We start from the raw sequence: 56098 nt of genomic DNA, 5'->3' as shown, positions 1-56098 counted from the left end.
CGCGGCTGAGATCGGCATCATGACCGGCCTTGTCGGCATGGCGGGCGGCATCGGCGGCTTCTACCTTGCCAGTTCGCTCGGCCTCGCCAAGCAGATGACCGGCAGTTTTTCTTCCGGCTTCCTGATCTTTGCGGGCCTGTCGATCCTCGCTCTGGCGACGCTCGCCATGGTCAAGGGCCGGTGGCGCACAAGCTGGACGAGCGGCGCGCGCATCTGACGCAAACGGGCGGCGGGGACCATTCTCGCCGCCCGACACTTATCGCTTGAGCGGCATGGCGAATCGGCATATGCTGCACTGCAAGAGGACAAGGATGTCCCCTTGTTTCATAGCCAGACCGGTTCACGGACGAACCGGCGCGGCGCATATGATGGCAAAGCCGCCATCCTGACTTCCGGTTGTGAACCGGGGGTCAGGATGGCGGCTTTTTTGTTGTCCGAAAGGGTAGGCACATGGAATTGCAGATCGGGATCGAACCGGTGGAGGCCAGCGAAGACGCGCTGCTGATGCCATCGGACGATGTGCGCGAACATCTGGTCGTCGTGGGCAACGGCATGGCCGGGTGCCGCGCGGTGGAGGAACTGCTGGCCCGCGACGCCGGGCGCTATCGCGTCACGATTTTCGGCGCGGAACCGCATGTAAACTATAACCGCATCATGCTTTCCCCGGTGCTGGCGGGCGAAAAGACGTTCGATCAGATCGTCATTAACGCGCCGCAATGGTATGACGACAACGGCATCACGCTTGTCGTCTCCGACCCCGTCACCGCGATCGACCGCGCGACAAAAAGCGTCACCGCGCGCAGCGGCCATAGGGTCCATTATGAAAAGCTGCTGATCGCCACCGGATCAGACCCCTTTATCATCCCCGTTCCCGGCAAGGATCTGCCCGGCGTCGTCAGCTTCCGCGACATGCACGATGTCGACGCGATGCTGGACGCAGCCGGTAAAGGCGGCGACGCCGTCGTCATCGGCGGCGGTCTGCTGGGGCTGGAGGCTGCCCATGGCCTGACCCTGCGCGGCATGAAGGTGACGGTGTTGCACATCATGCCTACGCTGATGGAGCGGCAACTGGACGAAGCGGCGGCCTGGCTGCTCAAAAGCGCGCTGGAGGCACGCGGCCAGACCATCCTGACCGGCGCGGACACCGCCGAAATCTACGGGGACGGCAGGGTCGAGGGCGTGCGCCTGAAGGACGGGCGCACCATCCCCGCCAGTCTGGTCGTCATGGCCGTCGGCATTCGCCCCAGCGTCGCGCTGGCCCGCGAAGCCGGGCTGGACGTCGGGCGCGGGATCAGGGTGGACGACCATATGGTCACCAGCGACCCCGACGTGCTGGCGGTCGGCGAATGTGTCGAACATGACGGCAATGTCTATGGCCTCGTCGCGCCGCTCTGGGACATGTGCCGCAGTCTGGCCGACGGCCTGACCGACCGGCATACTGGTTACAAAGGCTCCGTCACCTCCACCAAGCTCAAGGTCGCAGGGCTGGACGTCTTTTCCGCCGGGGATTTTTCGGGCGGGCAAGGGTGCGAGGACATCGTCCTGCGCGATGCGGCACGCGGCGTCTACAAGCGCGTCGTCGTGAAGGACGATCGCGTCGTAGGCGCGGTCCTCTACGGCGACACCGCCGATGGCGGCTGGTATTTCGACCTGCTCAAAAAGGGCGAAAGCGTCGCCGACATGCGCGACCTGCTGATCTTTGGCCAGGCCTTCGCCTCTGGAGGAGGCGCGCTGGACCCTAAGGCGGCCGTTGCGGCGCTCTCGGACGATGCCGAGATTTGCGGCTGCAACGGCGTTTCCAAGGGCCAGGTCGTTGCCTGCATCGAAGCGGGCGCATGCAGCCTGGACGCGGTGCGCGCAGGGTGCAAGGCATCGGCCAGCTGCGGCAGTTGCACGGGATTGGTCGAAAATCTGCTGGCCGTGACCCTCGGCGACGACGTGCAATCCGGCCCCAAGACCATGTGCAAATGCACCAGCTTTGGCCATGACGATGTGCGGCGCGAAATTGTCGCGCAGGACATGCGCGCCATCCCCGAAGTCATGCAGAAACTGCACTGGACCACGCCCGATGGCTGTTCCTCTTGCCGCCCCGCGCTCAATTACTATCTGCTGTGCGCGCTGCCCGGCGTTTATATCGATGACCAGCAGAGCCGCTTCGTCAACGAACGCATGCACGCCAATATCCAGAAGGACGGCACCTATTCGGTCGTCCCGCGCATGTGGGGCGGCCTCACCAACCCCCGCGAACTGCGCGCGATCGCCGATGTCGTGGAAAAATATGACGCGCCGATGGTGAAGGTCACGGGCGGCCAGCGGCTCGACATTTTCGGCATCCGGAAGGAAGATCTGCCCGCCGTCTGGGCCGACCTCAACGCTGCCGGAATGGTATCGGGCCACGCCTATGGCAAATCGCTGCGCACGGTAAAGACCTGCGTCGGCAATGAATGGTGCCGGTTTGGCACGCAGGATAGCACCGGCCTTGGCGTCAGGACTGAGCGGATGACTTGGGGGTCATGGATGCCCCACAAGTTCAAGATCGCCGTGTCGGGCTGTCCCCGCAACTGCGCCGAAGCCACGATCAAGGATTTCGGCGTCGTGTGCGTGGACTCCGGCTATGAACTGCATGTCGGCGGCAATGGCGGCATCCATGTCCGCGTCACCGACCTGCTGTGCAAGGTCGGGACCGAGCAGGAGGCGATGGATTATTGCGCCGCTTTCACCCAGCTATACCGGGAAGAAGCCCGCTATCTCGAACGCACCGCGCCATGGATAGAGCGGGTCGGCATCGATTATATCAGGAGCCGGATCGTGGCGGACGCTGAAGGGCGCGAGGCGCTGCGGGCGCGCTTCCTCTATTCGCAGAGCTTCAGCCAGGACGACCCGTGGGCGCAGCGCGCGGCGGGCGCCCATGCCCAGTTGCACGACCATCTTCAACCCATCGCCATAGCTGCGGAGTGAGCCACATGACCGACTGGATCGACATCGGCACGCTGGCCGATATCCCGCAACGCGGCGCGCGCACCGTGCGGACCGGCGGCGAAAAGGAAATCGCCGTCTTCCGCACCGGCGACGATCATGTCTTCGCGCTGGTCAACGAATGTCCGCACAAGAAAGGCCCGCTGAGCCAGGGCATCGTCCACGGCCACAGCGTCGCCTGTCCCCTGCACAACTGGACCATCGCGCTCAAAACGGGCGAAGCGCAGGGCGCGGACTCAGGCTGCACCCCGACGATCGCGGTGCGGCAGGAGGATGGCCGTATCCTGATCGCCCGGCCAGTGGCTGAAAAGGCGGCGGCGTGAGGGCGTGCCAACATAAGCCCCTCTCCTTCAGGGGAGGGGTTGGGGTGGGGGCTATCCTACCAGCGCAGCGTTTGCGGCGCGCCCCCACCCCCGTCCCCTCCCCTGAAGGGGAGGGGTAAATGGTGGAAAGCATCCGCACTACCTGCGCCTATTGCGGCGTGGGTTGCGGCATCTCCGCAACCCCCACCGGCCCACGCTCCGTGACCATCACTGGCGACGCCCTTCATCCCGCGAACGCCGGACGCCTCTGTTCCAAGGGCACGCATCTGGGCGAAACCGTGGGACTGGAGGGGCGGCTGCTCCATCCCATGATCGGCGACAAACGCGCCGGATGGGACAAGGCGCTGGATCTGGTGGGCAAACGTTTTGCCGACACGATCGCGCGCCATGGGCCGGACAGCGTGGCCTTCTATGTCTCGGGCCAGTTGCTGACCGAGGATTATTATGTCGCCAACAAACTGATGAAGGGCTTCATCGGTTCGGCCAATATCGACACCAATTCGCGCCTGTGCATGTCCAGCGCGGTGGCGGGCCACAATCGCGCCTTTGGCGAAGACATCGTGCCCGCCAGCTATGATGATCTGGACGTGGCGGACCTGATCGTGCTGGTCGGGTCGAACACCGCCTGGTGCCACCCCATCGTCTATCAGCGGATACAGGCGGCGCGCGCCGCGCGCGGTACGAAGCTGGTCGTCATCGACCCGCGCCGCACCGAAACCTGCGAAGGGGCGGACCTGCACCTGCCGCTGCGCCCCGGCAGCGACGTGGCGTTGATGAACGGCCTGCTCGCATGGGTCGCGCAGGCCGGACTGCTCGACGCCGATTTTCTGGCGCACCACGTCCATGCCCCCGACGGCTTCTGGAAACATATCGGCGCAGGCCATGACTTGTGGACGACGGCCAAGGCATGCGACCTGCCGCCCGCCTTGCTCCAGCAATTTTACGAACTGTTCGCCGCGACCCCGCGCACGGTGACGATGTTCAGTCAGGGCATCAACCAGTCTATCCGTGGCACCGATCAGGTCAATGCGATCATCAACGTCCATCTGGCGACGGGCCGCATCGGCAAGCCGGGGGCCGCGCCCTTTTCGATCACGGGACAGCCCAATGCGATGGGCGGGCGCGAAGTCGGCGGGCTGGCGACGACGCTGGCCGCGCATATGGACTTCGCGCCCGAAAACGTCGCGCGGGTCGGGCGCTTCTGGGCCGCGCCGAATATGGCGACCAGACCGGGCCTCAAGGCCGTCGACCTGTTCCGCCAGATTGGCGAGGGGCGGATCAAGGCTTTGTGGGTGATGGCCACCAATCCCGCCGTTTCGCTGCCCGCCGCCGGGCGCGTGCGCGAAGCGCTGGAAAGCTGCCCCTTTGTCGTCGTCTCCGACGTCATGGCCACCACCGACACCAGCGTCCACGCCCATGTCCGCTTGCCCGCCGCCGCATGGGGGGAGAAAGACGGCACCGTCACCAACAGCGACCGCACGATCAGCCGCCAGCGCGCGCTGCTCCCGCTGCCCGGTGAAGCCAAACCCGACTGGTGGATCGTCACGCAGGTCGCGCGGCGGATGGGGTGGAAAAGTGCCTTTACCTACGACCGGCCCGCCGACATCTGGCGCGAACATGCGCGCCTGACCGCCTATCAGAATGACGGGGCGCGCTTGCTCAACCTGCGTGCGCAGGCCGCGATCGGTAATGAAGCCTATGACGCGATGGAACCGTTCCGCTGGGGCGGGACCGTCTTCGCCGATGGCCGTTTCCCCACGGCGGACGGCAGGGCGCGGCTGGTGCGGGTCGGCCAGATGGATGTGCAGGGTCCGCTCAAGGACTGGCCGATGACGCTCAACACCGGGCGCTATCGCGACCAGTGGCACACGATGACGCGCACCGGCCTGTCGCCGAAACTGGCGCGCCATCGCGAAGAGCCGCTGGTGGAAATGCATGAAAGCGACGCCGGAGCGCTGGGTCTGGTCGATGGCGATCTGGCGCGGGTGGCAACGCCGCAGGGCGACAGCCTGTTTCGGGTTCATATCGAAAACGGCCAGCGCCCCGGCGAAATCTTCACGCCGATCCACTGGACCGATCAGCAATCGAGCGGTGGGCGCACCGGCCTGCTGCCCCGGCCGCTGGTTGATCCCCATTCGGGCCAGCCGGGCTTCAAATCCACGCCCGTGCGGGTCGAAAAGGTCATGACCGAATGGAAGGGCTTTCTGATCCTGCGCGGCACCGATCCGGTGCGGGTGCCATGCCTGTGGTCAACGCGGATCACCGTGCCGGGCGGCGCATTGATCGAGGTCGCGGGCAATGGCGATCCCGCCCGGCTGGAGGCGTGCCTGCCCAGGGGCGAACGGGTCGAGGCGATCGACGCGATGCGCGGCACGCGCCGCGTGGCGATCATCCGCGATGGAAAGCTGGCAGGCGTGCTGATTGTCACCCGCAGCGGGGTCTTGCCGGGCCGCGACTGGCTGATCGGACAACTGGCGCTGGCGGGCGTGGGCGCATCCGTGCTGGCCGCGCGGGGACCGGGGAATCAACCGGACAAGGGCGCGGTCGTCTGCGTCTGTTTCGACATCGGCCTCAATCAGATCGTCGCCGCCATTCGTGACCAGCGGCTGGTCGATGTCCCCGCCGTCGGCGCGGCGCTGGGCGCGGGCACCAACTGCGGGTCGTGTCGACCGGCAATTGCAAACATTATCAATGGCTTATCGCAGGAGGCAGTGCATGCCGTCGCACAATGACCTGATCGCACCGGGCGACGTCTGGCTGGTGGGGGCCGGACCGGGCGACCCCGACCTGCTGACGCGCAAAGCGGAAAAGCTGATCGGCGCGGCGGACATCATCTTCTACGATGCGCTGGTCGGGCCGGGCGTGCTGGACCTGATCCCCGCTGACGTCGAACGGGTGAGCGTTGGCAAGCGATCCGGGCGGCACAGCAAGGTGCAGGAAAGCATCAACGACCTGCTGCTCGCCGCCGCACGGACGGGCCAGCGGGTCGTGCGCCTGAAGGGCGGCGACCCTTCGATATTCGGGCGGTCGGCTGAAGAAATGGCGCATCTGGGCGACGCAGGCGTGCGCGTGCGCATCTGCCCCGGCATCACCACCGCCAGCGCCGCAGCCGCCAGCGGCCACGCCTCGCTGACCCTGCGCGGCAAGGCACGCGGCCTGACGCTGGTGACCGCGCACCTTAAGGCTGGCGAGCCGCTCAGGCTGGACTGGGACGCGCTCGCCCGGCCCGGCGGGACGATCGGCATCTATATGGGCCGCGCCGCCGCCAGCGAGATCGCCCGCAACCTGATCGCTGCTGGCCGCGACCCCGATACGCCGGTCATGGTCGCGGTCAACGTCTCCCTGCCCGACGAACGGCTGATCCGGGGCAAGCTGTCTGCGCTCGCCTTCCTCGTCCAGACCATCAGCGACGAAGACCCGACATTGCTGCTGATCGGCGAAGCCGTCGCCGCGACGGAAACGTCAAAAGCTGTGGTCCTCACTCAGGAAATCGCGGCGTAAAAATCCGCAAATCTTCGGGCCGGTTGATGTTGGGCAGAACGAGTCCCGGCATCTCCACGACCCGCGCGCCAATCCGGTCGATCCACCCGTAGATGGATCGAACATTGTCCGCCGCCAGATGCGCGTCGAGATCCGGGGCAAGGGTCGCAGGCCACCAGCCGAGCAGTTGCTGCCCTTTCAGGATCGCCGCTTCAGGACCGACCAGCGCAGCGGGCAGGCTGGCAGGATAGACCGGCATGTCGCACCCCGTCGTCAGCACGCCGCCAAAGCCATGGGCCAGTGCATGGTGAAGCGCGGCATTAAGACCACCCAATGGTCCCATATCCGGCGCAGGCCGATCGGGCAGGCCGCCCGGTCTGCCGCAAATGACGACCCTGGCCACATGCGGAACAAGCCCCGCAACGGCATGGTCCAGCAGGGTGCGACCATCGCCCATACACGCCATTGCCTTGTCACTGCCGAAGCGGGAGGATCGTCCCCCCGCCAGCACGGCGCCCAATATCGGCGAATCGGTCATCGGCGTTCCCATGTCCTTCTGCATAAGCGACGACATGACGCATCGCTATGGTTGAGCCGCTTGCCCCAAGCCGCTACCCAGCGCGGATGGACAGTGCCGCAGACATGCCAAGCAGCGATGAAGCCGGGGTCGATTTCCTGCGGCTCACCCCCGATGGCGATACGGTTGACGTAACCCGGATACTGGCGCGCGAAGTGCCGGTCGCGATCGAATATAATGGCGTGGGCTATGCCGTGCTGATGGCGACGCCCGACGACATTGGCGATCTGCTACAGGGGTTCAGCCTGTCGGAACGGCTGATCGGGCCGGGCGACGGCGTGCTGGACGTCGATGTCCATGCCACCGATAAGGGCATCGTCGCCCGCGCCACCCTGCCGCCGACCCGGACACCGGGGCTGCTCGACCGGGTGCGGCATCGCGCATCGGACAGTTCCTGCGGCCTGTGCGGCATCGAAAATCTGGAACAGGCGATCCGGCCCTTGCCCCCCGTCACGACCCGATCGCGCGCTGACAGGGCCGCGATCTTCCGGGCGTTGGAGTCCCTGCGCGATCATCAGCCCCTCAACGCCGCGACCGGCGCGGTCCATGCGGCCGCATTGGTCGGTGCAGACGGAACGATCCGGCTGGCGCGGGAGGATGTCGGGCGGCACAATGCGTTCGACAAGCTGATCGGCGCGATGGCGCGAACCGGCGCGGATTGGGACGGCGGCTTCGCGCTGCTGTCGTCGCGCTGTTCCTATGAACTGGTGGAAAAGGCGGTGCTGGCCGATTGCCCGCTGCTCGTCACCATTTCCGCGCCCACTGCGCTGGCGATGGAGCGGGCGTCGGCGGCGGGATTGCCGCTGGTCGTGCTGGCGCGATCCGACGCCTTGTTGCTGCGCGGCCACAGCCGCCGCCTATGATGTGCGGACTGCTTGGCAGCCTGCATCTTTTACCCTAGGGAGCGCGACGCGAGGGGGGCTTGTTCCCCTTGCGATATGATCGCGCCGGTGCCCGGCAACGGGCTTAATCGGGAATGCGGTGCGGGCGTGAAAGCGCCCAATTCCGTGGCTGTCCCTGCAACTGTAAGCGGATAGCGCGATGCACGCGGGCGTCTTTTGAAAGGACGCCGGCCACTGGAGTAATCCGGGAAGGCTGTGCATCGTTGCTGTGACCCGCGAGCCAGGAGACCTGCCGGCGCTTGGTCGCTCTTGCCCTGATCCAGGGGATGGTCATGGCACGGTGGTTTTCCGTCGAGCGACGCTATGCGGCCGGGCCGCATCGCCGTGCGTGGCGGGGGACTGGCGTCACCCTGTTCCTGCATGACGACCGCCTTGATCGGCGGACGCCCTGGCCATCCAGTCGCGTGGACGCCGGGGGTATATGGATAATGATGAAATTGGGGATTTCGCTCGCAGCCTTGCTGGCGGCGACACCAGCGCTGGCGCAGGTCGTCGCTGGCGATGATGACAATATCGTGGTGACGGCATCGGGCATCGCCCAGCCGCGCGACGAAGTGGGGCAGGCCATCACCGTGATCGATGCGGACACGATCGCCAAGCGCCAGAGCGTCGATGTGATCGACTTGCTGGCGACGACGCCGGGCGTGCGGTTCAACCGCACCGGATCGACCGGCAGCGCGGCGGGCATATCGCTGCGCGGCGCGGAAACGACGCAGACGCTGGTGCTGATCGACGGGGTGAAGGTCAACGACCCCAGCGGCATCGGCGACGGCTATGATTTCGGCCATCTGCTGACCGGCAATATCCGGCGGATCGAAATCCTGCGCGGATCGAACTCGGTCGTCTATGGCAGCCAGGCGATTGGCGGCGTGGTCAACATCATGACCGGCACGCCGGTGGACGGATTCGGCGCGAATGCTTCGATCGACTATGGCTATAGCGACACGTTGAGCGCCAAAGCGGATGTGTCGGGCAGCAGCGGCATCGCGTCGGGCGGGATTGGCGCGGCCTATTTCCGCACTGACGGCATTTCGTCGGCGGCGGGCGGCACGGAAAAGGACGGCTATGAAAATGTCGCGACCAACGCCCGCCTGACGCTGGCGTTCAGCGATGCGCTGAGCCTCGACCTGCGCGGATACTATATCCATGGCGATCTCGACTATGACAGCTTCTTTGGCGCGCCCGCCGACAGCAGCGATGTCAGCAAGCTGGACCAATATGTCGGCTATGCCGGGATTAACCTGAAACTGCTGGATGGGAAGCTGACCAACCGGGCCGCCGTTACCTATCTGCGTAACGATCGCGATTATTATTTCGTGCGCGGCACCGACCCGGACTATGGCTATTCCGGCACGAACCTGCGGTTCGAATATGAAGGCGTCTATGCGCCGGTGGATCAGGCCAAGCTGGTGTTCGGCTATGAGCATGAAGCGCCGGACTATGATTTCTTTGGCTTCGGATCGAACGATAGCGCCAAGGCGAATATCGACAGCGTCTACGGGCTGGCCATCGTCAAGCCGTTCACGGGGCTGGCCGTCACTGGTGGCGTGCGGCATGACGATCATAGCCAGTTCGGCGGCGCGACCACGTTTGGCGCGAACGCCAACTATAGCCCCAATGCGGGCGCGACCAATGTGCGCTTGAGCTATGGCGAAGGGTTCAAGGCACCCTCGCTCTATCAACTTTACGACAGTTTCAGCGGCAATAGCGCGCTGCGTCCCGAACGGTCGAAAAGCTATGATGTCGGCTTCGACCAGAGCCTGAACGATGGACGGGCGATCCTGTCGGTGACCGCGTTCCTGCGCCACACCCGCAACCAGATCAACTATGACAATGCGACCTTCACCTACGGCAATATCGACCGCACCCGCGCCAAGGGCGTGGAAGCGTCGCTGGCGCTGAAGCCGGTGGATGCGCTGACCGTGACGGGCAGCTACAGCTATGTCGATGCGCGTGATCGGTCGGCGGGATCGGCCAATTTCGGCAACCGGCTGGCGCGGCGGGCGACCAATGCGGTCAGCATGTCGGCGGACTATGTCTGGGCCTTCGGCCTGTCCACCGGAGCAACGGTCACGATGGTCGGCGACAGTTTCGACAATGCGGCCAATACGCGGCGTCTGGACGGCTATGCGCTGGTCGGCGTGCGTGCGTCGCTGCCGATTGGCGAGCGGCTGGAAATCTACGGCCGCATCGACAATCTGTTCGATGAGACCTACGCCACAGCCTATGGCTATGGAACCTACGGCCGGTCGGCCTTTGGCGGCGTGCGTGTCCGCTTCTGACACAGTGCATGGGGTGGCGGGCATGATGCCCGCCGCCTCACCTTTGCCCGTTCAGGCGGGCCGTGAGTCTCTGCGCGGCCTGCACATAAGCGGGGCCGCCGCATACGGTCCAGCTTTGCGGCAGGCTGATGCGCGGGATGGCGCGCAGGGCGGGATGGTGCAGCATTTCGGTGCCCTGATCCTGCACGCGGTCGGTGGCACTTTCCACGATCAGCCAGTCGGGGCGGGCCGCGACCATCTGTTCCAGCGGCACCTGTGCCAAAGCGGCCTTGCCCAGTTTCGCCGCAAGGTTGGTGAGGCCCACGCGGCGCATCAAGTCATCGACCAGCGTGCCGGTGCCGGTCATATAGCCGCGCCGTTGATAATAGGCCGCGACGCCCTTGCCCTTCGCGTGGGGCAGGGCGGCAAGGTCGCGGTTCATCCGCGCGATCAGCGCTTCGCCCCGGTCGGGATGGCCAATGGCGCGGGCGACGGCACGGATCTGGCCCAGGATCATGGGATAGCTTTCCGCGCTGGCGAGGCCCAGCGTGGCCCACCGCCCCGGCGGCGCGCCCGCCACCATGCCGGGACCGATGGGAAAACCCAAGATCAGGTCTGGCTGGATCGCCAGCACCTCCTCGGTCCCGCTGCGCAGGATAGGGATTCCGCGCGCCTTGGCCGCTGCCGCCGACAGTTCTGGGTCGCGCGCAAACCGGCTGAGTGCGGCGATCTGCCTCGGATCGGCGAGCGCGAGCAGATATTGATCGGCGCAGACGTTGAGCGACACGATGCGGCGTGGAGCAGGCGCGGCGGCGCCGGTGAGCAGGAATATGGCGGTGGCCGCGATCGTCAGGGGGCGAATCATTCAAGCTGCCTAACAGCAGGCCGTGTTCCTGCGAAGGCAGGGGTGCAGATGAAACGGCTTAACTGGGTTTCCGCCTTCGCGGGAACACGTCGCTTTGCCGACCAATGTGAAGCGATGGAGACATGAGCACAGGTCGTTATCACCCATTGCTAATCCCTGGCCTTTTGGCGGTGGTCGTCGTCGCGGCCTTCGGGTCGATCATGCTGGGCGCGGTGCCGATCAGTCCGGCGCGAATCGGCGCAGTGCTGCGCGGGGGCGGCGACCCCATCGCGCGTGCCATCATCATCGACCTGCGGATGCCGCGCATGGCGCTCAGCCTGATTGTCGGCGCGATGCTGGGCGTGGCGGGGGGGGCGTTACAGGGGTATCTGCGCAATCCGCTGGCCGAACCGTCCGTGCTGGGCGCATCCAATGCGGCGGCTTTGGGTGCAGTGGCGGCGCTCTATTTCGGGCTGTCGGCGGTGCATCCGTTTGCGCTGCCTTTGCTGGCGATCCTGACTGCGCTGGTGGCCATCGGCGGGCTGTTCCTGCTCGCCGGGCCGTCGGAAAGTCCACTGACACTCATATTGGCGGGGATCGCGGTGGCGACGCTGGCTGGGGCGGGGATCAGTCTGGCGCTCAACCTCTCGCCCAATCCCTTCGCCGCGATGGAAATCATGAGCTGGCTGATGGGGAGCCTTGAAAATCGCAGCTACGCCCATGTCTGGATCGCTCTGCCTTGCGTCATCGTCGGCGCTGGCCTGCTGATCGCGGATGGGCGGACGCTGGATGCGCTGACGCTGGGCGAGGATGGCGCGCAGGCATTGGGCGTGAACCTGTCCGCCGCGCGGTGGCGCATGATGCTGGGCGTCGCGATCGGCGTGGGTGGCGCAGTGGCGGTTTCAGGGGCGATCGGCTTTGTCGGGCTGATCGTGCCGCATATCGTGCGGCCGCTGACCGATCGCTCCCCGTCCGCTGTGCTGCTGCCCTCGCTACTGGGCGGAGCAGCGCTGCTGACGCTGGCGGACATCGGCGTGCGGCTGATCCCGACGACCAATGAACTCAAGCTGGGCGTTGTGACGGCGATGCTGGGCGTGCCGGTCTTCCTGATCCACCTGATGCGGGAGCGACGGCTATGGTGACGATCCGGGCGGAAGGATTGTCAGTGCTGCTGGGTCGCCATGTTGCGGTGTCGGGTGTCGATGTGACGCTGGAGCCGGGTCAGATGGTGGGCATCATCGGGCCGAACGGCGCGGGTAAATCCACGCTGATCCGGGCGATGCTGGGGCTGGCGCGGACCGAGGCGGGACGGGTGACGATCGACGGGCAGGATGTCGCGCGGATCGATCGGCGGACGGTGGCGCGCGCGGTCGCTTATTTGCCGCAGGGGCAGAGCCTGCACTGGCCGCTCAGCGTCGCGCGGCTGGTGGCGCTGGGGCGGTTGCCGCATCTGGGACCGCTGTCGCGCCTGACGGACGCCGACGAGGCGGCGGTGCGGTCGGCCATGGCGCGGGCGGATGTGCTGCACCTTCAGGATCGAGTGGCGACCCAATTGTCAGGTGGGGAGCGGGCGCGAGTGCTGCTGGCGCGTGCGCTGGCGGTGGAGGCGCACGCGCTGATCGCCGACGAGCCGCTGGCCGCACTCGATCCGGGGCATCAGATGGATGTTATGGACCTGTTGCGCGCGGAAGCGAAGGGCGGCGCGCTGGTCGTGACGGTGCTGCACGATCTGGGCATGGCGGCGCGCTGGTGCGACCGGCTGCTGCTGCTGCACCGGGGCGCGCTGGTGGCAGATGGCGCGCCGATGGACGTGCTGACGCATGATGCGCTGGCGCAGGTTTATGGCGTAACCGCGCGGATCGAGCGGGACGGAGACTGGCCGTTGATTGTGCCGACCGGACGTGTGGGATAATCCCCCCCACCCTTGCAGGGGAGGATGTTCTCAGTCCCCGAAGCTGCGGGGGGCGGCATCCACGACGCTGGTCGCGCCGGTGCCGACTTCGGACACCTCCAGCGCGCGTTCGGCCACGCCCGCTCGGTTGAAGCGGAAGGCGCCGTCGATGCCGGAAAAGCCGCCCGAGTCGCGCAGGCGCGCGGCGGGGAAGGGGCTGCCAGGTTTCCAGTCCTGCGCGATGCGGACGGTCAGCAATACCGCGTCATAGCCTAGCGAGGAGAGGCGGAAGGGTGCGCTGTGGTAGCGGGCGCGATATTTGGTCGATAGCTGGCGATAGAGCGCGTCCGAAACGCTGGCATACCATGCGCCGCGCAGGACTGGGCTGACGGCCAGAGATCCTTCGGTATTCCACAGTTCGGTGCCGAGCAGGCGCGCGGTTGCGCCGCCATTTTTGCGGACGATGGGGGCGACCTGCAATGCGACGCGGCCACTGTCGGCGATTAGCAGCGCGTCATAGCTGGAGGCGGCCTGCAATTTTTTGACCGCTGCCGTGATGGAGGCGGGGGAACGGTCGAACGTTTGGAGCGAGACGACGGTGCCGCCCGCCTGTTCGACTGCGCGGAGCAGCGCATTCCCTGAGCGTTCACCATAGGTTCCGCGCGGTACGAGGGCGGCGAAGCTGGACAGCCCCTTTTCGCGGGCGAAGCCGACGACCCGTTCGATCGACTGGTTGGGGTTGTAGCCCATGATGTAGACGCCGCTGCCAGCGACGCTGTTGTCGTTGGAGAAGCTGATGACCGGTACGTTGGCGCGGGCGGCGATCGGCCCGATGATGCGGGCGTCATCCGCCAATAATGGACCCAATATCAATCTGTTACCGTCGGACAGGGCGCGATTGACCGCTGCCGCTGCGCCGGTTGCGGTGTCGTAGGTGGTGATGCGCACCTTGTCGGTTTTCGTGTCCATCAGCGCCAGCGTGGTGGCATTGGCGATGGATTGGCCCACGCCCGCATTGGGACCGGACATGGGCACGAGCAGCGCGACGCGGTGGCGTGTGGCGTCGGTCGGCAACCCCTGAACGACTTCGGGACCGGTCGGCCTGACCGGGCCGGTGGGCGCGGTCGGGGCCGGTCCTTTTGGCACGATCGTCTGGCAGGCGGCGAGCAGCAGGGTGCCTGTTGCAAGCAGGATGCGCGCGCCGCGCCTGCATGAAGCGAAGAAGTCCGCTTGCCGTGGGGCATCCGTCTCTGTCATCTGGCGTCCTTATGGAAGATTCTGGTTCTGCCGGGCTTGAGCCTGGGCTTTATATCGTCGCGGGGCCGATCGGCAACCTTGGAGACCTCACGCCGCGCGGCGCGGAGGTGTTGCGGCTGGCCGACGTGGTTGCCGTGGAGGATACGCGGGTCAGTGCGCGCCTGCTGCGTCATGCCGGATCGGACAGGCCGATGATCCCCTATCACGACCATAGCGGGGAAAATGTCCGGGCGCGCCTGGTGGAGCGGATGGCGGGCGAATCGGTCGCTTTGCTGTCGGACGCTGGCACGCCGCTGATATCCGATCCGGGATACAAGCTGGTGCGTGATGCGCGGGCGGCGGGGCGGATGGTGACGACATTGCCGGGGCCAAGCGCGGTAATCGCGGCGCTGACGCTGTCGGGGCTGCCGACCGACCGGTTTCTGTTCATGGGATTCCTGGCGAGCAAGGCCAAGGCACGGGGCGATACGCTGGACGAGGTTGCGGCGTTGCGGGCGACGCTGGTATTTTACGAAAGTGGCCCGCGCCTGTCGGAAAGCCTGTCGGCAATGGCCGCGCATCTGGGCGATCGGGACGCGGCGGTGGCGCGGGAGATCAGCAAGACGTTCGAGGAAACGGCGACCGGCACCTTGTTGGAACTGTCCGCCCGCTATGCCGATGCGCCGCCCAAGGGCGAAATCGTCGTGATCGTCGGCCCGCCCGGCGAAGCGCCACCGGCCAGCGCGGCGGATGCGGATGCAGCGTTGATCGAAGCGCTGACCCGCCTGTCGGTGTCCAAGGCGGCGGGCGAGGTCGCCAAGAAAATGGGGCTGGACCGGCGCGCGCTGTATGAGCGGGCGGTGGAGCTGAAGGGGTGAAGAAGCCGGGTGCGGCGCGCCTCGCCGCCGAAAAGCGCGGTCGGCAGGCCGAGCGGATCGCAGGATGGTGGCTGCGCCTGAAAGGCTGGCAGATCGTCGGGCGGCGGATGCGCACGGCGGCGGGTGAGGTCGATCTGGTCGCGCGACGGGGTGCGATGCTGGCGTTCGTCGAAGTGAAGGCGCGAGGCAGCGCGGCGGAACTGGATCTGGCGATAGATGAGCGGCGGTTGCGCAGGGTCGCGGCGGCGGCGGAGATATTGTGGCACGAACTGGCAAAACCGGGGGACGACATGCGAATCGACGTCATCCTCCTTGCGCCGGGACGTGCGCCACGCCATCTGGCGAACGTCTGGCATGGGGGGTAGGTTTGCCTTCCTGTTGAAAGGAAGCGTAGCGCATGACCCAACTTAACCCCCTGACCGTTGCGGTACAGATGGACCCGATGGAGAGCATCAAGATCGGGGGCGATTCGACCTTTCACATCATGCTGGCGGGGCAGGCGCGTGGGCATCGGCTCTATCATTATCTCGCGCCCGACCTGACATTCCGCGACGGCCGGGTGCTGGCAAAGGCCCGGCCGGTCAACGTGCAGAAGGTGGAAGGCGACCATTTTGCATATGGGCCAGCGGAAATGCTGGACCTTGGCCGGGACGTCGATGTCGTGCTGATGCGGCAGGATCCGCCGTTCGACTTAAGCTATATCACCGCGACGCATTTGCTGGAGCGGGTGCAGGCCGAAACGCTGGTGGTCAATGACCCCGCCAGCGTGCGCAACGCGCCCGAAAAACTGTTCGTGCTGGATTATGCGCGCTTCATGCCGCCCACGATGATTACCCGCGACCTGGATGAGGTGCGCAGCTTCCTGAAGGAGCATGGCGAAATCGTGGTCAAGCCGCTCTATGGCAATGGCGGCGTTGCCGTTTTCCATGTCGGCAGGAATGGCGCGAACCTGTCTTCGCTGGTGGAAGTGTTCAAGGCATCCTGGGTCGAACCGTTCATGGTGCAGGCCTTCATCCCCGGCGTGGCCGAAGGGGACAAGCGCATCGTGCTCGTCGATGGTGAGGTGGCGGGGGCGGTTAATCGTATTCCCGGCGCGGGCGAAATCCGGTCGAACCTGGCGGTCGGCGGATCGGCGGCCAAGACGGAATTGACCGACAAGGAGCGCGAGATTTGCGCTGCGTTGGGGCCGGAGTTGAAGGCGCGCGGGCTGTTGTTCGTCGGGATCGATGTGATCGGCGGCGAATGGCTGACGGAAATCAATGTGACATCGCCCACGGGCATCGTGTCGATCGACGCGTTCGACGGCACCGACACGGGCGGCCTGATCTGGGATGCGATCGACGCCCGGCTGGCGGCGCGGGTCGCGGCATAATTCTACTTGATGAGGCTGAACGAACGGAAGGCGCGGTCGTGCGTTGTGGCTGCTGTGATCCTTTGGAAAAGCCAAGCCACTATGCGTGAACGATCTTGACCGACTGGGTGCTGCGGCTGATTGATGCAGGCGGTTATTGGGGCATTTTCCTGCTGATGGTGCTGGAAAATGTCTTTCCACCGATTCCTTCCGAACTGATTATGGGTGTCGGCGGCATTCGTGTCGGCCAAGGCCGCATGGCGATGGAATGGCTGTTGCTGGCTGGCACGGTCGGCACCACCGTCGGCAACTATTTCTGGTATCTGGTCGGGCATATATTGGGTTTCGAGCGATTGAAGCCTTTGGTCGATCGCTATGGCCGATGGGCGACGCTGGAATGGCGCGATGTCGAGGCGCTGGACCGGTTATTCGGCAAATATGGCCAGATCGTCGTGTTCGTGTTTCGATTCCTGCCTGCGTTCCGCACGATGATCTCCCTGCCCGCAGGACTGTTCCGCATGGGCCATGTCCGCTTCCTGCTTTGGACGGCGGGCGGGGCGCTGATCTGGAACGTCATATTGGCCTATGCAGGCTATGTTTTAGGGCAGAAATTCAGCGACATTGATCGTTATGTCGGACCTGCGGCGACGGTGTGCGTGGTCGGAGCCGTGATCCTCTATCTGTGGCGGCTGGCTACCTGGCGGCCCAAAGGTTAGGCTTCAGAAAGGCAGTTTGATGCCGACCATCACCCGTTGCGAAGTGGTGCCGTTGCTAAAACTTTGGCTTTCGATGTGCAGGTTCGCCTTTGCGTCGCCGAACAGTCCCATCTCCGCGCGACCCAATGGCGGTTCGGTGTCGATCGGCGTGCGTTCGATGCGCTGGCTGGGGCGGCGAGCGGTGACGACGATGGCGTTGCTGTCGGGCGACGGCTTGACGGATTTCAGATTAAAATCGGCCGGAATCTCGCCGGTGCCTATCGTCTGTAGTGTCAGGATCAGGTGCAGCCTCGACATGGTTTCGTCCCGCAAGGTGAGTCAGGTGCCATGCTGGCGGCGCAATGCGGCGCTTTCGTGGCGATTTCAGGCGCGCGGGTGTGCGGCGCGGTAGACGTCGAGCAGGTGTGCGGCATCGACCTGCGTATAGATTTGCGTCGAGGACAGGCTGGCGTGGCCGAGCAGTTCCTGCAGGGAGCGCAGGTCCGCGCCGCGCCCCAGCAGGTGCGTTGCGAAGCTATGGCGCAGGGCATGGGGCGTGGTGCGATCCGACAGGCCGAGGCGTCCGCGGGCGCCCTGCACCGCGCGGCGGATGAGTGCCGGGGAGAGCGGGCCACCGCGCGCGCCACGGAACAGCGGTTCGTCGCGATCGACCAGATAGGGGCAGAGCGCCACATAGGCGTCGATCGCCGCGCGGACTTGGGGCAGGAGCGGCACCTGCCGAGTCTTGTTCCGCTTGCCAGTGACGCGCAGCGTGTCGCCCAACGGTAGCGCCGCGCCGGTCAGGCTCACCGCTTCGCCGATGCGCAGGCCAGCGCCGTAGAGCAATAAAAGCACTGCCCAGTCGCGCGCGCCGATCCATGGCTCGCGCGCGGTTTCGGCGATGTCCTGCGCCAGCGCGATGGCTTCGTCAGGGGAGATGGGGCGGGGCAGGCCGCGCTTGGCCCGTGGCCCTTTCAGCAGCGGGACATGGGCTTCGTCGCCGCCAACAAAGCGCAGGAAACCGCGCACGGCGGATAGCTCGCGCGCGGCGGACAGATTGCCGATGCCATCCATGCGCCGCACGGTCAGGAAGGCGCGCAGGTCGGACTGGTCAATCTTGGCCAGGGTAGCTGCGGTGGCGGGGGCGCCCTGATGATCGGTCAGGAAAGTAAGCAGCCGCTGGGCCGTCGCGACATAGGCGCGCACGGTGTGGATGGACCGCCGCCGGTCGAGCGCGAGATGGGCGCGCCAGCGTTCGAGGAGGTCGGGAGAGGCGGACATGGCATGATCCTAGGCCATGATCGGCGCGAGCGGTATCCCCGACCCCCTTGAATTTCACGGGGTAATGGGCACATGGAGACCATGGCACTTCCTTTTGATCCGGCCGACCTGCCGACCGGCATGGCGATGCCTTTGTCTCCACTGGTGGCGCGGGTGCTGGCGCCCAATCCGTCGCCCTTCACTTACACCGGCACGCAGACCTATCTGGTGGGCGCGCAGGATGTTGCGGTGATTGATCCGGGGCCGGACGATGCCGATCATTTGGCGGCGCTGACCGCTGCGATCGCGGGGCGGCCGGTGGTGGCGATCCTGTGTACCCATACGCATCGCGACCATAGCCCCGCCGCTGCGCCGCTGGCCGCCATGACCGGCGCGCCGATCATCGGGTGCGCGCCGTTGACGCTGGACGATGATGGGCCGCGCGCTGACGCGGCGTTCGACGCGGCCTATCGCCCCGATCGGGTGCTGGCCGATGGCGAACGGGTCGAGGGCGCGGGCTGGACGTTGCAAGCCGTGGCGACGCCGGGCCATACGTCCAACCATCTGTGCTTTGCGCTGGTGGAGGAAGGTGCGCTGTTTTCCGGCGATCATGTGATGGGCTGGTCCACCAGTGTGATTTCCCCGCCCGATGGCGACATGGCCGCCTATATGCGGTCGATGCAGCGGCTGGTGGAGCGGAATGACGTCATCTATTATCCCGCCCATGGCGAACCGGTGGAGCAGCCGCAGCGGCTGGTGCGTGGGATGATGGGGCATCGCAAGCAGCGCGAGGGGCAGATACGCCGCTTTCTGGAGCGTAATGGCACGAGCGCCATCCCCGATATGGTGGCCGAAATGTACAAGGGCGTCGATCCACGGCTATATGGTGCGGCGGGGCGATCCGTGCTGGCGCATCTGATCGATATGGACGAGCGCGGGATCGCTGCGGCGCAATCGGACGGGCGATGGCAGATACGCTGAACGGATGGGCTAAACGCTATGGCGGGGCGATTGCCGTTGCGCTGCTGATCGTGGTTATCGGTGGCGCGATGCTGGCGGGCTGGCAGCGCTATGACCGCGATTATGTCGTGGCGGTCGAGGATGACGGGTCGGCGGTGACGAAGATCATTGCTGAAAAGATTGCCGGGGCGAGCGCGCTTAAGGTGTCGGAGCTTTCGGGGACGGTGCAGAGTACGGCGCAGGATGTGCGCGGATTTGGCCTGCTGAAATCCGATCAGGTTGTGAAGATGCCCTATTCGGTCGATTATTTTGTTGATGTCGGCAAGCTGCGGCCCGGCGACATGGAATGGAATGCCGACAGTCGCACGCTGATCGTCAACGCGCCCGATGTGGTGGTGGGCAAGCCCAATGTCGATGAAAGCCGTCGAACGTTGGTGCGGACAGGTGGCATGTTCGTGACGCGGCAGGCAGGCGAGGCACTGAGCCGCCGGGTGTCCGCCCATGCGCAGACGCGGGCCACCGCCAGCGCCCGGTCACCCGAACGCATGGCGCAGGCGCGCGAATATGGCCGCGTGGCGCTGGGCAAGTTGCTGGCCGCACCGCTCGCGGCGGCGGGGCAGGGCGACGCGCGGGTGATCGTGACCTTTCCGCCCGAACGCAAGGGCGACAATCGCGAACGGTGGGACGTGACGACACCCGTGAATGAGGTGCTGGCCAACCGTGGAAAGGCCCGTTAGGGCGCGCGACAACGAGATAGGAGTGACAGGGTATGAACGCGATCACGGGAATTCCGCAGGGAACGGACCTGCGTGCCGAAATCGAACGGCTACGCAAGGAGCGTAACGCCGTCATCCTTGGCCATTATTACCAGTCGCCCGAGATTCAGGACTTGTCCGATTTCGTGGGGGACTCGCTGGAGTTGTCGCGCAAGGCGGCGGAAACGGATGCGGACGTCATCGCCTTTTGCGGCGTGCGCTTCATGGCGGAAACGGCCAAGATATTGTCGCCTGACAAGATCGTGATCCTGCCCGATATGGACGCAGGCTGTTCGCTGGAGGACAGTTGCCCGCCCGCGCAGTTCAAGGCGTTCCGCGAAGCGCATCCCGATCATATCGCGCTGAGCTACATCAACTGTTCGGCCGAGGTGAAGGCGTTGTCCGACATCATCGTGACATCGTCGTCAGCCGAGAAAATTCTGGCGCAGATCCCCAAGGACCAGAAGATCATCTTTGGTCCCGACAAGCATCTGGGTGGCTATCTGCAGCGCAAGCTGGGCCGCGAGATGCTGTTGTGGCCGGGCGTTTGCATCGTGCATGAGGCGTTCAGCGAAACCGAACTGCTCAAGCTGAAGGTCCAGCACCCCGATGCGCCGATCGCTGCGCATCCCGAATGTCCGCCCTATATCGTCGATCATGCCGATTATGTCGGATCGACCAGCGGCATACTGGATTTCGCCAAGACGATGCCGGGCGATACGCTGATCGTGGCGACCGAGCCGCATATCATCCACCAGATGGAAAAGGCGGTGCCGCACAAGAATTTCATTGGTGCGCCGGGGGCCGACGGCAACTGCAACTGCAACATCTGCCCCTACATGGCGCTCAACACGTTGGAGAAGCTGTATATAGCGCTGCGCGATTTGCAGCCGCGTATCGAGATGGACGAAACGCTGCGTGTGGCGGCCAAGAAGAGCCTCGACCGGATGCTTGAGATGGCGAGCGCCACCGTCGGTCAAGGCGACGTCGGCGCGCGGCCTTAATTCCGGCATCGTTACGATATGGTGATGACGTTGAGCAGGCCGTGGATTTTGGCGGACCCTCGCTGGGTACGCTTGGCTTCGTAAAGGGCAATGTCGGCGCGCAGCAGAAGGTCGCTGCGGTCGCGAACGTCATCGTCCAGTTGTGCGACGCCTATGGTGGCGGACACGCGGATCAGCCCATCGGGCGCGTCCACGACATCAATCAGGTCGGCCAGCAATCGCGACACCAGCGCGGTGAGCGCCGCTTCGTCTGCGAGTCCGGTCGCCAGCAGCACAAATTCGTCACCGCCCAGACGGGCGGCCATGCAATCCGACAGATAGGTCGACCGGAGCCGGGATGCCATGCGCCGCAGCAGGTCGTCGCCCGCCAGATGCCCACACCGATCGTTGACTGCCTTAAAATGATCGAGGTCGATCAATAGGAGAGCGAGGGGCGTGCCGTCGGCGCGTGCGGTGGCGATGGCGTTATCGGTGCATTCATTGAAATGCGCGCGGTTCGCGATGCCGGTCAGCACATCGACATGGGCCGCGCGACGCAGCGCCTGTTCGAGCAGATGGCCATCGGTCACGTCACGGAACACACCGTTGATCGCCACCGCCAGCCCATCGTGCATTTCCAGTTCGCCCATGGTCCTGACGCGCCGCATGTCGCCTTGCGCAGTCAGGAAATCGGTTTCGATATCCATAGTTTCGCCCTGTTCGACCGTCCGGGTCAGGGCATCGACGACAAGGGCGCGGGCGGCGGGCGGATAATGGTCTAGCGCGGTGTCGACTGGTGGAGTGCTGCCCAAGGGGAGGCCGTGGATGACGAAGACATGATCGGACCATTCGACACTGTTGTCGGCCAGAACCAGACGCCACGATCCGATATTGGCGAGGCGTTCAGCCTGTCGGAACTGGCGATGGCTGACGTCGAGCCGATGGAGCGTGCTGCGCCGGTCTTCCGCCAGACGTATTGCCTCTGCCGCGTCGGCCCGCGCTTGAAGCAGGGATTCGACCAGTTGGGCCAGATCGCGCAGTCGCGTTTCCTGATCCGGCAGCAAGTTCCGTGGCCTGTCGTCGATGACGCATAGCGTACCCATCACGAAATGGCCGGGGCGGTCGCGTCCGCCGCTGATCCGCACAGGAACGCCGGCATAGAAGCGGATATGCGGCGGCCCTGTCACCAGCGGATTGTTCCTGAAGCGGGGATCAAGCATTGCATCCGGCACGACCATGATTGCGTCCTGCCGCACTACATGGTCGCAAAAGGCATGTTCACGCGGGGTTTCGCTGGCATCCAGCCCGCACTTGGCCTTGAACCATTGGCGATGGTCATCGACGATGGAGACCAGGGCGATCTTGCAATGCAGCGCGTCGCAGGCGCACTGGACGATGGTGTCGAATTCGCGTTCGGGCGCACTGTCGAGCAAGTGCAGGCTGTCGAGGACTGCCAGCCGCTGTACTTCGGACTTGTCGTTCAGAAGGGGGATGGACGAATGGATACCCATGCCCCGTCCGTACGCCGGGTAGATTAAGAAGTTGGAAAAGAGACTGGGGCTGGACGACGATCCGCATGCTTTCCTGTCCCGTGGACTTTGGCTATGGACGGGGCATGACAGATTTTCCAAGCGCCTTTGCGCCCTTTCTTCCCGGCTTCGATCTGGACGCATTCGTTGCAGCAACTCTGGCGGAAGATCTGGGACCGGACGGGCGCGACGTGACCAGCGAGGCGGTGATTCCTGCCGACGCCATGTTCGACGGGGTGATGGACACCCGCGACGCGGTAACGCTGGCCGGACTGCCGATTGCGGAGGCCTTTTTCCGTGCGCTCGACCCGGCGGTCGAGATCGAGATGCTGGCGCGCGATGGCGAGAGGGTATCGGCAGGGACCGACATCATGCGCATCCGGGGCCGTGGGCGCGCGATGCTGACGGCGGAGCGATCCGCGCTCAATACGGTGCAGCATCTGACCGGCATTGCGACGATGACGCGCGCCTATGTCGATGCGATTGAGGGAACGGGCGCGACGTTGCTCGACACGCGCAAGACGATTCCGGGGCTGCGCGTGCTGGAAAAATATGCGACGCGCATGGGCGGGGCGACCAATCACCGCATGGGGTTGTGGGACGCCGCGATGATCAAGGACAATCATGTCGCAGTGGCCGGATCGGTCGAAGAGGCGGTGCGTCGCGCGGTGGATGCGGGGATTGCCAGCATCATCGTGGAGGTCGATCGCATCGACCAGATCGAACCGGCGCTGGGTGCTGGGGCGACGCATTTGTTGCTGGACAATATGGATGCGGCGACTTTGCGTAGTGCAGTGACGCTGGTGGGTGATCGCGTACCGACCGAGGCGTCGGGGGGCGTCACGCTGGAAACGATCCGCGCCAAGGCGGAAACGGGCGTTACCTTCATCAGCGTCGGGCGGCTGACCCAGTCGGCCCCGGCGGCCGACATCGGACTGGATTTTGTTCATGCTTAAACTGTTGATGGCGCTGATCGCTCTCGCCGCCCCGGCCACCGCAATGGCGCAGGCGGGGCAGTGTCGCCTGCCGCAGGTGATCGCCCGGCCGCAGGTCGAAGGGCCGACAAGCGATGACCCCAAGCGTGTCCTGCCGATCGGCTATTATACGCTCGCGGTCAGTTGGACGCCGCAATATTGCAAAACGTCACGGGGCGGCGCGCGCGATGCGTTGCAGTGCCGGTCGGATAACCAGTTCGCCTTCACCCTGCATGGGCTGTGGCCGGACGGCTATGGCAAGGAATGGCCGCAATATTGCAAGCCCGCCGGTCCCTTGCCGCGCAAGGTGATCCGCGATCACCTGTGCGCCACGCCATCGGTGCAGCTGATCCAGCATGAATGGGTCAAGCATGGCACCTGTATGCCAACGACGCCGACGGCTTTCTTCGCCTTGTCGCGCAAGCTGTATCATGGGCTGGGCTATCCCGACATGACGCAGTTGGCGCAGAGGTCGACATTATCCGCGCGCGATTTTGCCGAGGCGTTCGCGACGGAGAATAAGGGCATGGTCGCCGACGGTATTCGCCTGAACCTGACGCGCGACGGATATCTGAGCGAAGTGTGGATCTGCATGGACCGCAAATATCGCTATATCAGCTGTCCCCCGCAGCAAGGCGGCGTGATGGGCGCGGCGCGCTTGCGGATCGAACCGCAGGGGTGACCAGCCCTAAAGGTCGATCGTCGCGGTCGAAGGGTGATGACGGTCAAGATGCTTGCGGATGATGCGCAGGTTCTTCGTGTTCGATTTGTAAAGGAAATCGAACACATCGCCCGCAAATGGGATCGCGCCGACCAGTGTGTCGAAGCCGACATTGCCCGCCATCCGGGTCAGTTGCCATTTAGACATGCCCAGATTGCGCGCTTCCCAGATGATCCACGCGCCCATGGATGCGGTGATGAGGTCGCCGACGACCGGGATCAGACCGATGATCGAATCCAGGCCGACGCGACGCTGGGTGCCGGGAATGACGAACAGCCCTTCGAGCAATTGCTCCATCGCCTCGATCCGGCGGCGCACCGATGCGGCGTCGCGTCCGAGGCCGGGCATGGCGCGCATGGCACCGTCGAACTGATCCTGTGAAATGGGCATGGGACTGGTCTCCTGACCCTAACTCAATTGGTGTCGCGAAACAGCCGGTTCAATGGGTGGCGCGCGCGGGGCGAGAGCAAAAAGCCGTTCAGGCGCTTCGATACCAGCGACCAGCGGATCGGCGTACCGAGCGGGATAAAGCCATTATGCGCCATCGTCAGTGCCTCTGCCTGAGCGATGCGGGCGGCGCGGTCGTCGGGCGAACTGGCGAGGCTGGCCGCCTGCAACTGTGCATCGGCTTCATCGTTGCAGGATATTTTGCGAGCACAGCCGATACGGCCCAGATACCAGAGAGCGCTGTCATAAGCGGCGACTTCGTCCACCAGCCGCAGGTCGGCATCGACCGCATTGGCACCGACGCGGCTGACTGAAAGGCCGATCATGGCGAGATCGCGCCGCAGCAGGCGGAACAGCAATGTGGAACCCGGCCCCGGCGGCAATGCGATGCGCAGTGGTGGGGGCGCACCATTGTCGGTGCGCCATTGCGCAACGGCGGCCATGGCTTGCGCCTGCCGGTCGGCGAGCGGCATGTTCGCCCACGCCGGTGCGGTGGGAGCGCGGCCCAGGTCAAGCTGGTCCGGCATGATCCGGTCCGTCGTCGCCCATCCGCCCAGCGGCAGCAGCGTGGGCAACTGGCTACGGTCGATGGCCATGTTGATCGCCGCGCGAACATTGTCGTCTGCCAGCAGCTTGCCCTGCCCGGTGACTGCCAGTCCGAACAAGCCCTGCACGGGATCGGCGCGCACCGCATCGCGATCGATTCCGGCAGGGACCAGCAGCGGCAGGTCTGAAAAACGGCCGCCCAGCACCAGTGCCGATAGGCCTTCGCGAAATCGGATGATCGCTTTGGCCGCGCGTTCCGCATGCAGCACCCGGACATGGCGGGGGGCAAGGCCGTCCTCTTCGGCGTCTTCATCGTCATTGTCGCGATCGACCGGGGTCAATAGCAGCGCGTCCCCCTGCGGGACGGCGCGATAGGGACCAGCGCCGCCCTTGCGCGTCAGCAGCGCCATTTGCGGCTGGGCGAGCATTTGCAGTACGAAAGGGCGAGCGGTGGCAAGGCGGATTTCGATGACTTCGCCGGTCATCGGCACGACCATCTCCACCGCATCGAGCGGGCCGTCGGGATCGAGTCGCCTGACCGCCTCTATCCGTGCGGTGAGCAGCCGGGCCACGGTGGCGGCGGTGACGCGCGCGCCGTCTGCCCAAAAGGCACGGCGGAGGCGAAAAATATAGCTGCGCCCATCATCCTCCACGATCCAGCGTTGGGCAAGAGCGGGCAGAATGTCGCCACTGGCGTCGAAAGCGACCAACCCCTGCGCGGTGGATTCCAGCATCAGCTTCGCGCCGGGATTGGGCAGGTTGGGTAGGGGTTTGGATAGATCGGCGCGCGCGCCAATGACGCTGACGATTACCGGTCCACTACCTTCGCGCGAACAGCTGCCCAACGCAGCGCTCATGGCGAGCAGGACCGACAAGGCGAAGCGGTGAACACGCGGGCGGGAACTGGGAGCGATCAACATGGCAGACCCCTTACCCTAGCCTGCGTTTGCATCGCCGCCAACAGCGATGGCACACCGCGCCACGGGCTGCGACTGTCACAAAAGTGACATTTCAAAGACATCAGAACGTAACAAAACAGTCATAGCCGCGGTGGGGAAACATCGGGGACATATATGACACCGACTCGACTGGCAGCGGCTGCGACGCTCGCCATGCTGATCGCGCCTGTTCCGGCAAGTGCGCAGGCGATTAGCCAGGCGGAGGGAGATGCGCTGCGGGCGCAGGTCGCAGCGCTCAAGGCGCAGGTCGATCGGCTGGAGGCGCGATTGAATAGCGCTACTGCCGTAACAGCCAATATGGCCCCCCCGCCGCCCGTGGCAGGATCGGTTCCCGCCGTCCCTGTTCAGGTAGCGCAGGGCGGTTCAGGACCAGCCAAGTCCGTTGCCGAAACGGTGATCGGGTGGAAGGGCGGGCCTGTTTTCACCAAGGGCGCGGCCAGTTTCCACGTCAAGGGACGCATCCAATATGATGCCGGCCTGTTGATGACGCCTGCCAGCGTGAACGACCGGGCCAAGGGCTATTCCAACGAACTACGCCGTTTGCGGTTGGGTGGGGAAGGGCAGTTGGGCGGCGGATTTGGCTATAAGCTGGAACTGGAACTGTCTGATAATGCCGTTGATCTGGTCGATACCTATATCACTTACGAAAAGGGCAAGTGGCTCTTTACGCTGGGCAATCATAACAGCTTCCAGTCGCTGGACGAGTTGACCGGCGACACCGGCGGGTCTGTGATGGAGCGGGCGGCCTTCACCGATGCGTTCGCGTTCGAACGGCGGCTGGGCCTGTCGGCGCAATATCGATCGGGCATCATGCTGGCGCAAGCGGGGATTTTTTCCGACAGTGCCGATTCGCTGACCAACGCGTCCGATGGTCCCAGTGGGGGCGACGAAAATAACAGCTATGGCGTGGATGGTCGGCTGGTGCTCGCGCCAAAGCTGGGCGACACGCAGTTGCATTTTGGCGCATCTGGCCACTGGCGCGATTTCAAGCGGCTGTCGGAAACACCGCAACGCTACCGCCAGCGCGCCTATCTGCACAGTGCCAACAGCCGTTTCCTGTCCACGCCCAATATCCCGGCGGATGGTGAGAGCCATTATGGCGTCGAACTGGCGGGCACACATGGGCCATTATGGTGGGCGGGTGAGGGGCATTGGCTGCGCGTCGCACGGCCCGGTCTGTCCGACCCGACCTTTTTCGGCGGATATGGCGAAGTCGGCTATGTCTTCACTGGCGAGACGCGGGGGTACAAGAACGGCATATTCGGCATCGTCAAGCCAAGCCGCCCGGTCGGCAGCGGCGGATGGGGCGCGTTGCAGGCCACTGTGCGCTACGACTATCTGGACATGAACGACAAGGGTATCGTGGGTGGCACGCAGAACGCGGTCATCGCCGCACTGGTATGGACGCCGATCGAATATCTGCGGTTCAACGTCAATTACGCGCATCTGGAATATCGCGATGCGGCGATCCTGGCGGGGACGTCGCGTGACTATGGGGTGGATGTCATAGGATGGCGCGCAGAACTGGATTTCTAGGGCTGTTTTTTGAGACGCGGCCCTATTCCGATGCGATGCCCGGATCTCGCGCGACTGCCATCGGCAGGTGCAGGATGAAACATGCGCCGCTTTGTTCGTCCTGCCGGTCTGCGATGCTGATCCGACCCTGATGCCCGTCGATGATGGAGCGGGCGATGGCGAGGCCGAGGCCGGAATGTTTGCCGAAACTCTCCCCCTCTGGCCGGACGCTGTGGAAGCGGCGGAAGACATGTTCGCGCTCTGATTCGGGAACGCCGGGTCCTTCGTCCTCGACGCTGACCAGTACTTGATCGTCCGCCACGGTCGCGATGATCTGGACAAGGCCACCGTCGGGCGAGAAGGAAATGGCGTTATCGATCAGATTGTCGAGCACGCGGATCAGCCGCCCTTCTTCCCCCATGATGACGGCCACATCCTTGCGCGGGCGGGCGAAGGCGACGCGGACATTGCGGGGCACGCCGCGCATCTCGCGCGCGATCACCATCCGCTCGATGAGCTGGCCAAGATCGATCGGTTCGAAGCGGGTGCGCGAGAGTTCAGCATCGACACGCGATGCTTCTGCGATATCGGTGACGAGCCGATCGAGGCGGCGCACATCATCCTGCGCGATGGCCATCAACTGCGCGCGCAGGTCCGGCCGATCCACCCGGTCCAGCGCTTCGATGGCAGAGCGCAGCGAGGCGATGGGGTTTTTGAGTTCATGACTGACATCGGCAGCAAAGGCGTCGGTCGCGTCGATCCGCTGGCGCAGGGCGTGGCTCATGTCCGACAATGCGCGGGCCAGCATGCCGATTTCATCGCGTCGTTCGGGCAGGCGCGGGACCGTCACTTCGCGCGCGCGGCCCAGACGCACGCGCACGGCGGCGCGGGCCAGGCGCTGGAGCGGCTGGACGATGGTGCGCGCCAGGAATAATGACAGCAGCACGGACGCAAGCGCTGCGACGGCGAGAACAAGGCCAAGGCGCATGCGTTCCGCGCGCACGGTGCGGGTGATGTCGCGCGCGTTTTCGGTTGCAAACAGGCTGGTGCCGTCGCGCATCATCACGGCTGCGGAGATCATGAAAGTGCGGTCGGGGGCGTAGCGATTGACGGCCTGTGGTCGGCCCGTCTTGCGGGCGAGCAGCAGTTCGGGCCAGGCGTCGGCGCGATCGACCGTCGGCTCCTCGAAATTAGGCGGGCGGTCGGCCGACACGACCTTGTCCATCGCCTTGTCCAGGAAACGGGCGACGTGGCGTTGCCATCCTTCTTCTGATGGCATGCGCAGGCGATATTGCGGCGCGTTCATCGTGAAGCTGTCGGACAGGCGGTGGCCGTCAGCCGCATAATGGCGCACGCGGTCGCCGGTCTGGCGCGCATAGGCCGCGATCAGCGCGTCCTGCCGGTCGTCGCGGGCATTGTCGAGGCCGATCGCCAGCAATTGCAGTTCGCGCGCAGACTGTTCCAGCCGCGCGTCGACGATGCGCGTGCGATAGCTGTCGAGGTAGAAAAAGCCTCCAGCCAGCAGCGCGAGCGCGAAGACGTTGACCGCCAGGATGCGGGGCGTCAGGCTGATCTTGTTGGACCAGCGCAACGCCTCAACCGGGCGATCATTCCTCGGTGAAGCGGTATCCGGCGCCATAGAGTGTGTCGATCGCGTTGAAATCGGAATCTACCTCGCGGAATTTGCGCCGCAGCCTTTTAATATGGCTGTCGATGGTGCGGTCGTCGACATAGACGTCATCCTGATAGGCGGCGTCCATTAACTGGTTGCGGTTCTTTACCACGCCGGGTCGGGCGGCAAGCGTTTCGAGGATCAGGAATTCAGTGACGGTCAATGTCACGTCCTGCCCGTTCCATTTGACGCGATGGCGCGCCGGGTCCATTTCCAGCCGCCCGCGCACGATGGGATCGACGGCCGGTTCATTGGGCGCATCTGGCGTGCGGCTGACTTCCGCCCGGCGCAGGATAGCGCGGATGCGCGCAATCAGCAGGCGTTGGGAAAAGGGTTTGGAGATATAATCGTCCGCACCCATCGCCAGGCCCAGTGCCTCGTCCAGTTCGTCGGTCTTGGACGTCAGGAAGATGACCGGCATCGCGCTTTTTTCGCGCAAGCGGCGCAACAGTTCCAGGCCATCCATGCGCGGCATCTTGATATCGAACACGGCCAGATCGGCGGGATTGTCCAGCAACGCCTTGAGCGCAGTTTCGGGATCGGCATAGACGCGCGTCATGAAGCCTTCGGTCTGGAGCGCGATCGACACCGACGTGAGAATATTCTTGTCGTCATCCACCAGGGCGATGGTTGCAGTCATTCGGTGTCCCAGACGATCGAGAGGCGTTTGCTTGTCATGAGCGTTAGACGATGCGGACCTGCCTCGCAAGGAAGGGGCGGATCAGGCATGCCATGCCCGACAATGATGCCGCAGGATGGTCATAATTCGGGACATAAGGGATATTGCAGGGATTTGACGCCGGTTTCGCCAAGCCCTATGCCCTTCATCGTCCGCGAAGGCAGGATGTCGTGCGACAAGCAACGACGCCGAAGGAGCGGGGGGTCGAAGCCATGCGAATGGAAACGACGCTACAATATATATATGGAGCAAAGGCGTGCAGGCCAAATCCTCAATCACCCTGGCGGACCAGGGCATTTCCACTGATGCCACCCAGTTCTGGAACCTGGGCACAGCGCCTTTGGTCGAAGCCGCTGTCCGCAATGGCGAAGGCATCTTGTCGAAGGACGGCCCACTGGTCGTCAAGACCGGCAAGCATACCGGCCGCAGCGCCAAGGACAAATTCTTCGTTCGCGACGCTGAAACCGAATCCACCATCTGGTGGGGTTCCACCAACGTTGCCATGACGCCGGAGAATTTCGCCACTCTGAAGGCGGATTTCTATAAGGCGCTGGGCGAGAAAGATACGCTGTATGTCGCTGATCTGTTTGGCGGATCGCAGCCCGAACATCGCGTCAACGTGCGTGTCATCAATGAACGCGCCTGGCACAATCTGTTCATCCGCACGCTGCTGGTGCGGCCGGGCGCGGAAGAACTGGCGAGCTTTGCGCCGGAATATACGATCATCGACTTGCCCACGTTCAAGGCGGATCCGGCGCGTCACGGCTGCCGCAGCGAAACCGTGGTCGCGGTCAACTTCACCGAAAAGCTGATCCTGATCGGCGGCACCGCCTATGCCGGCGAAATGAAGAAGTCGGTGTTCGGTATCCTGAACTATCTGTTGCCGGTGAAGGGCGTGATGCCGATGCATTGCTCCGCCAATATCGGCCCGAACGGCGACACCGCCGTCTTCTTTGGCCTGTCTGGCACGGGCAAGACCACGCTATCCGCCGACGCCAGCCGCACGCTGATCGGCGATGACGAACATGGCTGGTCCGACACCGCCGTGTTCAATTTCGAAGGCGGCTGCTATGCCAAGATGATCAACCTGTCGGCTGAGGCCGAACCGGAGATTTTCGCTACAACCAAGCGGTTCGGCACGGTGCTGGAAAATGTCGTGATCGACGAGGATACGCGCGAGATCGACCTGGACGACAACAGCCTGGCGGAAAACAGCCGCGGTTCCTACCCGATCGACTTCATCCCCAACACGTCGGAGAAGAATCTGGGTCCGGTGCCCAAGAACATCATCTTTCTGACGGCGGATGCCTATGGCGTATTGCCGCCGATCGCGCGGCTGACCCCGGAACAGGCGATGTATCACTTCCTGTCCGGTTATACCGCACGCGTCGCAGGCACCGAAATGGGCGTAACGGAACCGACCGCGACCTTCTCCACCTGCTTCGGTGCGCCGTTCATGCCGCGCCATCCGTCGGTTTACGGCAATCTGCTGAAGGAACGGATCAACAAGGGCGGCGTCACCTGCTGGCTGGTCAACACCGGCTGGGCAGGGGGCAAGGCGACGATGCCAGGCATCAAGCGCATGCCGATCAAGGTCACGCGGGCGCTGCTGAATGCCGCGCTCGACGGCAGCCTGAACGATGCGACGTTCCGCACCGATCCCAATTTTGGGTTTGAAGTGCCGGTTGCGGTGGCAGGCGTCGAGCCGACGATGCTGGATCCGCGCGCGATGTGGGCGGACGGCAGCGCCTATGACGACACCGCCGCCGTGCTGGTGAAACAGTTCGTGGATAACTTCGCCCAGTTCGAAGATCATGTCGACGAAGGCGTGCGTAGCGCGGCGCTGACCGCCGCCTGACGCATCGTTTGATGATGGTGTGAGAAGGGGCCGGGGGGAGCGATCCACCCGGCCCTTTTGCTTTTGGCGCTTGGCCGATGATGCTATGGTGGCTGCCATCATGAAGCAGGAGTTTTGACGATGGGCATGTTCGACGACCTGATGGGCAAGGCCGGTGGTCTGGAATCGATCGCTGGGCAGATCGGCGTCAGCCCGGAACAGATGCAGATTTTGCTGAGCGAGATCAGTGGAAAGATCGGTTCGGGCGAAACCAGCGTGGCCGCGCTGGCGGAGACGGCGGCAGAGCATGGCGTGTCGGCGGACAAGTTGCAGGCGTTGCTGGCGCAGTTTGGCGGACCCGAAGCGATCATGGGCAAGCTGGGCAGCTTCTTCGATCGTGATGGCGACGGCAGTCCTATCAATGACCTGAGTGGGCTGGCCAAGGGCTTGTTCGGCTAAAGCGCGAAATCCAAAGGGCGCGATTGCCAACGGCGTCCTTTCAGCCTGCAAAGTTTTTTTCACCTTGCCTTCGCGGGTCCAAGAGGCCATTTCGCCAAAAGATGATTTATTGCGAACGATACGCAACTGGGCGCGCCGATGGGCGGCCTCTACAGCCTGTCGAAGGAAGAAGGTCTTGACCGACGTGACGATCGAAAAGCCGGTGCTGGAACCCACAGGCGCGCTCAGCGTGGAAACCGTGCTGTCGGTGCGGCACTGGAACGAGCATCTGTTCAGCTTCCGCATCTCGCGGCCCGCCAGCTTCCGTTTCCGGTCGGGCGAGTTCGTGATGATCGGCCTGAAAGGCGATAATGGCAAGCCATTGCTGCGCGCCTATTCGATTGCCAGCCCGTCTTGGGACGAAGAGATCGAGTTTCTGTCGATCAAGGTGCAGGACGGACCGCTGACATCGCAGCTGCAACTGATCCAGCCAGGCGACCAGATCTATCTTGGCCGCAAGCCCACTGGCACGCTGGTCACTGACGCACTGTTGCCGGGCAAGCGGTTGTTCATGCTGTCTACCGGCACGGGCCTTGCCCCGTTCCTCAGTCTGGCGCGTGACCCTGACGTGTATGAATTTTACGAGCAGGTTGTTGCCGTCCATTCGGTGCGCCGGGTCAGCGACCTGGCTTTCCATGATGAGCTGACCGCCCGGCTGGCGGACGATCCGTTGGTGGGGGAACAGGCTGTTGACCAGTTCCACTATGTGCCGACGGTGACCCGCGAGCCGTTCCGCAATAGCGATCGCATCGACAAGCTGGTCGAGAGCGGCGTGCTGTTCGAGGGCATTCCCGGTGCCGCCAGGTTCGACCCTGAAACCGACCGGATCATGATGTGCGGCAGCATGGAGATGATCAAGCAGTTCGCCGCCTATTTCGAAGCGAACGGCTTTACCGAAGGCTCCAATGCCGCGCCGGGGCAGTTTGTGATCGAACGGGCTTTCGTCGGGTAAGCCAGGAAAAGATGAAGTAGGAAAGGGCCGGGGCTGATCCTCCGGCCCTTTTGTGTCTGGTCAGGCGCTTTTCCGTTCCGCTACCCATGCATCGACATTGCCCGCCAGCACGGTCATCGGTACGCCGCCACCCTTGACCACCGCGTCGTTGAACAGGCGGAAGTCGAATTTCGGACCAAGTGCGGCCTGTGCCATCCCGCGCAGACGGTTGATTTCGCCATGGCCGACCTTGTAGCCGCAGGCCTGGCCCGGCCAGGCGCAGTAGCGATCGACCTCACCCTGCACATCTTCCACCGTCGATCCGTTGGTGGTCGCGAACCATTGAATCGCGTGGCTCCGCGTCCAGCGTTTCGCGTGCAGGCCCGTGTCCACCACCAGACGGCAGCAGCGATAGCCGATGGATTGCAGATAGCCCAGCCGCCCGGCGACATCGCCGTCATAGGCGCCCAGTTCATCGCCCAATTGTTCGGCATAGAGCGCCCAGCCTTCCGAATAGGCGTTGAAGGCGAGCAGGGAGCGGATCAGCGGGAGTTTATATGTATATTCGCCCTGCCAGATATGGCCCGGTATCCCTTCATGATAGCAAAGCGTCGGCAGGGCGTAGCGGGGCCAGATGGCGGTGTCGCGCAGGTTGATATAATAATTGCCCGGCACCGATCCGTCGATCGTGCCCGCGCCTGCATAGGCCCCCGGCGCGCCCGCCTCTATTTCCACCGGCACGCGTTTGACGATGAGTTTGGCGGGGACCAGCGTGGCGAAGGCGCGGGGAAGGCGAGTGCGTATGTCGGCCAGCCGTCCGTCGATGAAGGACAGGATCTGGCGGCGGCCGTCGTCGCTGTTGGGGAAGAGGTAGCGCGGATCCTTACCCATGGCGGTCATGCGTTCGCCGACCGTCCCCCTGGTCATGCCGAGCGACTTGAGCAGCCGGTCCATTTCAGCGTTGAGCGCGGCGATCTGTTCAAGACCGAGTTTGTGGACTTCGTCCGGCGACATGGTCGTGGTCGTGCCAGCCCGCAGCGCCCAGTCATAATAAACCTCGCCCTGCGGCAGTTTCCACACGCCTGCATCCATGGTGGCGGTGGCGCGCTGGCGCTTGAGTTCTGCGGCCTGTCGTTCCAGCGCCGGGGCGACTTTGTCGCGGACGATCCGCTCCGCGCTGGCCACGTGGTTGCCCGGCATATCCTTCGTCCGGCGGGCGATGGAGGCGACGGGCACCCACTGGGCGATCGGTTGCGCACGCACCGCGTCCATCTGGCGCAGGCTTTTGTCCAGCAGGAAGGCGGGGGCGATGACGCCGATGCCCGCATCATGGCGCAGCCGCTGCGTCTCTCCATCCAGATTGGCGGCATAGGCGGACAGGCGGGCCAGATAGGCGTCGGCATCGGCGGGGGTGGCGATGGCGTGGTTGCTGTCGAGGAAGTCGGGGGTTTCCACGAAGCTGCCGGTATTTTGCGCCACCGCATAGGGGCTGTTGCGGTAGGACCAGTTGCTGTTCATCATCGCCATGTCGCCGAAGGGGAAGGCGAAACCGTCGGCGGCAAGGGTGTGGGCGGCGAGCGCGACTTCGACATTGGTGCGGGTGACGGGCGACAGCGGGGCAAGGTCTATGCCGCGCAGTTTGGCCAGCCGGTCGCGGACATGGGCGGCGATCTGCGCCTGACCCGCCGAGCTTTTGTTGCCCAGGCGGCTTTTGAGCGCGGCGCGCGGGCCAGTGTCGATGCCCAGCCCGCTGGCGCTTTCGGGCGCATCGGCCAGCATCGCTTCGGCCATGTCGGCCAGCATGGCCTCGGCGCGGGCGTCTGGCGTGTCGGCAGCGCGGGCGGGGCGGGCGAGCGCTGGGACGGCAAGCGTAGGGATGGCGAGGGCTAGGGCGGACGCGCCGCTGGTCAGGACATCGCGGCGAGAGGTCGTCATGGTCGGCAGGTCTCCATCGAATAAGCCGATGAAGTCTGGCAGCTTTGGCGGGAATTTCGAGGGCTTATTTTACGATTGCGATTGATGTGCGGGGCAAAGGGGCGGATTTGCGAAGCGTTGCGAAATACACAGTGTCGTGGACGACGCGCTTCTGCGCCTTACGGAGTGGTGGCGTGGATTTCGCAATAGGAGAATTTTTGCGAAATAGGGTGCGTGCGTGGAGGCACGGCGAAGGGCCGACGGTGGGAAAGAGCGGCGGGGATTATGGCATGGGGGTGGGGTGTAGGACAGGGGATAAGAGACGGAAATGCCGATTGACAGTGAAGCGCTCAGAATTTGCCATGCCCAACCTTAGCTACCCCATAACCACATAAGCAGACCTGCCCCCTTTTATGAAAAGCAAATGGGCGCTGCACTTTTCGCAGAGAGGATAATGGAAGGCTCACTTTTCGCTGATTGATTCGTGGAAGGCAAACTGCCTTTCGGGGATTCATTAGCACGTCTTCGTAAGGCTCACTTTTCGCAAAGCACATTGTGAAATGTTTATGTGCTTTTGCTTTACATAAATACTGATGTCGGATTAGATATGATATATGTCTCCCTGCGTACCCCATACCCTGCCACTCTCGGACCTTCGCTGGCGAGAAGTTCTTCCTCTAGTGGGGAGAGCAAATGCTGCGCTCGCTCGCTATGATGGCATGCTTCAGACCTTGCCAAATTCAGCGATTCTGCTCTCGCCCATTACTGCAAACGAAGCCGTCTTGTCGTCCAAAATTGAAGGTACCCAAGCCACGCTTGACGAGGTTCTTGAGGCCGAAGCGGGCCTGATTACGTCGGAAACGCGGCGGGGAGACATCGAAGAAATTAACAACTATCGCGCTGCTGTGAGTATCGCGGAGGCTGCTTTGGCGCACCGACCGATAACGTTGTCCCTAATTCGCGAAGTTCATCAGCAACTTCTTCGAGGAGTTAGAGGGCGCGACAAAGCGCCGGGACAATTTCGAGATGACCAAAATTGGATTGGCCGACGAGGGGATCCGATTAACAAGGCGCGCTTTGTGCCTCCCTCGCCCATCATTTTGAATGGAGCGCTGGAAAACTGGCAAGAATATATTGGTTTAGATACGGAAGATCCTGTTCTTCAAGCAGCGGTCGCTCACGCCCAATTTGAAATTCTTCATCCATTTAAGGACGGAAATGGTAGAATTGGCCGTATGCTCATTCCGCTAATATTATATCAGCGACGGGCACTCTCCCGGCCGATGTTTTACATGTCAGAATATCTGGAGGCTCATCGCGAAGACTATTATGACAGATTATTGGGGATCACTGAATACCAAGACTGGCATGGATGGATCACGTTTTTCTTACAAGGAATGATCGAGCAGGCAGAGGCAAACCTTGGGAAAGTAAAGAGCATTCGTGATCTATATGAAGAAAGTCGTAAAACAGTCGTTGATTTGACGCATTCTCAATTTTCGATGGCTGCGGTAGATGCATTTTTTACGCGACCTATCATCTCTGGAACGGCATTCGCGGATGCTGCAGGCTTCAATAATCGAGTTACTGCAAATAATATGCTTCGACAGCTTGAAGCTAATGGCCTGATAACCAAAATTCGCGATGGCAGCGGAAGAACGCCTGCGATTTATGCATTTCCGCAACTCATTAACATTGCAGAAGGCAAGCCGGTTTTCAGGGAAATTGAACCTCGTCTTCTTTGATCTATTTGAAGTTGTCGGGTTGATGGTAATCTGGCCAAGTGTTCGGCATTAAGACAACCTAGCTTCCAACCCCCTCCACCAGCAACACCCCACTTTCCGCGCTCACGACCCGCACCCTCGCGCCGACCGCTGCGTCCGGGCCGGTGGCGGTCCAGACGCTGTCGCCTACCTTTACCCGGCCTTCGCCGCCGGTGATCGCTTCCACGACCGTGACCGTCTGGCCGATCAGGCGGGCGGTGCGGTCGTTGAGGAGGGGGTCGGCGGAGGCGACCGGATTGTCCCTGTACCAGCGGCGGCCTGCCCAGACGGCGGCGATGCTCAGCGCTGCGAACAGCAACAGTTGCGCGGGCAGCGGGATTGGCAGGGCGAGGGCGGCAAGGCCGGTGATGGCAGCGGCGACTGCGATCCAGATCAGGAAGACGCCGGGCACCAGCACTTCGGCGATGCCCAGCAGTGCGGCCAGGACGAGCCAGCCCCAATGATCGGCGATGAGGGGGAGCATGGTCATGGGGTTTGGGTCCGTTTGCTTCCGTCATGCCCCCGTAGGCGGGAATCTATCTCCGGATCGTGGTGGATGGCCGAAAGGCTCGGAGATGGGTTCCCGCCTTCGCGGGAATGACGGAGTGTGTGCGTGAGGTGGAGAGCCGCGTTCATCCCTGACTTTGGCCGAAGGGGTTGGGGCGGGTGTTGGCGCGCGGTGCCGGGGGTGGGGGTGGCGTGTCGTTGCCGCCCAGCGCTTCTCTCGCCAGCGCGCCGATGCCGCCCAGCGTGCCGATCAACTGCGTGGCTTCCACCGGGAAGAGGATGGTCTTGGCATTGGGGCTGGTGGCGAACTGGCTGACGGCTTCAGTATATTTTTGCGCGATGAAGTAGTTGAGCGCCTGCGGATTGCCCGCGCTGATCGCGTCGGACACCATCTGGGTCGCCTTGGCTTCGGCTTCCGCCTCGCGCTCGCGGGCTTCGGCGTCGCGGAAGGCGGCTTCGCGGCGGCCTTCGGCTTGCAGGATCTGACCCTGCTTTTCGCCCTCCGCGCGCAGGATTTCGGCGGCGCGCGCGCCTTCGGCATCCAGGATATTGGCGCGCTTTTCGCGCTCCGCCTTCATCTGACGGCCCATGGCGTTGACGATGTCGGCGGGCGGGCGGATGTCTTTGAGTTCCACGCGGGTGATCTTGATGCCCCAGCTATTGGTCGCATGATCGACCACGGACAAAAGGCGCGCGTTGATCTCGTCACGCTTGGACAGGGTTTCGTCGAGGTCCATCGACCCCATCACGGTACGCAGGTTGGTGGTGGCCAACTGCATGATCGCCACGTAGAGTTCGGACACTTCATAGGCGGCTTTCGCGGCGTCGAGCACCTGGAAAAAGACCACGCCGTCGACCGACACCATGGCATTATCCTTGGTGATGATTTCCTGCCCCGGAATATCGACCACCTGCTCCATCATGTTGATCTTGCGACCGACGGCGTAGAAGAAGGCCGGGTAGAAATTGAGGCCGGGCTTGGCGACTTCGGTGAAGCGGCCGAAGCGTTCGATCGTATATTGATAGCCCTGCCGCACGACCTTCACACTGACGGCGAGATAGAGGATGACCAGGCCGGTCAGGGTCAGTGCGAACGTGGTGAGCATAGTGGGCCTTCCTGATGTGCAGGGTTGGATTATGCGCCCTAATCGTTAACGGGGGAAGTCAAACCGCAAGGGAGACTTGTCCATGTTGCTGCGCCACGCCCGTTCGCTGCTGTTCCTGCCCGCATCCAATGCCCGCGCGATCGCCAAGGTGCGCGGATTGCCGTGCGACATGGTGATACTGGATCTGGAAGATGCAGTGCCCGACGATGCCAAGGAAGATGCACGGGTTCAGGCGGTCGCGGCGCTGGGCGAGGGCTTTGGCGGGCGGCTTGTCGGGGTGCGGATCAATGTCGCGGGGACGCCCTGGCACGGGATGGAGATGGTGGCACTGAAAGGGAGCGCGGCGGACTATGTGGTGCTGCCCAAGGTGGAGACGGCGCGGCAGGTGCGCGACGTCTATAGCGTGTGTCAGAAGCCGGTGATCGCGATGATCGAAAGCGCCAAGGGCGTGCTGGCGGCGGCGGAGATTGCAGCGGGCGAAGGGTGCGCGGCGCTGTTCATGGGGGTGAACGACCTGCGCCGCGATCTGGCCATACCGGCGAGCGCGGGGCGGCAGGGGCTGAGCCATGCGATGCAGGCGTGCGTGCTGGCGGCGCGGGCGGCGGGGATCGCGGTGTTCGACGGCGTGTATAACCGGCTGGACGATCTGGCGGGGTTGGAGGCGGAATGTGCGGAGGGTTATGCGCTGGGCTTCGACGGCAAGACGCTGATCCATCCGGGGCAGGTGGTTGTGGCGAACCAGATATTCGGGCCGGATGCACAGGCGCTGGCCGATGCGCGACGCCTGATCGAGGCGGCGACCGGCGGGGCGGAGCGGTTCGAGGGGCGCATGATCGAAACGATGCATGTGGAGGAAGCCAGGGCGCTGGTGGCGCGGGCCGAAGCTGTCGGTCAATAGCATTAGTCGTCGCGGGTGGGTCTCACGTCCCTGAAACCCACCCGTGATTCTGCATTATTTCTCGCCGTTGTCCTTGACGCCGACGGTGGGCACTTCGACGGTTTCCGTCTTGGTGCCGACGACGACAGCCTTGGAATCCAGATCGACCTTGGGCATATCCCCGCCCTTGACGCTGACTTCAGGCAGTGCGCCTTCCTTGACATCGGCTTTCCAGAAGCCAGTGGCGAACAGGATGCCGACGACGGCCAGAATGACCACCAACAGGATGGCGATCGTGCGGCCAGCGCCGCTCTTCTTTTCGATGACTACGCGGTCGTTGCTGTAGGGATCTCTGTGTATTTCTGGCATGTTGCTCTCCTCCTCAGGTGGAAGCGTAACAATCATTGCAGGATGATGTTCCACAGCATCGCTTAAAGGATCGTTCGGAACCCCCCGCCCTGCGTGCTTGTTCTAGGTCCGAAGGAGAATGTACATGTACACCGAGAAGCAGGACGGCGAGCCCGTCACCCATGTGTCCGAAGTTGAAGCCAAGGGTGGTTCGCGCACGCGCGTGACGCGCAACATATTGGTCATCAGCCTGGCGTTGATCGTCATATTGTTCATCGCGACCGTCGGTTTTGGGTTTTTCAAGACGGGGCAGACCGGTGCGGACGACGTGAACAACGGAACGGCCGCTCAGACGTCCGGACAGATGAACGGGGCGCAGTGATTGGGCGCGCTTTGCTGAAGGGTTGGTGACAAGGGGCCAGCGACAGGCTGAGTGCGACCATCTGGACAAAATGTTCGAACGCTCTTTGTGCGGCACTGGTGCTGATGTGCCGCAAGGATCGGGCCTGTGTCTGGCCATCGTCGGCTCGGTTGCGTCGCAGGTCGGCGCCGGGATGATCGCCGACGCATCCGGGCATGTCGGTAACCGTGTGTTTTACAACACAGTTATCCGGCGGAACGACCATGGGCGGGTAGACAGGCGTGGTTCCGGCGCGTAGTGGGACCGTCTATCCACCGAGTAGTGACATAAATAACACAATCCTGTTTTTTATGACACAGACACGAAACCACTCCCGTGGATGGCAGTTTAATCGACTGTTCGACTGACGAGATTACAGGGATTAGTTTATGAAGAAGTTTCTACTTGCCGCCGCTGCCCTCATGGCACTGCCTATCGCTGCTTCGGCGCAGGACACTGCACCTGACGGCACCGACGCATTCGGCCTGGAGCCTTATGTTGGCGTTCTGGGCGGCTACCACACGTTCGATCGCGGTTCGGAATTCGGCCGCATCCCCGGTGAGACCATCATGAACGGCGCGCTGATCAGCGGCATCGCTGGCGTGAACGTTCCATTGGGTCCAGTGTTCGTTGGCGTTGAAGGCAATGCCACCAAGGGCTTCAGCGACATCGACTGGGAATATGGCGTGAAGGGCCGTTTCGGCGCCCGCGCTGGCGAAAGCGGCCTGATCTATGCATCGGCTGGTTACCAGTGGGTCAACGGCAAGGGCGGCTGGCCTGACCGTAAGGACTGGATGTATGGCGCCGGCGTTGAAGTCGGACCAAAGGAAATCGGCCTGGGTGGCCTGACCGGCAACAGCGGCGTGCGTCTGCGCGTGCAGCTCGACACCTATGACTTCGACAGCTTCCGTCCAATGGCTGGCGTGATCTTCCACTTCTAATTCGAAGTCGGATCGCTAAAAATCAGCCCCGCCGGTCTTAGGACTGGCGGGGCTTTTTATTGTGGCTTGAGCGGAAGTCGGAGCCTTCATGAAGGCGCAAAAAAACGCCTCCGGTTCATAGGGAACCGAAGGCCTGGCCGTCATGCGGCATAGTATGAGGGTGTCAGTTCAGAAGCGCGATCAGGCCGTTGACGATGGCGACCGTGGCGCCGACCAGCGTCCATGCGCCAGCGGTCACGACAATCAGAAAGGCCAGCTTGCGGCGGCGGCTGAGGCCAGTGCCGCCAGCCTCGACAAACTCTTCGCCGGAGCGATCGCCGAACGGTGCGGTGACGACGGATGGGTCGAAACGCAGCGCTTTCGCCAGCTCACTGGGGTCCAGCGGTCTGACGAAAATGCAGCCAGCGATATGACCTTCGGTCCGCACGATGTTGGCCGTGCGCACGCCAAGGCCGGGAACGCCGATGGTGATTTCCTGATCCACCATCGCCGCGAACGGTAAACGCAGGCGAAAGCCAGAGATCGAGATATCCTCGATCTGAACGTCGAAAGGGGTATCATCCTCGCCCCGCAACGTGGAGGCGCGGTCCAGCGTGACGCGTTCCGCGCCGCGATTGCTGCTACTATATAATAACGCTCTGATCGACATGCACCGGTCCCGTAAAGAGGATCAAGCGATACGACATCGATTCTAAAGAAACGTAAACAGCGGGATATGAATCATGACTCGGCCCGCACTGATTTTTCCTTCAGTGGCGCGTCGCATCGTCGATAGCCACCAGCAAAGCGGCGGGGTCGAGCGGCTTGTGGAAGAACGGCGCGCCATCGATTTTCCGCTGCGTTCCGGCGTCCGTTGCGCCAGAATAAAATGCGAAGGCGATCCCGTAGCGTTCCAGATCCTGCGCTACGAGCAGGCTATCCTGCCCGCCCAGATTGAGATCGAGCAGCGCAAAATCCGGGAAATCTTCCGCCAGTGCGCTCATGGCATCCGACAGCGTGGTATAAGGACCATCGACCTGCGCGCCCGCCGCCTCCAGCGCATCGGACAGTTCATAGCCAAGGCGTAGATCATCTTCGACCAGCAGGACGCGGGGATGATCATGCAACCGCATAACTTTACCCTTCCAGACCGAAATGACCGCGATAACGGGTAAAGCACCGTTCTCCACAAATCAGCCGCATCAACGCGCCTTCTGCCATCGCGGTTGCGCGGCGCGGGTCTTCCTCGACCAGTGGACGAAGGGCTTCGCGGTTCCAGTCCTCGCTATGCTTGACGTCCAGAACGGCATGCAGATCGAAATAGCGTCGTTCACGATCGGAAAGGCCAATGCGTCGCAAGCCCTTGGCCACCTGCGCCGAGCGACCGGGTGCGGTCAGTTCGATCACGCCCAATGCGCCGATGGAATGCCAGGCATAGCGGCGGCTGGTCGCCAGCGCGGTCATCAGATTGGCAAGCGCCAGACTTTCCCAGACAGTGTTTTCGATGACTGGTTGCACGTCCAGCGTATCGGCCAGTGCTTCGAGCATGGGACCATGCATCCCTCTGGGGTTGCCGCGACCCATTTCGTCCCAATAGTTGCGGGCCAGTTCCAGTTTGGCCGAGACGGGCAGCTTGACCTGCGTATAGGCGACGAGATCATCAAAGCCCGCTTCACCGGCCGCTTCCTGTTCAAAGAACCAGCGCAACTGGTCGCGCGACGCGTCCTGGGCCAGCCATGGAAAGAGCGGGTCGCCCTGTCCCGGCCCGACATGCTGCAATTGTTCGAACCATGCGACGAAGCCGTCGGCATCGGTGGGGGCTTGCGCGGCACTGGCGGCGACATCACGGCGCAGTTCCTCTACAAAGCCGCCCTCCAGACGAAGCATGCGCATGTCACTGTCGAGCTGCTCATGCCAGTCGCCATCAGGAAACTGGGGTGCAAGGCGCCTGCGGTTCCAGTTGGCCAAGCCCCGCTGGAAGCCGTCGGCCAGAAATTGTGATCCGGCTTCCCGTTGCTGACTATAGGCACGCATTATAAACACCATCCTCTTATTCGCTTTTCCAATGAACCGGCGAGTAAGGGAGACTGTTCCGCATAATCGCATTGATCGCGGTTAGTCGGATGGTGCGGCGTTAGGCAGGCGCTACTCATCAGAGTGCCGCCTGCCCTTTAGTTCATGCCGACAGTTTCTGGCTGAAGGCGTCGGCTGGTGCCTGCAGGTCGAGCCGGTCGGCATTCATCACCTTGTCCCATGCCGCCACGAAATCGCGGACGAACCGTTCCTTCGAGTCCGACTGGGCATAGACTTCCGCCTGCGCCCGCAGTTCGGAGTGCGATCCGAAGATCAGGTCCACCCGCGTCGCCGTCCATGTCGGTTGCCGAGTCTGCCGATCGACACCCTGGAATCGGTTCTTGTGGCCGGTCGCTTCCCATTGCGTCTTCATGTCGAGCAGGTTCGTGAAGAAATCGGTGGTCAACGCGCCGACCCGGTCAGTCAACACACCGTCCTTCGACTCGCCAGTATTGATGCCCAGCACGCGCAGACCACCAACCAGCACCGTCATCTCTGGCGTCGACAGACGCAGCAACTGTGCCTTGTCGATCAGCGCTTCTTCGGGCGCCATGAAATGGTCGTCATGATAATAGTTGCGGAAGCCGTCTGCCAGTGGGCGCAAGGCTTCGAACGAGTGGACGTCGGTCCATTCCTCCAACGCATCCATCCGGCCCGGCGTGAACGGCACGACAACCGGCACGCCCGCGTCCTTCGCAGCCTGCTCTACACCTGCGCAACCGGCCAGCACGATCAGGTCGGCCATCGACACTTTCTTGCCGCCAGTGGCTGCTGCGTTGAAATCGGACTGCACCGATTCCAGCTTGGCCAGTATGTCGGCGAGCAAGGCGGGGTCGTTCACGTCCCAGTCCTTTTGCGGGGCGAAACGGATGCGCCCGCCATTCGCGCCGCCGCGCTTGTCGGACCCGCGAAAGGTGGATGCCGACGCCCACGCCACGGACACGAGCTGCGGCACGGTGAAGCCCAGACCGAGGATCGTCGCCTTGAGCGAGGCGATGTCGCCATCGACGATGACCGGATGGTCCAGTGCGGGGATAGGATCCTGCCAGATCAGCGTTTCCTGCGGCACCAGTTTACCCAGATAACGACCGACCGGACCCATGTCGCGGTGGGTCAGTTTGAACCACGCACGGGCGAAGGCGTCGGCAAACTGGTCGGGGTTGTTCAGGAAACGGCGCGAGATCGCCTCATAGGCCGGGTCGAACCGCAGCGCGAGATCGGACGTCAGCATGGTCGGGCGATGTTTGCGCGTGGGGTCGAACGCGTCGGGGACATCCTCCAGCGCATCCTTCGCGACCCACTGATGCGCGCCCGCCGGGCTTTTGGTCAGTTCCCATTCAAAGCCGAAGAGATTTTCGAAATAATGGTTCGACCAGCGCGTGGGCGTCTGGCTCCATGTCACTTCCAGCCCCGACGTGATGGCGTGCGTGCCGACGCCGCTCTCATAAGTGCTGGTCCAGCCAAGCCCCTGTGCCTCGATCGCCGATCCTTCGGGTTCGACGCCGATGAAGGAGGGATCGCCCGCGCCGTGCGTCTTGCCGAATGTGTGACCGCCCGCGATCAGCGCGACGGTTTCCTCGTCGTCCATCGCCATGCGCGCAAAGGTTTCGCGGATGTCGATCGCCGACGCCCTGGGATCGGGGTTGCCATTTGGTCCTTCGGGATTGACGTAGATGAGGCCCATCTGGACCGCGCCCAATCCGGGGTGCAATTGCCGCTCGCCCGAATAGCGCTCGTCGCCCAGCCATGTGCCCTCCGGTCCCCAGAACAGCTCCTCCGGCTCCCATGTATCGGCGCGGCCACCGGCAAAGCCGAATGTCTGGAAGCCCATGGATTCCAGCGCGACGTTGCCGGTCAGGACGAACAGGTCGGCCCATGACAGGGCGTTGCCATATTTCTGCTTGATCGGCCACAGCAGGCGGCGTGCCTTGTCCAGGCTGGCATTGTCGGGCCAGCTGTTGAGCGGGGCGAAACGCTGTTGCCCGCCACCCGCGCCACCGCGCCCGTCAGTGATGCGGTACGTGCCCGCGCTATGCCAGGCGAGGCGAATGAACAGGCCGCCATAATGGCCGAAATCGGCGGGCCACCAGTCCTGCGAATCGGTCATCAGCGCCGTCAGGTCGGCCATGACCGCGTCGAGGTCCAGCGTGGCGAAGGCCGCAGCATAGTCGAAATCCCCGCCCAACGGGTTGGATCGTGGCGAATGTTGATTGAGACCAGTGAGGCTCAGCCCTTCGGGCCACCAGTCGCGATTGGTCGAGCGACGCCCGTTCCTGGCGCCATGACCAAAGGGGCAAACGCCTCCGCTGCTGCTCTCTGCCGGGTCATCCATATCCTGTTACTCCGCTATCATAATCTTCGTCGCATCGCGTCCGCGCTCTGGTCGCGGTCGATCTGTGCGGTGATGACTATCCAACGAAACGGGCTGCTAAGGATATTCGATTTTTTGGATCAGTGTGATCGTGCGAGGCGTGGCGCTCAGGACGGGTCTGGCGCAGGGGAGGGCATTTGCAGTTCGACGCCGAAGCGTTCGAATATGCTGCGGCTGCCGACCGACGCGCGGGCATGATCACGCATCAGATGTTCAGCCTCGTCCGCCTGCCCAGCCAGAATCGCAGCGGTGACGGCATGATGCTGGCGGTGGGCGGCCAGCAGATGGTGATATTCGCTGGACAGGTCGTCCCAGTCCAGCGCCAGCGCGGCGGCCGATGCGAAGGGGAGGTGATTGTTGCGCGACAGGGCGATCGCGATCGCCTGATTGGCGCTGCCGGTGACGAGCAGGTCGTGGAAGGCGAGATTATAGCTGTAGAAACGCTCCAGATCGCCTTCTTCCAGATGCCCCTTTTCAAACAGGGCGTCGCCGATTTTCAGGCAGGCGTCGAGTTGGCGGGTGAGGCCCGGTGCGAGGGGCTTTGACGCGACGATCCGGGCGGCCAGCCCCTCCAGCACGCCGCGCACTTCGATCGCGCCGTCGATCTGCGTCGCGGTCGGGCCGCGCGCTGCATAGCCCCGCGCGCCCAGCCGGACCACCAGCCCTTCCTGTTCCAACGTGCGCAGCGCCGTGCGCACCGGCATGCGGGACACGCCCAATCGTTCGGCCGTCGCGATCTCGGCGATCCGCGCGCCATCGGTCAATTCGCCTGATGCGATCATCTTACGCAGCGCGACGATGACGCGCTGGCCCGGCTTCATCCGCTTTTCCATGCCGGGGTCTTACCGTGTGGGCGACGCCGGGCAAGCTGCAATCGATCTTGACCTGCACGCGCAGCTATGGCTATTGGATCCAATAATGACGATGCGCGGAAGCGCCGAGGAGATGGCATTGGGTATCGAACAGTCTTCCCCCACCACATGGCCCCGCAATGCCTGGTATGTCGCCTGCACGCCCGACGAGATCGAGGGCAAGCCGCTGGGCCGCCAGATTTGCGGCGAACGCATGGTGTTTTTCCGGGGCGCGGAGGGCAAGGTCGCGGCGCTCGACGATTTCTGCCCGCATCGCGGCGCGCCACTGTCGCTCGGCACGGTGCAGGACGGGGCGCTGGTGTGCGGCTATCATGGGCTGGCCATGGGGTGCGAAGGGCGCACCGTGGGCATGCCCGGCCAGCGAGTCGGAGGCTTCCCCCCGATTCGCACCTTTCCGGTGATCGAACGCTATGGCTTTATCTGGGTCTGGCCCGGCGATGCGGAGGCCGCTGATCCGGCCAGGCTGCATCATCTGGAATGGGCCGAAAGCGATGAATGGGCCTATGGCGGCGGGCTGTATCATGTGGGCTGCGACTATCGGTTGATGGTCGATAATCTGATGGACCTGACCCATGAAACCTATGTTCATTCCACCAGCATCGGCCAGAAGGAAATTGACGAGGCCCCGGTCAAAACCCGTGTCGTGGGCGATGAAGTCGTCACCAGCCGATTCATGGACGGGATCAAGGCGCCACCTTTCTGGGCAATGGCGCTGCGGGGCGCGGGGTTGCCCGGCGACGCCACCGTGGATCGGTGGCAGGTGTGTCGCTTCTCGCTGCCCAGCCATGTCATGATCGAGGTCGGCGTCGCGCTGGAAGGCAAGGGCGGTTACGATGCGCCGGATGCGTTTAAGGCATCGAGCATCGTGGTGGATTTCATCACGCCCGAAACCGAAACATCACACTGGTATTTCTGGGGCATGGCCCGCCGTTTCGCGGTGGCGGACACGGCGCTGACCGACACGATCCGGGAAGGGCAGGGCAAGATTTTCGGCGAGGATATGGATATATTGCAGCTGCAACAGCGCAACCTCGATCGCTATCCCGACCGCAAGCTGCTGCTGCTCAATATCGACGCGGGTGGCGTACGGTCGCGCATGATGATCGACAAGGCGATCGCGGCGGAAACCGGCGCAATGCTTGCCGACGAGGTCGAGTCGGCCTGATTTTTCGACACGACAACAATGCCGACAAGGTCGGCGCACAAGAGGAGAGTGTGATGAGCCGTAACAGAGGCGTCGTTTATATCGGTCCCGGCAAGGTCGAGGTGCAGGACATCGCGGATTCGAAACTGGAAGCGCCCGATGGCCGCCGGATCGAACATGGCGTGATCCTCAAAGTCCTGACCACCAACATCTGCGGGTCTGACCAGCATATGGTGCGCGGACGCACGACCGCGCCCGCTGGTCTGGTGCTCGGTCATGAAATTACCGGCGAAGTGATCGAAAAGGGCGTTGATGTCGAAATGCTGGAGATCGGCGACATCGTGTCGGTCCCCTTCAACGTCGCCTGTGGCCGCTGTCGCACCTGCAAGTCGCAGGACACCGGCGTGTGCCTGACGGTCAATCCGGCGCGCGCTGGTGGCGCCTATGGCTATGTCGACATGGGCGGATGGATCGGCGGGCAGGCGCGCTACGTCACCGTGCCTTATGCCGATTTCAACCTGCTCAAGCTGCCCGATCGCGACCGGGCGATGGAGAAAATCCGCGACCTGACCATGTTGTCCGACATCCTGCCGACCGGCTTTCACGGCGCGGTCATGGCGGGCGTCGGCGTGGGGTCGGTGGTCTATGTTGCGGGCGCGGGGCCGGTGGGTCTGGCCGCAGCAGCGTCGGCCCGCATATTGGGCGCAGCGGTCGTGATGATCGGCGATTTCAACAAGGAACGACTGGCCCATGCTGCCAAGGTCGGGTTCGAACCGGTGGACCTGTCCGCCAGCGACCGGCTGGGCGACATGATCGCGCAGATCACCGGCAGCAACGAAGTGGACGCTGCGATCGACGCTGTGGGTTTTGAAGCCAGAGGGCATACGGGCGGCGAGCAGCCAGCAGTCGTGCTGAACCAGATGATGGAAATTACGCGGGCCGCCGGTTCCATCGGCATCCCCGGCCTGTATGTGACGGAAGATCCCGGCGCGAGCGATCAGGCGGCGCAGAAGGGCAATCTGTCGCTGCGCTTCGGCCTTGGCTGGGCAAAGGCGCAGTCGTTCCACACCGGGCAGACGCCGGTGCTGAAATATAATCGCCAGTTGATGATGTCGATCCTGCATGACCGATTGCCGATTGCCGATATCGTCAACGCCAAGGTCATATCGCTGGAGGATGCAGCGGCTGGATATGAGACGTTCGACAAGGGCGCGGCGGAGAAATTCGTGCTCGACCCCCACGGCGCCATCCTGAACGCGGCGTAACCGGGCAGGGGGCGGCGGAGCGATCCGCCGCCCCGCTTCGTTTCAGAAGGCCAGCGTCCCGCGCCGCTGCGCAAACAGCCATATGCCGTCCCGCAATATAAGCCGGTCGAAGAAATCGCCGACCAGCGTCCTGTCGGCCATGTGCAGCACGACATAGCTGTGTGCGCTCACTTCCCGGTCGGACAGAATTTCGACCAGAACATTGGCCATGACATGCCGGGTGACGCGTTTGGGCCTGTCGCGGAAGAAGGCGCGGATCGCTTCCCTGCCGACGACCGGCGCGTCCGGTTCGGTCGGGCGCGCGAAGCTGCCATCGTCCGTGAACATCGCGGCCAGCCCGTCATGGTCGTGCGCGTCGTTCAACATGGCAAAGCGCCGGATTTGCCGCTCGACCGCCCATTCGACGTCCATCATCGCCGACCCGTTCATGCTGCCACCGGCTCGCGCATCCATTGTTCAAGGGCGGTGGTGACGGCGTGCGGCGTTTCCATCGGCGCCATGTGGCCACTGTCGGGGAAGACGACATAGCGGGCATGGGGAATCGCGGCGGCGATCTCTTCATGCTGGGCCGGGGGACTCCAGCGATCCTGTTCGCCCACGCCGATCAGGGTGGGGCAGACGATGGCGGCCAATTGCCCACTCACGTCCGGGCGGCCCAGCAGGGCGGCGATCTGCTGACGGTGAATCTGCGGCGACATGCGTTCGACCATCGCATAGAGGTTCGCGCGCAACTGCGGGTCCGCGTCGAGCGCCCCGTCGCGCACCATCGGCGGCAACCAGCGAACGGCCAGCGCGCGCATCCCTTCCTGTGCGCTGACATCGAGCAGCACCTGGCGCTTGGCCGGTTCCTCGGCGCTGGGGGGGGTGACGCCGGTGTCCAGCAGGGCGATGCGCTCCACGCGATCGGGCGCTTTGGCGATGACGGCCAGTGCGACGCGCGCGCCCATCGAATGGCCAGCGATGGAAAAGCGTGGCGGCGCATCCGCCAATATCGCGTCGGCCATATCGGCGATCGACGACTGGCGCGTCAGGTCTGGTATCTGCACATCGTAGAGGGCGGAGAGGGAGGCCTGCTGATGCTCCCAGACGATGGCGTCGCACAATAAGCCGGGCACCAGATAGACAGTCTCTCGCACGATCGCATCCTTCAACAAGTCGATGGCAGGCCCGCGCTGTGGCGGCTCCGTCGGACCCTATAGCGCATAATGGCACGATGGAAATGAAGCGATGTCTTGTCGGAGAAGGGCTATTTCGTCTTGCCGCAGGGCCAGGCTTTGCGCGTCGCTGCAAAGACGAGGGCGGAGGCGGACTCGTCGCGCTTTTTGGGATTGGCGCGCAGATAATCGACGGTCGCGCTTTTGAGTTTTTCCAGCGTCACCTTGGCGGGGATGCAGCTTTTCAGCTTGTTGACCTCCCGCGTCGTGTTGAAAGCGTCGACCGCGCCCGCGACATAGGCGACGCATTCATAGGTGTTTTCGACATAGGACGGGCTGGATTTTTCGGCCGTGCAGACGTCCAGCAACTGGTTGCCGGAATAAAATCCCGCATGAGCCGCTGGAGCAATGCACCCCAGCCCGACGATTATCCCAGTGATGGCCAACTGCCGAAACTTCATCTGCCTTGTCTCCTCCCCTGACGTCAGGACGCGCTGCCGCTCATGAAAGGCTGCACGCGTATGGGCGGGAAAACCTCTTCAAGCGACTTGGTGTCCGGCATCACATAGACATAGCCGCCCTTTTTGGCGAATTGCGGGCGAAGACCCTGATTGTAGAATAGCTTTGGCACGTTGATACAGCCGAACGTGACACGGTTGTCATCGATTTGCGGGGATAGCATCCGCGCGCGCCGCTGTTCCTTGGGATTGCCGGTCGGAATGGTGTGCAGCGCGACGGATGTGGCATAGTCCACCCACAGCACTTTCTGCTTTCCCGCAGCGACGCCGAATTTGGCCAGAAAGCGTCCCGCTGGCGTCGTTTTTTCCGCCGGGCCGATTTCGGCAAGGGATTTTTTGCCCACGCCCGGTGTCGCATCGTCGCCCGTGGCAATGCCGATCAGGACCGGCGCGTCGCTCAAATATTTGCCCTTCCGATCGAACAGGAAGGCGCGGGCTGCCTTTTTGTCGATGACGACATAGGGAAGCGAATGATTGTCTCCGCTGGTCGCTACCCAGTCGATGACGCGCATGGATTCTGGCGATGCTGGCGCAGTGGCCGGTTCGACCGGAGCGGCTTGTTCGATCCTGGGACGTTTGGACGGTTTCGCGCGCTCAGCGGCCGACACCGACACGGAACCGCAAAGCACCAGCCCAGCCAGCGCCACGAGATATTTTATCATGTCGTTATGCACCCGGAAACGGCCGACACCCCATAGGGTGCCGGCCCGCAATCGCTGCCATATTGGCGTCGAACGATGTCAGATATCAATTGCGCGCGCGCTTGCGCCGGGCTTCCTGCATCTGCTGTTCCACGCCATCCACACGGGCGTTGAGCTGGTCGAGGCGCTGGCCGTTATTCTGGGCCTGGCCGGACGCGGACTGCGCTTCGGCCAGAGCCTGTTTTGCCGTGCCATCGGTGGTCTGCAAACGCGTATCGAGCGCATCGACGCGCTGGTTAACCGTTGCAACCTGTTCGCGCACGAACCCCTTGGTAGCACAGCCTCCCAAAGCCAGCGAGCCAACCAAAACCAGCGCCACCGGGGCGAGTTTCATAAAAGGCTGCGACATCATATTCTCCTAATCATTTAGCCCCCGAAACGGCCAAGCCGAGCGAGTTAACCATGACAATCCATTTCAGTCTAGCCGTGCATGTGTTCAGTTGAACTGACAATGGAATGACTGACAAAATCAGTATATCCGGCACGCATATTGATCCTGCACGCAAGCTGAACGGGTGGGTGGTTGTGATGATCGATTGGCGCATGCGCATGACTCGCGCGCAATCGGCAAGAGGTGCTTGAAGCCCGCGTGATTATGCCGGATACCCTTGCCCATGCGATTTCCCATCCATAAGCTGATGCGCCTTGGCGGCAGCGTCATCGCCCTGCTAGTGTCCATGCCGACACAGGCCGCCGACCCCGCACCGTTCGAACTGGCTGGACCAGCGTTCCGCATCACTGTGACGCGCGGCGAACAGAGCCTGCCGATCGCGCAGGTGCCCAGCCTGTCCGAAGGCGACAGGTTGGCGATCGAGGCCGACCTGCCCGCCGATCAGGGTGCGCGCTTCGTCATGGTGTCCGCCTTCCTGCGCGGGGCGACCAATCCGCCGCCCAAGGCATGGATCAGTTTCGCCGAAACCTGGAAGAAAAAGGACAAGGACAAGGCGTTGGCCCTGACCGTACCCAAGGGTGCGCGCCAGATGGTCCTGTTCCTGGCGCCCGATACCGGCGGCGTGGAAGGGGCGATGCGCGACGCTGTGCGTGGCAAGCCGGGTGAGTTCGTGCGCGCGACGCGCGATCTCAATCAGGCGTCGCTCGACCGGTCGCGGCTGGACACGTTCATGGATGCGATCCGCGCGCAGGAAAATACCCACCCCGAATATCTGCGCAGCGTCGCCCCGATCCTGTCGCGCAGCCTGTCGATCAAGCTGAACGAGGATTGCCTGTCCAGGGTGATCGAAATGCAGGCGGCATGCCTGCTGGAAAATCGCGCGGCGCTGGTGCTGGCCGACGTCCATAGCAGTTCGATGGCCGAAACGCTGACCGGCGCGCCGACCGACCTGGCACTGCAATTGAGCGCCACGCGTGAGGCGGGCTATGGCTTTTACAGCCCCTATATCAGCGTGGTGCGCGACATCGCGAAGATTTTCGGGGCGTTCAGCAATCCTGAATTTGACTATCTGCCCACGCTGAATGTCCATAAGGGCGGATCCATGGGCGTGCTGCTCAACACCGCGCCATCCTTCAAAAAGCCCAAGTCGGTGATGGTCGTCGCCATGCCCGCCATCGAAGCGGACAGCCCGCCCCGGCTGCGTTCGGGGTCCGATGGGCCAGTCTGCGTCGCGAGGCCCGGTGCCGTGTTGCCGGTTGAGGGCGCGCCTTTGCTTTATTCCACCGCCTATGCGCGCGCGATGCGCCTGACTTTCACATCCGCGTCAGGCGAGGCGGTCGAGTTGCCGGTCGCGGCGCAGGCGGATCGGGGCGGCTATGTGGTGACTGGCGACCTGCCCGCCTCCTTCCGGGGGACGGCGAAGGGACATCTGCATGGCGAATGGGGTTTCAAGCCGTTCGATGGCCCCGACGTCATGCTGCAACGCCCTGATGACAAAGGTTGGGCAGTGGCGGGCGAAGCCCCCGCGCTGGTCGTTGGGCGCGACAATGGCCTGATGCTCAAGGGCAGCGCGCCTGCGTGCGTCGAAAGCGTCACCCTGCGCCAAGGCGACGATGCGCCCAAGGCGCTTAAATGGACGGTGCAGGGATCGGACGGACTGTCGCTCACCCTCCCTCTGGCCGACGCCAGGCCGGGGGCGTTGCGTGTCGAGGTCAAATATCAGGGCGTGGCCCAGCCGTCCGCAATTCCCCTGCAAAGCTATGCGCAGGCCAGTCGGCTGGACGGGCTGACACTGCATGCCGGTGACAAAGCCGCAGTGCTGTCGGGGCAGCGGCTGGATCAGGTGGAGAGCGTGGCGGTGGGCGCGCTGTCCCTGCGACCAGACGGGCTGACGCGCGACGGCAGCGTCGATCGGCTGCGGCTCGTGGCGCAGGGCGAGGATGCCGCTATGGCGCAGGGGCGGGTGGTGCCTGCGCGGGTGAAGCTGCGCGATGGGAGGAGTGTAAACCTCTCCGTGACGGTGGCAGCGGCCCGCCCACAGGTGGCGCTGCTGGGCAGGACGATCACGCCCGGCGCGCCACCCGCCAACGGCAAGGCGCTGGCCCTGAGCGGCGACACGCTGCTGCCCGATAATGGCCAGATGGTCTTTTCCCTGCGCTTAAGCGGCGACACGAAACTGACCGCCAGCGACGTGATAGAGGTTGCCCCGGCCGATGACGGCGCGGCGATCCGGCTGACGGCCGCCAATGGGCTGCGTCTGGAAAGTCCGCAGGTGATGGTCGCTACGTTTATCCCCCGCACCATGGCGCCAGCTTTGTTCGGGCCGCTGCGTTTTCGCTTGCTGCACGGGGGCGAAGCGAGCGACTGGCAACCGCTGGTGACTCTGGCGCGCCTGCCGCAGATCGATGGCATAGCGTGCGAGGCGCAGCCGGGCGGTTGCACGATCAAGGGGCGCGACCTGTTCCTGATCGACGCAATCGGCACCAACCCGGCGCTCGACACGGCAACGCGGGTGGAAACCGGCTATACCGGGTCGGCGATCACGGTGCCTGCACCCCAAGGCGGCGCATATCATCTGCGTCTGCGCGATGCGCCCGACAGCGTGGTGACTTTGCCGGTCGGCTAACGGCGTGCTTTGACGGGTGGGGTGGCCCTTATCGGCACGGGTGCATTGCACAGATCGACGCCACCGGCGGGGCGAATGTAGAAATCGTCCTTCCGATTGGCGCGCAGCTTCAGATAGGCGGCAAAGCTGGGTGACGCGACGTCCATCACCTGAAAATGCGGACGATCGGCGGCGGGCAAGTCGCTGGCGAGCCGGACGGAGACGATCGGCACCTTGCGCTCCCCCGCCGTATAGAAGCCAAGATCACCCGATCCGCGCGGCAGGCTGGACAGGTTGGCCATGCCTTCGATCACACGGCCGACCACGGCGATGTTGCGATCGAGTTGCCGGGGTGGCTGGCCGATGACGGTATAGAGTTCCGCGCCGGTGCCGGCGTCGGGCGCCATGTTGCGGCCCACGCCGACATAGCCATAGCAATGCGGCAGCCAGGCCGCGTCGCCATCCATCGCCATCGGCCATCCATCGACGAATCCGGTCGCGGGCGCATAAGGATCGGCATAGGGGAAGGGCGTTATGGCAAGGCGGACATTGGTGAGGGGGCGGACATAGTCCGCCGACGTTGTCGGCGTCAGGCCGCCGGGCAGTGGCTTCTTTTCCGTCGCATCGCCCCATTGCACGACATAATTGTCCTGCACCCGGTTGATACTGGTCCCGTCCCACCAGTGCGCGCTGGCCAGCGCCCGGATATTGGCCACGTGGCGGGGTGCGAAGGCGGGCGCGATCTGGATCACGACGCGTTTGCCGTCCGCGACCGTCATGACCAGCAAATCCTCATCCGCGATCACCCGCCATGCCTGCGCAGGTGCGGCGCTCACCACTGCGGATGGCGTGGTTGGCAGCGGCGCATCTGCGGCAATCGCGGCGAATGTCGGGATGGTGGTGAGCAGGGCGGAGCTAAGCAAACGGATCATCCCCCGATCAGACAGCGGGGGACTATGAAAGTAAAGCGCTCCGTCACCCGATGCCCCCTTGCCTAGCCGCCCTCCCCGCGATAGGGAGCGCGACTTCCAGTGCAATGCGGAGCGGTGGCCGAGTGGTCGAAGGCGCTCGCCTGGAAAGTGAGTATACGCCAAAAGCGTATCCAGGGTTCGAATCCCTGCCGCTCCGCCACCAACCTGTCCTTACACATCCGTTCCGAATCACTAAAAGCCCAGCATTTCTGCGGCTTTCAGCGTGATTCGTATCCACTTGCATCCCTGCCCGTCCACCGGTGACCGATTGGAAATGTGGGAAAGAATGTGGGAGAATTGGTGGCATGGGAAAGCTCTCCGCTACCGCTGTGAAAGCAGCAACGCGCCCCGGACGGCTCGGCGATGGCGACGGCCTGTTTCTTGTGATTCAGCTGTGGATCGGCGTGCAAAAAGGACCCCGTTAGCGGGGTGATCGGCGTCTAAAAGGGACCCCTCATTTCGATGGTTTAAGCAGCCGGCTGGATTTTCAGGCGGCGAGATCGGGATGTTGGTTTTGG

The 56098-nt window shown here is 63.5% G+C and carries 56 protein-coding genes, 1 tRNA gene and 1 riboswitch (1 of these 58 cut by a window edge); of the genes, 32 read left to right on the top strand and 25 right to left on the bottom strand.

What is annotated here, in order from left to right:
- The 5 genes from WA070_RS08000 to cobA form a co-directional block, all read left to right on the top strand.
- Window positions 1-217: the 3' portion of a nitrate/nitrite transporter gene (locus WA070_RS08000; protein WP_422633564.1), read on the top strand. The gene continues 1028 nt to the left of window position 1, outside the view; only the last 217 of its 1245 coding nucleotides appear in the window; its start codon lies off the left edge, out of view; the stop codon is at window positions 215-217.
- A 233-nt stretch (window positions 218-450) separates the two neighbouring features.
- A complete protein-coding gene (nirB, locus tag WA070_RS07995; RefSeq protein ID WP_422633563.1) occupies window positions 451-2958 on the top strand; it encodes a nitrite reductase large subunit NirB in 2508 nt (835 codons plus the stop codon).
- 5 nt (window positions 2959-2963) lie between these two features.
- Complete coding sequence (gene nirD, locus WA070_RS07990; RefSeq protein ID WP_422633599.1) at window positions 2964-3299, top strand: nitrite reductase small subunit NirD; 336 nt, start codon at window positions 2964-2966, stop codon at window positions 3297-3299.
- A gap of 119 nt (window positions 3300-3418) precedes the next feature.
- On the top strand, window positions 3419-6031 hold the full coding sequence (locus WA070_RS07985) for a molybdopterin-dependent oxidoreductase (protein WP_422633562.1): 2613 nt from the start codon (window positions 3419-3421) through the stop codon (window positions 6029-6031).
- Window positions 6015-6800: a uroporphyrinogen-III C-methyltransferase gene (cobA, locus tag WA070_RS07980; protein ID WP_422633561.1), complete on the top strand. Its 786-nt coding sequence runs from the start codon at window positions 6015-6017 to the stop codon at window positions 6798-6800. The genes WA070_RS07985 and cobA overlap by 17 nt, the downstream gene beginning before the upstream one ends.
- Here cobA and mobA read toward each other — a convergent pair.
- On the bottom strand, window positions 6778-7317 hold the full coding sequence (mobA, locus tag WA070_RS07975) for a molybdenum cofactor guanylyltransferase (protein ID WP_422633560.1): 540 nt from the start codon (window positions 7315-7317) through the stop codon (window positions 6778-6780). The two genes, cobA and mobA, sit on opposite strands and share 23 nt — an antisense overlap.
- Window positions 7318-7421: 104 nt before the next feature.
- On the opposite strand from mobA, the gene fdhD reads away from it, so the two are divergent.
- Both fdhD and WA070_RS07965 read left to right on the top strand, forming a co-directional pair.
- Window positions 7422-8219 (top strand): formate dehydrogenase accessory sulfurtransferase FdhD, encoded by a 798-nt coding sequence (gene fdhD / locus WA070_RS07970; protein WP_422633559.1) that lies wholly within the window; start codon window positions 7422-7424, stop codon window positions 8217-8219.
- Window positions 8220-8287: 68 nt separating this feature from the next.
- Window positions 8288-8509, top strand: a riboswitch (cobalamin riboswitch).
- 177 nt (window positions 8510-8686) lie between these two features.
- A complete protein-coding gene (locus tag WA070_RS07965; RefSeq protein WP_422633598.1) occupies window positions 8687-10540 on the top strand; it encodes a TonB-dependent receptor plug domain-containing protein in 1854 nt (617 codons plus the stop codon).
- A gap of 37 nt (window positions 10541-10577) precedes the next feature.
- Here the strand turns inward: WA070_RS07965 and WA070_RS07960 are convergent, their stop codons facing one another.
- Entirely contained in the window at window positions 10578-11384 is an 807-nt protein-coding gene (locus tag WA070_RS07960) for an ABC transporter substrate-binding protein (RefSeq protein ID WP_422633558.1), read from the bottom strand.
- Between the two features lie 122 nt (window positions 11385-11506).
- On the opposite strand from WA070_RS07960, the gene WA070_RS07955 reads away from it, so the two are divergent.
- Together WA070_RS07955 and WA070_RS07950 are read left to right on the top strand one after the other, a co-directional pair.
- Window positions 11507-12505: a FecCD family ABC transporter permease gene (locus WA070_RS07955; RefSeq protein WP_422633557.1), complete on the top strand. Its 999-nt coding sequence runs from the start codon at window positions 11507-11509 to the stop codon at window positions 12503-12505.
- Window positions 12499-13275, top strand: a complete 777-nt coding sequence (locus tag WA070_RS07950; protein WP_422633556.1) for an ABC transporter ATP-binding protein — start codon at window positions 12499-12501, stop codon at window positions 13273-13275. The genes WA070_RS07955 and WA070_RS07950 overlap by 7 nt, the downstream gene beginning before the upstream one ends.
- Before the next feature lie 30 nt (window positions 13276-13305).
- Here WA070_RS07950 and WA070_RS07945 read toward each other — a convergent pair whose 3' ends face one another.
- Entirely contained in the window at window positions 13306-14511 is a 1206-nt protein-coding gene (locus WA070_RS07945) for a penicillin-binding protein activator (RefSeq protein WP_422633555.1), read from the bottom strand.
- A gap of 11 nt (window positions 14512-14522) precedes the next feature.
- Here WA070_RS07945 and rsmI point away from each other — a divergent pair, with 11 nt between their 5' ends.
- The 4 genes from rsmI to WA070_RS07925 all read left to right on the top strand — a co-directional run bounded on the left by rsmI (window position 14523) and on the right by WA070_RS07925 (window position 17435).
- Window positions 14523-15368, top strand: coding sequence for a 16S rRNA (cytidine(1402)-2'-O)-methyltransferase (rsmI, locus tag WA070_RS07940; RefSeq protein WP_422633554.1), 846 nt, complete (start codon window positions 14523-14525; stop codon window positions 15366-15368).
- Entirely contained in the window at window positions 15365-15733 is a 369-nt protein-coding gene (locus tag WA070_RS07935) for a YraN family protein (protein WP_422633553.1), read from the top strand. Before rsmI ends, WA070_RS07935 begins: the two co-directional genes overlap by 4 nt.
- 32 nt (window positions 15734-15765) lie before the next feature.
- A complete protein-coding gene (gshB, locus tag WA070_RS07930) occupies window positions 15766-16740 on the top strand; it encodes a glutathione synthase (protein ID WP_422633552.1) in 975 nt (324 codons plus the stop codon).
- 95 nt (window positions 16741-16835) lie between these two features.
- On the top strand, window positions 16836-17435 hold the full coding sequence (locus tag WA070_RS07925; RefSeq protein ID WP_422633551.1) for a DedA family protein: 600 nt from the start codon (window positions 16836-16838) through the stop codon (window positions 17433-17435).
- A 3-nt stretch (window positions 17436-17438) separates the two neighbouring features.
- Here WA070_RS07925 and WA070_RS07920 read toward each other — a convergent pair whose 3' ends face one another.
- Together WA070_RS07920 and WA070_RS07915 are read right to left on the bottom strand one after the other, a co-directional pair.
- Window positions 17439-17732, bottom strand: a complete 294-nt coding sequence (locus tag WA070_RS07920) for a hypothetical protein (RefSeq protein WP_422633550.1) — start codon at window positions 17730-17732, stop codon at window positions 17439-17441.
- A 66-nt stretch (window positions 17733-17798) separates the two neighbouring features.
- Window positions 17799-18695: a tyrosine recombinase XerC gene (locus tag WA070_RS07915; protein WP_422633549.1), complete on the bottom strand. Its 897-nt coding sequence runs from the start codon at window positions 18693-18695 to the stop codon at window positions 17799-17801.
- 81 nt (window positions 18696-18776) lie between these two features.
- Here WA070_RS07915 and WA070_RS07910 point away from each other — a divergent pair, with 81 nt between their 5' ends.
- Genes WA070_RS07910 through nadA form a run of 3 tightly spaced genes read left to right on the top strand, consistent with a single transcriptional unit; the run spans window position 18777 to window position 21393 of the window.
- A complete protein-coding gene (locus tag WA070_RS07910) occupies window positions 18777-19655 on the top strand; it encodes an MBL fold metallo-hydrolase (RefSeq protein WP_422633548.1) in 879 nt (292 codons plus the stop codon).
- The gene (locus WA070_RS07905; protein ID WP_422633547.1) at window positions 19640-20371 is read left to right on the top strand and encodes a DUF4230 domain-containing protein; all 732 of its coding nucleotides are present in this window, start codon (window positions 19640-19642) and stop codon (window positions 20369-20371) included. The genes WA070_RS07910 and WA070_RS07905 overlap by 16 nt, the downstream gene beginning before the upstream one ends.
- A 32-nt stretch (window positions 20372-20403) precedes the next feature.
- Entirely contained in the window at window positions 20404-21393 is a 990-nt protein-coding gene (nadA, locus tag WA070_RS07900) for a quinolinate synthase NadA (RefSeq protein WP_422633546.1), read from the top strand.
- 11 nt (window positions 21394-21404) lie between these two features.
- Here nadA and WA070_RS07895 read toward each other — a convergent pair whose 3' ends face one another.
- A complete protein-coding gene (locus WA070_RS07895) occupies window positions 21405-22883 on the bottom strand; it encodes a diguanylate cyclase domain-containing protein (protein ID WP_422633545.1) in 1479 nt (492 codons plus the stop codon).
- A 104-nt stretch (window positions 22884-22987) separates the two neighbouring features.
- Between WA070_RS07895 and nadC the strand changes: the two genes are divergently transcribed.
- A complete protein-coding gene (nadC, locus tag WA070_RS07890; RefSeq protein ID WP_422633544.1) occupies window positions 22988-23857 on the top strand; it encodes a carboxylating nicotinate-nucleotide diphosphorylase in 870 nt (289 codons plus the stop codon).
- Window positions 23850-24557 carry a ribonuclease T2 family protein gene (locus WA070_RS07885; protein ID WP_422633543.1) on the top strand — a complete coding sequence of 236 codons (708 nt, stop codon included), beginning with the start codon at window positions 23850-23852 and terminating at the stop codon, window positions 24555-24557. The genes nadC and WA070_RS07885 overlap by 8 nt, the downstream gene beginning before the upstream one ends.
- 6 nt (window positions 24558-24563) lie before the next feature.
- Here WA070_RS07885 and WA070_RS07880 read toward each other — a convergent pair whose 3' ends face one another.
- Together WA070_RS07880 and WA070_RS07875 are read right to left on the bottom strand one after the other, a co-directional pair.
- Window positions 24564-24986 carry a DUF4112 domain-containing protein gene (locus WA070_RS07880; protein ID WP_422633542.1) on the bottom strand — a complete coding sequence of 141 codons (423 nt, stop codon included), beginning with the start codon at window positions 24984-24986 and terminating at the stop codon, window positions 24564-24566.
- Window positions 24987-25009: 23 nt separating this feature from the next.
- Window positions 25010-26509, bottom strand: a complete 1500-nt coding sequence (locus tag WA070_RS07875; RefSeq protein ID WP_422633541.1) for an ABC transporter substrate-binding protein — start codon at window positions 26507-26509, stop codon at window positions 25010-25012.
- Window positions 26510-26662: 153 nt separating this feature from the next.
- Between WA070_RS07875 and WA070_RS07870 the strand changes: the two genes are divergently transcribed.
- On the top strand, window positions 26663-28084 hold the full coding sequence (locus tag WA070_RS07870; RefSeq protein WP_422633540.1) for a porin: 1422 nt from the start codon (window positions 26663-26665) through the stop codon (window positions 28082-28084).
- A gap of 22 nt (window positions 28085-28106) precedes the next feature.
- Here the strand turns inward: WA070_RS07870 and WA070_RS07865 are convergent, their stop codons facing one another.
- Together WA070_RS07865 and WA070_RS07860 are read right to left on the bottom strand one after the other, a co-directional pair.
- Entirely contained in the window at window positions 28107-29702 is a 1596-nt protein-coding gene (locus tag WA070_RS07865) for an ATP-binding protein (protein ID WP_422633539.1), read from the bottom strand.
- Window positions 29671-30375, bottom strand: a complete 705-nt coding sequence (locus WA070_RS07860) for a response regulator (protein WP_422633538.1) — start codon at window positions 30373-30375, stop codon at window positions 29671-29673. The genes WA070_RS07865 and WA070_RS07860 overlap by 32 nt, the downstream gene beginning before the upstream one ends.
- Before the next feature lie 295 nt (window positions 30376-30670).
- On the opposite strand from WA070_RS07860, the gene WA070_RS07855 reads away from it, so the two are divergent.
- From WA070_RS07855 to WA070_RS07845, 3 genes are all read left to right on the top strand, one after another.
- The gene (locus WA070_RS07855; RefSeq protein ID WP_422633537.1) at window positions 30671-32272 is read left to right on the top strand and encodes a phosphoenolpyruvate carboxykinase; all 1602 of its coding nucleotides are present in this window, start codon (window positions 30671-30673) and stop codon (window positions 32270-32272) included.
- A gap of 120 nt (window positions 32273-32392) precedes the next feature.
- Window positions 32393-32710, top strand: a complete 318-nt coding sequence (locus WA070_RS07850) for a hypothetical protein (RefSeq protein WP_422633536.1) — start codon at window positions 32393-32395, stop codon at window positions 32708-32710.
- A 175-nt stretch (window positions 32711-32885) separates the two neighbouring features.
- Window positions 32886-33701, top strand: coding sequence for a ferredoxin--NADP reductase (locus tag WA070_RS07845; protein ID WP_422633535.1), 816 nt, complete (start codon window positions 32886-32888; stop codon window positions 33699-33701).
- Between the two features lie 60 nt (window positions 33702-33761).
- On the opposite strand, the gene WA070_RS07840 is transcribed toward WA070_RS07845, so the two are convergent.
- Window positions 33762-35615: a DUF885 domain-containing protein gene (locus WA070_RS07840; RefSeq protein WP_422633534.1), complete on the bottom strand. Its 1854-nt coding sequence runs from the start codon at window positions 35613-35615 to the stop codon at window positions 33762-33764.
- Window positions 35616-36208: 593 nt separating this feature from the next.
- On the opposite strand from WA070_RS07840, the gene WA070_RS07835 reads away from it, so the two are divergent.
- Complete coding sequence (locus WA070_RS07835) at window positions 36209-37339, top strand: Fic family protein (RefSeq protein WP_422633533.1); 1131 nt, start codon at window positions 36209-36211, stop codon at window positions 37337-37339.
- A 58-nt stretch (window positions 37340-37397) separates the two neighbouring features.
- Here the strand turns inward: WA070_RS07835 and WA070_RS07830 are convergent, their stop codons facing one another.
- Window positions 37398-37847 (bottom strand): NfeD family protein, encoded by a 450-nt coding sequence (locus WA070_RS07830; RefSeq protein WP_422633532.1) that lies wholly within the window; start codon window positions 37845-37847, stop codon window positions 37398-37400.
- A 142-nt stretch (window positions 37848-37989) separates the two neighbouring features.
- The gene (locus WA070_RS07825; protein ID WP_422633531.1) at window positions 37990-38970 is read right to left on the bottom strand and encodes an SPFH domain-containing protein; all 981 of its coding nucleotides are present in this window, start codon (window positions 38968-38970) and stop codon (window positions 37990-37992) included.
- An 82-nt stretch (window positions 38971-39052) separates the two neighbouring features.
- Between WA070_RS07825 and WA070_RS07820 the strand changes: the two genes are divergently transcribed.
- Entirely contained in the window at window positions 39053-39868 is an 816-nt protein-coding gene (locus WA070_RS07820; protein WP_422633530.1) for an HpcH/HpaI aldolase/citrate lyase family protein, read from the top strand.
- A gap of 54 nt (window positions 39869-39922) precedes the next feature.
- Here the strand turns inward: WA070_RS07820 and WA070_RS07815 are convergent, their stop codons facing one another.
- On the bottom strand, window positions 39923-40216 hold the full coding sequence (locus WA070_RS07815) for a hypothetical protein (protein ID WP_422633529.1): 294 nt from the start codon (window positions 40214-40216) through the stop codon (window positions 39923-39925).
- 124 nt (window positions 40217-40340) lie between these two features.
- Between WA070_RS07815 and WA070_RS07810 the strand changes: the two genes are divergently transcribed.
- From WA070_RS07810 to WA070_RS07800, 3 genes are all read left to right on the top strand, one after another.
- Window positions 40341-40577, top strand: a complete 237-nt coding sequence (locus tag WA070_RS07810; protein WP_422633528.1) for a hypothetical protein — start codon at window positions 40341-40343, stop codon at window positions 40575-40577.
- 70 nt (window positions 40578-40647) lie between these two features.
- Window positions 40648-40854 carry a hypothetical protein gene (locus WA070_RS07805; protein ID WP_422633527.1) on the top strand — a complete coding sequence of 69 codons (207 nt, stop codon included), beginning with the start codon at window positions 40648-40650 and terminating at the stop codon, window positions 40852-40854.
- Window positions 40855-40984: 130 nt separating this feature from the next.
- The gene (locus WA070_RS07800; protein WP_422633526.1) at window positions 40985-41536 is read left to right on the top strand and encodes an opacity protein; all 552 of its coding nucleotides are present in this window, start codon (window positions 40985-40987) and stop codon (window positions 41534-41536) included.
- 163 nt (window positions 41537-41699) lie between these two features.
- Here WA070_RS07800 and WA070_RS07795 read toward each other — a convergent pair whose 3' ends face one another.
- The 5 genes from WA070_RS07795 to WA070_RS07775 form a co-directional block, all read right to left on the bottom strand.
- Window positions 41700-42185: a PilZ domain-containing protein gene (locus WA070_RS07795; RefSeq protein ID WP_422633525.1), complete on the bottom strand. Its 486-nt coding sequence runs from the start codon at window positions 42183-42185 to the stop codon at window positions 41700-41702.
- A gap of 100 nt (window positions 42186-42285) precedes the next feature.
- Window positions 42286-42648, bottom strand: a complete 363-nt coding sequence (locus tag WA070_RS07790) for a response regulator (RefSeq protein WP_422633524.1) — start codon at window positions 42646-42648, stop codon at window positions 42286-42288.
- A gap of 4 nt (window positions 42649-42652) precedes the next feature.
- Window positions 42653-43549, bottom strand: a complete 897-nt coding sequence (locus tag WA070_RS07785) for an iron-containing redox enzyme family protein (RefSeq protein WP_422633523.1) — start codon at window positions 43547-43549, stop codon at window positions 42653-42655.
- Between the two features lie 142 nt (window positions 43550-43691).
- The gene (gene katG / locus WA070_RS07780) at window positions 43692-45920 is read right to left on the bottom strand and encodes a catalase/peroxidase HPI (RefSeq protein WP_422633522.1); all 2229 of its coding nucleotides are present in this window, start codon (window positions 45918-45920) and stop codon (window positions 43692-43694) included.
- A gap of 146 nt (window positions 45921-46066) precedes the next feature.
- Complete coding sequence (locus tag WA070_RS07775; protein WP_422633521.1) at window positions 46067-46792, bottom strand: GntR family transcriptional regulator; 726 nt, start codon at window positions 46790-46792, stop codon at window positions 46067-46069.
- An 85-nt stretch (window positions 46793-46877) separates the two neighbouring features.
- Between WA070_RS07775 and WA070_RS07770 the strand changes: the two genes are divergently transcribed.
- Together WA070_RS07770 and fdhA are read left to right on the top strand one after the other, a co-directional pair.
- A complete protein-coding gene (locus WA070_RS07770) occupies window positions 46878-47996 on the top strand; it encodes a Rieske 2Fe-2S domain-containing protein (protein ID WP_422633520.1) in 1119 nt (372 codons plus the stop codon).
- Between the two features lie 53 nt (window positions 47997-48049).
- Window positions 48050-49240 carry a formaldehyde dehydrogenase, glutathione-independent gene (gene fdhA, locus WA070_RS07765; protein ID WP_422633519.1) on the top strand — a complete coding sequence of 397 codons (1191 nt, stop codon included), beginning with the start codon at window positions 48050-48052 and terminating at the stop codon, window positions 49238-49240.
- 42 nt (window positions 49241-49282) lie between these two features.
- Here fdhA and WA070_RS07760 read toward each other — a convergent pair whose 3' ends face one another.
- The 5 genes from WA070_RS07760 to WA070_RS07740 all read right to left on the bottom strand — a co-directional run bounded on the left by WA070_RS07760 (window position 49283) and on the right by WA070_RS07740 (window position 51962).
- Window positions 49283-49693 carry a nuclear transport factor 2 family protein gene (locus WA070_RS07760; RefSeq protein WP_422633518.1) on the bottom strand — a complete coding sequence of 137 codons (411 nt, stop codon included), beginning with the start codon at window positions 49691-49693 and terminating at the stop codon, window positions 49283-49285.
- A complete protein-coding gene (locus WA070_RS07755; RefSeq protein ID WP_422633517.1) occupies window positions 49666-50376 on the bottom strand; it encodes an alpha/beta fold hydrolase in 711 nt (236 codons plus the stop codon). The genes WA070_RS07760 and WA070_RS07755 overlap by 28 nt, the downstream gene beginning before the upstream one ends.
- A 110-nt stretch (window positions 50377-50486) precedes the next feature.
- Window positions 50487-50855, bottom strand: a complete 369-nt coding sequence (locus tag WA070_RS07750; protein WP_422633516.1) for a Rap1a/Tai family immunity protein — start codon at window positions 50853-50855, stop codon at window positions 50487-50489.
- A 23-nt stretch (window positions 50856-50878) separates the two neighbouring features.
- Complete coding sequence (locus WA070_RS07745; RefSeq protein WP_422633515.1) at window positions 50879-51574, bottom strand: hypothetical protein; 696 nt, start codon at window positions 51572-51574, stop codon at window positions 50879-50881.
- Between the two features lie 85 nt (window positions 51575-51659).
- Window positions 51660-51962, bottom strand: a complete 303-nt coding sequence (locus tag WA070_RS07740; RefSeq protein WP_422633514.1) for a hypothetical protein — start codon at window positions 51960-51962, stop codon at window positions 51660-51662.
- 107 nt (window positions 51963-52069) lie between these two features.
- Between WA070_RS07740 and WA070_RS07735 the strand changes: the two genes are divergently transcribed.
- Complete coding sequence (locus WA070_RS07735) at window positions 52070-52195, top strand: hypothetical protein (protein ID WP_422633513.1); 126 nt, start codon at window positions 52070-52072, stop codon at window positions 52193-52195.
- A 32-nt stretch (window positions 52196-52227) separates the two neighbouring features.
- The gene (locus WA070_RS07730; protein WP_422633512.1) at window positions 52228-54630 is read left to right on the top strand and encodes a hypothetical protein; all 2403 of its coding nucleotides are present in this window, start codon (window positions 52228-52230) and stop codon (window positions 54628-54630) included.
- On the opposite strand, the gene WA070_RS07725 is transcribed toward WA070_RS07730, so the two are convergent.
- Window positions 54627-55541 carry a peptidylprolyl isomerase gene (locus WA070_RS07725; RefSeq protein ID WP_422633511.1) on the bottom strand — a complete coding sequence of 305 codons (915 nt, stop codon included), beginning with the start codon at window positions 55539-55541 and terminating at the stop codon, window positions 54627-54629. The genes WA070_RS07730 and WA070_RS07725 overlap by 4 nt on opposite strands.
- A 108-nt stretch (window positions 55542-55649) precedes the next feature.
- On the opposite strand from WA070_RS07725, the gene WA070_RS07720 reads away from it, so the two are divergent.
- A tRNA-Ser gene (locus WA070_RS07720) sits at window positions 55650-55740 on the top strand.
- Window positions 55741-56098: the final 358 nt, after the last annotated feature.

The organism is Sphingobium sp., from assembly GCF_049304695.1.
Classification (GTDB): Bacteria; Pseudomonadota; Alphaproteobacteria; order Sphingomonadales; family Sphingomonadaceae; genus Sphingobium.
This window is presented reverse-complemented; position numbering and strand designations above follow the sequence as displayed.

Bases quoted from the DNA above. Each gene is read 5' to 3' on its own strand.
- WA070_RS07875 (WP_422633541.1), bottom strand. From the start codon at position 26,509: ATGTTGATCGCTCCCAGTTCCCGCCCGCGTGTTCACCGCTTCGCCTTG.
- WA070_RS07920 (WP_422633550.1), bottom strand. From the start codon at position 17,732: ATGTCGAGGCTGCACCTGATCCTGACACTACAGACGATAGGCACCGGC.
- WA070_RS07965 (WP_422633598.1), top strand. From the start codon at position 8,687: ATGATGAAATTGGGGATTTCGCTCGCAGCCTTGCTGGCGGCGACACCA.
- WA070_RS07750 (WP_422633516.1), bottom strand. From the start codon at position 50,855: ATGAAGTTTCGGCAGTTGGCCATCACTGGGATAATCGTCGGGCTGGGG.
- WA070_RS07775 (WP_422633521.1), bottom strand. From the start codon at position 46,792: ATGGAAAAGCGGATGAAGCCGGGCCAGCGCGTCATCGTCGCGCTGCGT.
- WA070_RS07785 (WP_422633523.1), bottom strand. From the start codon at position 43,549: ATGCGTGCCTATAGTCAGCAACGGGAAGCCGGATCACAATTTCTGGCC.
- WA070_RS07745 (WP_422633515.1), bottom strand. From the start codon at position 51,574: ATGATAAAATATCTCGTGGCGCTGGCTGGGCTGGTGCTTTGCGGTTCC.
- WA070_RS07885 (WP_422633543.1), top strand. From the start codon at position 23,850: ATGCTTAAACTGTTGATGGCGCTGATCGCTCTCGCCGCCCCGGCCACC.
- WA070_RS07805 (WP_422633527.1), top strand. From the start codon at position 40,648: ATGTTCGAACGCTCTTTGTGCGGCACTGGTGCTGATGTGCCGCAAGGA.
- WA070_RS07730 (WP_422633512.1), top strand. From the start codon at position 52,228: ATGCGATTTCCCATCCATAAGCTGATGCGCCTTGGCGGCAGCGTCATC.
- fdhA (WP_422633519.1), top strand. From the start codon at position 48,050: ATGAGCCGTAACAGAGGCGTCGTTTATATCGGTCCCGGCAAGGTCGAG.
- WA070_RS07820 (WP_422633530.1), top strand. From the start codon at position 39,053: ATGTTGCTGCGCCACGCCCGTTCGCTGCTGTTCCTGCCCGCATCCAAT.
- WA070_RS07760 (WP_422633518.1), bottom strand. From the start codon at position 49,693: ATGGATGCGCGAGCCGGTGGCAGCATGAACGGGTCGGCGATGATGGAC.
- WA070_RS07860 (WP_422633538.1), bottom strand. From the start codon at position 30,375: ATGACTGCAACCATCGCCCTGGTGGATGACGACAAGAATATTCTCACG.
- WA070_RS07835 (WP_422633533.1), top strand. From the start codon at position 36,209: ATGTCTCCCTGCGTACCCCATACCCTGCCACTCTCGGACCTTCGCTGG.
- WA070_RS07945 (WP_422633555.1), bottom strand. From the start codon at position 14,511: ATGACAGAGACGGATGCCCCACGGCAAGCGGACTTCTTCGCTTCATGC.
- nirD (WP_422633599.1), top strand. From the start codon at position 2,964: ATGACCGACTGGATCGACATCGGCACGCTGGCCGATATCCCGCAACGC.
- WA070_RS07865 (WP_422633539.1), bottom strand. From the start codon at position 29,702: ATGGCGCCGGATACCGCTTCACCGAGGAATGATCGCCCGGTTGAGGCG.
- WA070_RS07795 (WP_422633525.1), bottom strand. From the start codon at position 42,185: ATGTCGATCAGAGCGTTATTATATAGTAGCAGCAATCGCGGCGCGGAA.
- katG (WP_422633522.1), bottom strand. From the start codon at position 45,920: ATGGATGACCCGGCAGAGAGCAGCAGCGGAGGCGTTTGCCCCTTTGGT.
- rsmI (WP_422633554.1), top strand. From the start codon at position 14,523: ATGGAAGATTCTGGTTCTGCCGGGCTTGAGCCTGGGCTTTATATCGTC.
- WA070_RS07960 (WP_422633558.1), bottom strand. From the start codon at position 11,384: ATGATTCGCCCCCTGACGATCGCGGCCACCGCCATATTCCTGCTCACC.
- WA070_RS07790 (WP_422633524.1), bottom strand. From the start codon at position 42,648: ATGCGGTTGCATGATCATCCCCGCGTCCTGCTGGTCGAAGATGATCTA.
- fdhD (WP_422633559.1), top strand. From the start codon at position 7,422: ATGCCAAGCAGCGATGAAGCCGGGGTCGATTTCCTGCGGCTCACCCCC.
- WA070_RS07905 (WP_422633547.1), top strand. From the start codon at position 19,640: ATGGCAGATACGCTGAACGGATGGGCTAAACGCTATGGCGGGGCGATT.
- WA070_RS07815 (WP_422633529.1), bottom strand. From the start codon at position 40,216: ATGCCAGAAATACACAGAGATCCCTACAGCAACGACCGCGTAGTCATC.
- WA070_RS07810 (WP_422633528.1), top strand. From the start codon at position 40,341: ATGTACACCGAGAAGCAGGACGGCGAGCCCGTCACCCATGTGTCCGAA.
- nirB (WP_422633563.1), top strand. From the start codon at position 451: ATGGAATTGCAGATCGGGATCGAACCGGTGGAGGCCAGCGAAGACGCG.
- WA070_RS07840 (WP_422633534.1), bottom strand. From the start codon at position 35,615: ATGACGACCTCTCGCCGCGATGTCCTGACCAGCGGCGCGTCCGCCCTA.
- cobA (WP_422633561.1), top strand. From the start codon at position 6,015: ATGCCGTCGCACAATGACCTGATCGCACCGGGCGACGTCTGGCTGGTG.
- WA070_RS07880 (WP_422633542.1), bottom strand. From the start codon at position 24,986: ATGCCCATTTCACAGGATCAGTTCGACGGTGCCATGCGCGCCATGCCC.
- WA070_RS07950 (WP_422633556.1), top strand. From the start codon at position 12,499: ATGGTGACGATCCGGGCGGAAGGATTGTCAGTGCTGCTGGGTCGCCAT.
- WA070_RS07910 (WP_422633548.1), top strand. From the start codon at position 18,777: ATGGCACTTCCTTTTGATCCGGCCGACCTGCCGACCGGCATGGCGATG.
- WA070_RS07735 (WP_422633513.1), top strand. From the start codon at position 52,070: ATGACTGACAAAATCAGTATATCCGGCACGCATATTGATCCTGCACGC.
- gshB (WP_422633552.1), top strand. From the start codon at position 15,766: ATGACCCAACTTAACCCCCTGACCGTTGCGGTACAGATGGACCCGATG.
- WA070_RS07870 (WP_422633540.1), top strand. From the start codon at position 26,663: ATGACACCGACTCGACTGGCAGCGGCTGCGACGCTCGCCATGCTGATC.
- WA070_RS07770 (WP_422633520.1), top strand. From the start codon at position 46,878: ATGACGATGCGCGGAAGCGCCGAGGAGATGGCATTGGGTATCGAACAG.
- WA070_RS07985 (WP_422633562.1), top strand. From the start codon at position 3,419: ATGGTGGAAAGCATCCGCACTACCTGCGCCTATTGCGGCGTGGGTTGC.
- nadC (WP_422633544.1), top strand. From the start codon at position 22,988: ATGACAGATTTTCCAAGCGCCTTTGCGCCCTTTCTTCCCGGCTTCGAT.
- WA070_RS07955 (WP_422633557.1), top strand. From the start codon at position 11,507: ATGAGCACAGGTCGTTATCACCCATTGCTAATCCCTGGCCTTTTGGCG.
- WA070_RS07825 (WP_422633531.1), bottom strand. From the start codon at position 38,970: ATGCTCACCACGTTCGCACTGACCCTGACCGGCCTGGTCATCCTCTAT.
- WA070_RS07830 (WP_422633532.1), bottom strand. From the start codon at position 37,847: ATGACCATGCTCCCCCTCATCGCCGATCATTGGGGCTGGCTCGTCCTG.
- WA070_RS07915 (WP_422633549.1), bottom strand. From the start codon at position 18,695: ATGTCCGCCTCTCCCGACCTCCTCGAACGCTGGCGCGCCCATCTCGCG.
- WA070_RS07895 (WP_422633545.1), bottom strand. From the start codon at position 22,883: ATGGGTATCCATTCGTCCATCCCCCTTCTGAACGACAAGTCCGAAGTA.
- WA070_RS07800 (WP_422633526.1), top strand. From the start codon at position 40,985: ATGAAGAAGTTTCTACTTGCCGCCGCTGCCCTCATGGCACTGCCTATC.
- WA070_RS07725 (WP_422633511.1), bottom strand. From the start codon at position 55,541: ATGATCCGTTTGCTTAGCTCCGCCCTGCTCACCACCATCCCGACATTC.
- nadA (WP_422633546.1), top strand. From the start codon at position 20,404: ATGAACGCGATCACGGGAATTCCGCAGGGAACGGACCTGCGTGCCGAA.
- WA070_RS07850 (WP_422633536.1), top strand. From the start codon at position 32,393: ATGGGCATGTTCGACGACCTGATGGGCAAGGCCGGTGGTCTGGAATCG.
- WA070_RS07740 (WP_422633514.1), bottom strand. From the start codon at position 51,962: ATGTCGCAGCCTTTTATGAAACTCGCCCCGGTGGCGCTGGTTTTGGTT.
- mobA (WP_422633560.1), bottom strand. From the start codon at position 7,317: ATGACCGATTCGCCGATATTGGGCGCCGTGCTGGCGGGGGGACGATCC.